We start from the raw sequence: 57,671 nt of genomic DNA, 5'->3' as shown, positions 1-57,671 counted from the left end.
TGCGCGCCAACGAGTTGCTCCTCATTGAACATTCTTTCAGGCGCTAAAAACAGCGCCGGCGACGAGCGGCTTCTCGTCAAACCAATCCCATTTTTGAGAGTGGTTCCGATTAACTTGACTCATGTCAACGGGATCCGTCGCGCTTACCGCGACGCAACAATAAGTGATAGTCTGAAGGTGAAATCTACCCACCGGCAACGACGGTCTGTAGGGTTCCGAACGAATAAGTGTGTATCGGATTTTCTACCAGTGAGGAAACAAGATGGATACGTGGATGATCAATGGGGCTATGGTTCTGTTCGCTGTTCTGGTATCTACCGGCCTGTTCTTTTTCGTAGTCACCAGAGGGGCATTGCTGATGCGCGGGCTGTCGTCCGGCCCGCTGAGTGAAAAGGCGCATGTCTATCCGATTTATTCGAACATGGGCCTCATCAAGATGGTCGATTTTCAACCGATCATTTCGGCGATACTGCTGTTTCAGTATCCTCATCTGGTCTCGAAAATTGTTTCCGAACTCAAGCAAATGGATCTGCGAAACAAGAAGATCCTGATCACCTCATGCGCGTTCGGCAATGTGATTCCCCGCGTGGTGAGCGCAGCAGTCGAACGTGGTGTTGAGCGCGTCCTGATTGCGGACATCATCCCCAATGAACTCGCGCATGCGAAAACCAAGCTGCGCAGTTTCGCCGAGAAAGTGGAGTTCGTCGAAGACAATGCGGTTTCCATGAAGCGGGTCGACGGCGATGTTGCCGCCAACGTCATCTTCTTCCTGCTGCACGAATTGCCGCACCACTTGAAGGGGCAGGCGCTGAACGAGGCGGGACGCATGCTCGCACCTGGCGGCAAGCTCTTTCTTGCGGAATTTCACCGGCCCGAACTGCCTATCCTGCGTCTGCTGAGCTGGACCTACTTCAAGGTGTTCGAGCCGCTCGGCCTGGCATTGTGGAGCACCCATGACCCGCTCAATTACATGGAACAGACAGGCGAGTGGAAGTGTGAACGCACCACCTACTTCTTCGGAAACTTCCAGATCATTACGGCAACCAAGCTGTAGTCTCCTTGAAACGGGACCGTCATGGCGGTGATGGTCCCTGTTTTCTCTTGCCTTTCAGATCATCGGGCGTCGTCCCGAGGCACCCATCGCCTGTTCCAGTGCATGCGCAATCTGCAGCAGCGCGAACTCGCCCTGATGGTGCCCCACAATCTGCATTCCCACCGGCAGTCCGTCATCGGTAAAGCCGCAAGGCAGTGACAGCGCGGGATGCATGGTCGCCGTGACCAGGTAACAGGATCGCATCCATTCAATGTAACTTCCCATTCGGACGCCTTCAATTTCAGTGACATAGGGCTGTTCGATCGGAAAGGGCGGAACCTGGTTCACCGGCAGCACGATGAAATCGTAGTGCTGCATGAAGCGATGCATGCGCTGAAACAAAGAGGTGCGCAACTTGTTGGCGCGCGCGATTTGCGGCGCGCTCAGCTTTCGCCCCTCCTCGATGTTCCACACCACCGTGTCCTTGAGCACGCCGGGATGCCGGTCCATCACCGCGCCGAGGCCGGACTCGAAGGCAAAGGCGCGCAGCGTCATGAATACTTCGTGGGCATCGCGAAAATCCGGGCAGGCGTTCTCGACCACGCAGCCGATTTCTTCGAAGGCACGGCGTTGCGCATCGATGGCGCGCACAACGCGCTTGTCCACCGGCAGGCCACCCATGTCGGGGCTCCACGCTATCCGAACGCCGTTGAAGTCGCGCGCGAGCGGTGCGCGAAAACGCGATCCATCTTCTGCAATGGCGAGCGGATCGCGCGCATCCGGTCCGGCGATCACCGAAAGATACAGCGCGAGGTCGGTGACGGTGCGTGCCATCGGACCGCTCACCGACAGACTGTCCCAGCCATCCATGGCCGGGAACTGCGGCACGCGTCCGACCGAAGGGCGCAGTCCGACGATATTGCAGAAATTGGCAGGGCAACGCAGCGATCCGCCCATGTCCGTGCCGTCTGCCAGCGGCACCATGCCGGTCGCCAGTGCCACGGCCGAGCCGCCGCTCGAACCGCCGCAGGTCTTCGACAGGTCGTAGGGATTGCGGGTGGCGCCGAATACCGCGTTGAAGGTCTGTGAGCCGGCGCCGAATTCGGGCGTGTTGGTTTTGCCGATGCTGATGGCGCCTGCGCGCTGCTGGCGTTCGACGATCAGCGCGCTGCTGCTCGGAACGAGGTTTTCATGCACTTTCGAGCCGAAGGTGGTGCGCATGCCCTTGGTGAGCAGCAAGTCCTTGTGCGCCACCGGCAGGCCATGCAGCGGGCCCAATGGCTCGCCGCGCGCCTGCGCTTCGTCGGCGGCAGCGGCGGCAGACAATGCCTGTTCCGCATGCAGCGTGACGATCGCATTCACCTTGGGATTGATACTGTCGATGCGGGCCAGGTGGGCCTGCATCACTTCGCGTGCGGACAGATGGCCGGCACGGATTTCGGCGGCCATTTCGGTCGCACTCAGATGGCAGATGTCTTGCGTCATGTTTCGTATCCAATGGCGAATGCGAAGCTGTCTCGCGTGACGCCGAAGTCACTCAAGGAGGGAAGCCGCACAGACATCTGCCGGGCGCGATGAATTAATGACCGAGCGACGTCAGCACTTCCGACAGCATCGCGATCATGTGATCGATTTCCTCTGTCGTGATGTTCAGCGAGGGCATGAAGCGCAGCAAGTCGGGGCGCGGCGAATTGATCAGCAGGCCGATCGGGTTCAAGTCGCGCGCTGCTTCGACGATCTTCGGGCCGATGTCCTTGCCGAGCTTGAGCGCGCGCAGCAGGCCTTCGCCGCGTTCGCCGTCGAGGCTGTGTCTGATGCAGAGCTTGCGCAGTTCGGCGCCCAGATACTCGCCCTTGTCGCGCACCGCGGGCAGGAAGCCGGGTTTCAACAATTCGGTGAGAACGGCGATGCCCGCAGCCGTCATCACAGGATTGCCGTTGTAGGTGCCGCCTTGTTCGCCGGGCTCGAAGCAGGCGATTTCCTCGCGCGCCAGCAATGCCGACAGCGGCACGCCGCCGCCGATGCCTTTGCCCAGCGTCATGATGTCCGGTTCGATATCCGACAACTGGTAGGCGAACAACTCGCCGGTGCGGCCCATGCCGGATTGCACTTCATCGACGATCAGCAGCAGGTTGTGCTGCCTGGTCAACGCACGGAGCGCCTGCATGAATTCGCGCTTGGCCGGGATGACGCCGCTTTCGCCTTGCACCGGCTCCAGCATCACGGCGACGGTCTTGTCCGTGATCAGCTTCTCGACGCTGGCGAGATCATTCAGTTCCGCCTTCGGGAAGCCCGGCACCTGCGGCGCGAACATGGTGTCCCAGCCGGTCTTGCCACTGGCCGACATGGTGGCCAGTGTGCGGCCGTGGAAACCGTGGTTGAAGGTGATGATCTCGTAGCGGTTTTCGCCGGCGGCATTCTTGTTGAGCTTGCCCCATTTGCGCGCCAGCTTGATTGCGCCTTCGTTGGCCTCCGCGCCGCTGTTGGCGAAGAACACGCGGTCGAAGCAGGAGTGCTGGGTCAGCATCGAGGCCAGCACGATCGAGGGCTCGTTGTAGAAAGCGGGCGACGGATTGATCAGCTTGCCGACCTGGGCGGAAACCGCATCGACCACGCATTGCGGCGAATGGCCTAGGCAGTTGACCGCCCAGCCTTGCAGGTAGTCGAGGTAGCGCTTGCCGGTATGATCGGTCAGCCACATGCCGCGCCCCTCGGTAAACACCAGGTTTGGCCGGTTGGTGATTTTCATGAGGGCGTTGATGTCGTACTGGCTGAATTCCATGTCAGGGCTCCTGAATTCGAAAAAGGCAAATGGGGTGAGTCAAAAAAAAAGCCACAGGGCGGGCCTGTGGCTTAGTGAGCGCAAACGCTTACAGGCACGGCTTCCCGGGCTGAGGCAGCAGGGTACGGCGTCGCAATTGTTTGGCTGTCGTATTCATGAAATCAATATTAAGGTTTTTTGCGCAGTGCGTCAAAAACTATTTTCCGGCCAGGTCGGACGCAACATCGGCTTCCGAGGTGAAGGCGTCGGCATAAAATTCCTCTTCCGGCAGCTTGCACTGCGACACGAAATCGCGCTTGGCAGAATCGACCATGATCGGCACGCCACAGGCATACACCTGGTGGCCGGACAAGTCGGGCAGATCTTCCATCACGGCACGGTGCACGAAGCCGATGCGCCCGGTCCAGCCGTCTTCCGGCAGCGCGTCCGAAATCACCGGCACATACTTGAAGTTCGGCACCGTACGCGCCCATTCCTCGCACAGGGCGTGCATGTACAAGTCTTTCGGGCGGCGGCCGCCCCAGTACAGCACCATCGGGCGCTGCGTCTTCTTGTGGATCGCGTGCTCGATGATGGCCTTGATCGGCGCGAAACCGGTGCCGGAGGCGAGCAGGACGATCGGCTTGTCGGAATCCTCGCGCAGGAAGAAAGTGCCGAGCGGTCCTTCAAGACGCAGGATGTCGCGTTCCTTCATGTTGTTGAATACATGATCCGTGAACAGGCCACCGTCCATGTGGCGGATGTGGACCGTGAGGTGCTCGTCCTGGTGCGGCGCATTGGCCATGCTGTAGCTGCGGCGCTTGCCGTCTTTCAGCAGGAATTCGATGTACTGGCCGGCCTTGTATTGCAGGCGTTCGTTGGCTGGCAACTGCAGCGAGACCACCATCACGTCGTCGGCGACGCGGTCGAGCCTGGCGACGCGGGTCGGCAGCTTCTTGATCGGAAATTCGCCCGCGCCAAGCACCTCGCGCGCTTCGATCACAATGTCCGAATGCGGCGTCGCGCAGCAGAACAGCGAGAGGCCTTTTTCTTCCTCCGCGACCGGCAGGGCTTTTTCCTGGTGCGCGCCGTGCGTGACCGAGCCTTCGACCAGTTTACCTTTGCAGGTGCCGCACGCACCGTTCTTGCAGCCATAAGGCAGACCCACGCCGGCGCGGATCGCGGCGGTCAACACGGTTTCGCCTTCTTCACAGGTAAATTGCCGACCACTCGGCTGAACAGTAACTTGGAAAGTCATACAATCCTGATGATGAACAATAAAAAAATCGAACTGCCACGCGTGCTGATCGTCGGATGTGGCGATGTCGGGATGCGTCTCTTGCCCTTGTTGCGCGGACGTTTTCGCATCTTTGCGGTTACCAGCCAGGAGTCGCGCCGCGATGAACTGCGCGCGGCCGGCGCGGTGCCGGTCATCGCCGACCTCGACCAGCCCGCGAGCCTTGCACGTCTTGCGCGCCTCGCATCCTGCGTCGTGCATCTCGCACCGCCTCAATCCGAGGGGATGAAGGACCGGCGCACGCGTAATTTGACCGCCATTTTACCCGACCATGCGACCCTGGTTTATGTGAGCACGACCGGCGTGTATGGTGACTGCGGCGGCGCGCTGGCGGACGAGACGCGGCCGGTTCATCCTCAAAATGCCCGTGCCATGCGCAGGGTCGATGCGGAACGCGTCTTGCGTGCATGGGCGCGGCGCTCCGAATCGCGGCTCGCCATCCTGCGGGTGCCGGGCATTTATGCGGCGGACCGCTTGCCGGTCGAGCGCCTGCAGAAGGGCACACCAGCACTGGCCGCCGAGGAGGATGTGTATACCAATCACATCCATGCGGATGACCTCGCCCGCATCGTGGCGCGGGCCTTGTTCCGCGCACGTCCCTGCCGGGTGTATCACGCGGTGGACGACTCGGACATGAAGATGGCGGATTACTTCGACGCGGTCGCCGATGCGGCCGGATTGCCGAGGCCGCTGCGCCTGCCGCGAGAGAAACTGCAGGAAGCGGTCTCTCCGATGTTGCTGTCTTTCATGTCGGAATCGCGACGGCTGTCCAATACGCGGATGAAGGCGGAACTCGGCGTCCGGCTGCGTTATCCGACTGTCAACGACGCGCTGAAGGAAATCTTCGGCCGGCCTTGATTTGCCTGCTTGACCTTCCCATCATGGTAAGGTCGATAATGCAGTCAATATGATGATCAAGGAGCAAGCATGAGCGCGCTTCCGCACGCCAAGCAATCCGATTCACAGGAATTTACCTTCAACGTCGACGGAATGACCTGTGCGTCCTGTGTTGCACGAATTGAAAAAGTCCTGCGCGGCCTTCCCGGCGTTATCGATGCAAGCGTCAACCTGGGCACCGAGAGCGCGACGGTGCTTGCCGGGCGGGATGTCGGCTTCACCACATTGCAACAAGCTATCGAGAAAGCCGGCTACAACGTGGCGCAGCAGGACATCGATCTTGATGTCGAAGGCATGACCTGCGCATCCTGTGTCGGGCGCGTGGAAAAGGCCCTGCGCAAGGTCAGCGGGGTCGTCGATGCGAGCGTGAACCTCGCCACTGAAAGCGCCCACGTCAGGGCCAGCGCGGCCTTGCCGGTGAATGCATTGACCGCCGCCATCGAAGCGGCCGGCTATCATGCGCGCCCGCATCGCGCGGCAAGTGCCAGCGAGCAGGCGGCAAAACCCCATGACAAGCAATTGCTGCATGTCGTGTTCGCCGCACTGCTGTCCCTGCCGCTGATCGTGCCCATGCTGCTCGACCTGTTTGGCCAGCACTGGATGCTGCCCGGCTGGGTGCAATTTGCCCTGGCGACACCGGTGCAGTTCTGGCTCGGTGCGCGTTTTTACCGGGCCGGATGGAAGGCGGTGAAGGCCGGGGCGGGCAACATGGACCTGCTGGTTGCGCTGGGCACAAGCGCGGCGTACGGCTTGAGCGTCTATCAGTTGCTCGCGCACGGCGAAGACGACATGACACATCTGTATTTCGAAGCGTCGGCGGTGGTGATTACCCTGGTCCTGCTCGGCAAATGGCTGGAGGCGCGCGCCAAGCGCCAGACCACGGAGGCGATTCGGGCATTGCAGGTATTGCGGCCCGATCTCGCCCGCGTGCGGCGCGAGGGCGCCGACGTCGAAGTGGCCATTGAGCAGGTCGGACTGGGCGATATCGTCGTCGTGCGCCCAGGTGAGCGGGTCGCGGTCGACGGCATTGTCGTCGAGGGCATGAGTCACATCGACGAATCGCTGATCACCGGCGAGAGTCTGCCGGTCGCCAAGCAGGCCGGCGAGAAAGTGACCGGTGGTTCGATCAACGCGGAGGGTCTGCTGCTGGTGCGCACGGTCGCGGTTGGCGCGGAAACGACCCTGTCGCGCATCATCCGCCTGGTCGAGAGTGCACAAGCGGCGAAGGCGCCGATTCAACATCTGGTCGACAAGGTCAGTGCGGTCTTCGTCCCGATCGTGCTGCTGATTGCGCTGGCGACCATGATCGGCTGGTGGTTGTATGGCGGTGATATCGAACAGTCGATCATCAATGCGGTGGCCGTGCTGGTGATCGCATGTCCCTGCGCGCTCGGCCTGGCGACGCCGGCAGCGATCATGGCCGGCACCGGTGTCGGCGCGAAGAACGGCATTCTGATCAAGGACGCCGAAGCGTTGGAAATTGCGCATTCTGTCACCACCGTCGTATTCGACAAGACGGGTACGCTGACGATCGGCAAACCTGCATTGACGCAAGCGGTCCCGCATGGGATCCGGGAGCATGAACTGCTTCGCCTCGCCGCAGCTGTCCAGCAGGGCAGCGAACATCCGCTGGCGCATGCAGTGATGAATGCCGCGAAGGCAATGGATATTGATGCGCACGCCGCCACCGAGGTCACCGCGCTACCCGGACGCGGATTGGCGGCAATGGTGGATGGCCGCCAACTCAAGCTCGGCAGCACGCGCCTGATGCAGGAGCTTGGGATCGACTTGAGTCCGCTTGCCGAACGCGCATCCGAACTCGAGGGAAAGGGCAACACGATTTCGTGGCTCGCGGACGATGGAAGCAAACAATTGCTTGGTCTGCTGGCCTTTGGCGATCAGGTCAAACCGAGCGCGCAGAAAGCGATCGCTCGCTTGCACGCAATGGGCGCAAGAACCGTCATGCTGACCGGCGACAACAAGGGCAGTGCGGCGGCAGTCGGTGGTGCTCTCGGCATCGATCACATCGTTGCCGAAGTGCTGCCGGCCGACAAGGCTGACAAGGTCGCAGCCCTGAAGGGCAAGGGCCAGGTGGTCGCCATGGTTGGCGACGGGATCAATGATGCACCGGCACTCGCGGCAGCCGATGTCGGTATTGCGATGGCGACCGGCACCGATGTGGCGATGCACGCGGCCGGCATCACCCTGATGCGGGGCGATCCGGCGCTGGTGGCTGACGCGATCGATATTTCGCGCCGCACTTACAGCAAGATCCGCCAGAATCTCTTCTGGGCGTTTATCTACAACCTGATCGGGATTCCCTTGGCGGCATTCGGGCTGCTCAATCCGGTCGTCGCCGGCGCGGCCATGGCATTCAGCTCCGTCAGCGTGATCAGCAACGCGCTGCTGTTGCGCCGCTGGACGCCGGCCAAGACGGACAACGCGAAGAGGGCATCATGAATATCGGACAGGCATCCAAGGCGTCCGGCGTATCGGCCAAGATGATTCGCTATTACGAGAGCATCCATCTGATCAAGACCAGCCAGCGCAGCGATTCCGGATATCGCACTTACGGCGACAGCGATGTGCACACGCTGCGCTTCATCCGGCGCGCGCGCTCGCTCGGGTTTTCATTGGAGCAGATCAAGGATTTGCTGTCGCTGTGGCAGGATCCGCATCGCGCCAGCGCGGACGTGAAGGCGATTGCGCAGGAGCATGTCGCTCAGCTTCAGCAGCGCATACAGGAACTGACGGAAATGCGTGACACGATCAAGCATCTTGCGCACGCGTGTTCGGGAGACAGCCGGCCGGAATGCCCGATTCTGCAAGGCCTCGCGGCCTCGGCGGACGAGGAGCATCACTGCCATTGACGGAGATGGGGCAGGATGGGGCAGGGCAGCTGCCCCGTTTTTTCAGGATGCGCTGCTTTGTAGGACCGGATATCCCGCTTCGCTTACTGCCGACTTGATGTCGTCCAGCTTCGCGGATGACATGACGCGCACCTTCTGCGTCGCCAGGTCCACTTCCACTTTTGCCGCGGAATCCACTGCCTGCACTGACTTGGTCACCGCATTGACGCAGTGGCCGCAGCTCATTCCTTCGACTTTCAGTTCGTACATGATGTTTGCTCCTGATGAATAAGGGGTATCGATAGCGTAGAGCTTTCCAACGTGGGAAGGTCAAGTGCCATTGCGCTGTGCCGGTTCCGACTACTTTGTCCCGAACAAGCGATCTCCCGCATCGCCCAGTCCGGGGATGATGTACGCATGATCGTTCAGGTGGGAATCGAGCGAGGCAACATACACCTTCACGTCGGGATGCGCCTGCTGGAATACCTGCACGCCTTCCGGCGCCGCGACCAGTGCAAGAAAGGCGATCTGCTGGTCGGACACGCCGCGCTTCTTCAGCACGTCGACAGCATGCACGGCGGAATTGCCTGTTGCCAGCATCGGATCGCAGAGGATGAAGTTGCGATCCGCCAGATCGGGCAGACGCACCAGATACTCCACCGGGCGATGCGTTTCCGGATCGCGGTAGACGCCGATATGGCCCACGCGCGCCGACGGCACCAGTTCCAGCAAGCCGTCGCTCATGCCGATGCCGGCGCGCAGCACAGGCACCACCACCAGTTTTTTTCCGGCGATGACCGGGGCATCGATGGTCTGCAGGGGCGTCTCGATGCGCATCGTTGTCAGTGGCAGGTTGCGCGTGATTTCGTAGCCCATCAGCAGCGTGATTTCACGCAGCAGCTCGCGGAAGGTGCGGGTCGATGTCTCGCGATCGCGCATGTGGGTGAGCTTGTGCTGGATCAGCGGGTGATCGAGGATATAGAGATTAGGAAAGCGGGGATCTTGTTTCATGACGGTATTGGCAATGTAATAGCGTTCTTGGGGGCGGCTCAGGCGGATGGACCCAGCACTAAAGGCTGATTCAGCAGGCAACTGCGTGTCTCTCCGGCACGAATGAGGCGCGTCGATACCCGACAGGGAATGCCATGCTTGGCGCCAACATATTAATGGTTTTCGAGGCAACGGGATTCATTATTTGGAAACCCGTCATGCCGGTTTCCCCCGATGACTGCTGCTTGAGACCGGACTGAAGCCTGCAAATTCATCCGCAGGCAAGACGTGGGGCGATTTCTTGAAGAGAAAGCGTCGCCGGAAACAGCGTGGAATGCTGTCAGGCCGTGGTTATTTCCCCGCCTTCTCTTTGCTGCCTAATGAAAGGCGTGAGACCAGAGAGAACGGCAGGACACAGACATCGACAAGAATGGCCAGCGCGAACAAGGGCAGATAAAAGGGAATGAAAATGATCTTTACCGGCAATGGGTATTCCGAAGACTTGGCAGTGCTCTCTACGAAGCCGGAAAGTAGCTGTGTGCAAAGAAACATTACGCCTCCCAATATGGATAGCCGGTAAGTAGTTCCGAGTATAACTATTCCTCTTATGTTGAAAATGGGTATTTTGACAAAGGGTGGCTTGGGTCAATTTTGGGGGCGAGGCGCTGCGATCCTTGCCGGAAAAGCAAAAAGCCCAGTCACATGGACTGGGCTTTGCAATGGAATTCGTTGGTAGGCCGTGTAGGGATCGAACCTACGACCAACGGATTAAGAGTCCGTTTAACGGGGCAGAAATTTGTAGATCCTTAAGAAGATTTTTCCTGCATTTTCAAGGGAGTTGCGCTTTCGTCAGGGATCGAAGAGGCGGATGATTCGTCATTGAATTAAGCAGGCCATAAATTGAGTGGGTGACTATTTTTTCGCGCAAAGTTATTTCCATTGCGGAGTTGACGCGCTCACTGAACATCTTCCTAATTTCTTCAATTGAGACCTTTGATTCGCTCATCAAAATCCTTCGTGATGGAGTCAGCAATTCAGCTGCGGAATTGCATATTAACCGATCACTTTGCATTGGAAACAGTGATTTTCCGGCCTGTGGTGAATTAACGTTTTTGACTGGGGGCGCAGTCTCCAAGAAAAACACCATCTCTGGGAGAGTAGGGGCGAAGATGGGGGATTTCCTGTTTTGGAAATAATTGATTTTGGATTTGAAAAGCTGGACCAGAAATGGACCAGAAACGAAAAGGGCTTACAGGAAAAATTCCTGTAAGCCCTTGAATTTGTTGGTAGGCCGTGTAGGGATCGAACCTACGACCAACGGATTAAGAGTCCGCTGCTCTACCAGCTGAGCTAACGACCCAACGAGGACAAGATTATATCAATGGAGCGTCGTTCGGTCTACTCCCTGTCCTGAAAAAGTTCTCTTCATGCATCAAGTCAAGGCCGCCGTCACCTTCAGCACTTCGTCCGCCGTCGTGACGCCTTCCCTGATCTTGAGCGCACCCGCCACGCGCAAGGGCTTCATGCCGTCCTTGATGCTTTGCTGCGTCAGCGCGTGGATATCGGTTTCCTGCTTGATCAGCTTGGTAAAGGGTTGCGTGATTGTCAGCAATTCATACAGGCCGGTACGGCCGCGATAACCGGTTTGCCGGCATTCCGGGCAGCCGACCGGGCGATGGATCCTGGCCGGCTTGGGCAGCTTCCAGCCTTCGGTCAGACCGTCCCAGACCTCATCGGATAATTCGCCGTCCGGCTTCTTGCATTCGGCGCACAGCGTGCGCACCAGGCGCTGCGCCATGATGCCGATCAGGGTTGCTTCGAGCAGGTAATACGGGACGCCGAGTTCCAGCAGGCGCATGACGGCCGAGGGTGCATCGTTGGTGTGCAGGGTGGACAGCACCAGGTGGCCGGTCAGCGCGGCCTGGATCGCCATTTCGGCGGTTTCGAGGTCGCGGATTTCGCCGACCATGATGATGTCCGGGTCCTGCCGCATCAGCGCGCGCACGCCGTCGGCGAAGGACAGGTCGATGCCGTGCTGAACCTGCATCTGGTTGAAGGAACCTTCCACCATTTCGATCGGGTCTTCCACCGTGCAGACATTGACCTCGGATGTCGCCAGCGCCTTGAGCGTGGTGTACAGGGTGGTGGTCTTGCCGGAGCCGGTCGGTCCGGTCACGAGAATGATGCCGTGCGGACGCGTGGTGAGACCGTCCCAGCGCTTGGCGTCGTCAGGCGGGAAGCCGAGTTCCGGCAGCGTCTTCACCACGACTTCCGGGTCGAAAATACGCATCACCAGTTTTTCGCCAAAGGCGGTCGGCATGGTGGACAGGCGCAGTTCGATTTCCTGTCCGCCGGATGTGCGGGTCTTGATGCGGCCGTCCTGCGGGCGCCGTTTTTCGATCACGTCCATGCGGCCGAGCAGCTTGATGCGCGCGGTCATTGCGATCATGACGGCGGCCGGGACCTGGTACACCTGGTGCAGCACGCCGTCGATGCGAAAGCGGATCGCGCCGAGGTCGCGCTTGGGTTCGAGGTGGATGTCCGACGCGCGCTGTTCGAATGCGTACTGCCACAACCAGTCGACGATGTTGACGATGTGCTGGTCGTTGGCGTCGAGCTGCTTGTCGCTCTTACCGAGTTCGACCAGTTGCTCGAAGTTGTTGCGCAGCGCGAGGTCATGCGTGTTGGACTTGTTTGCGCCCTTGATCGATTTCGCGAGGGTGAAGAATTGGGCGGTGTACTGCGCGATGTCGAGCGGATTGGCGATGACCAGCTTGACGTTGCGGCGCGTGATCTTGGCGATTTCCGCTTCCCATTCGGCGAGAAAGGGCTCGCAGGTCGCAATCACGACTTCCGTCGTCGTCAGTTCCACCGGCAGGATGTTGAAGCGCGTGGCGTAGGTCGCCGACATGACATCCGCCACCTTGGTGAAGTCGATCTTGAGCGGATCGATGCGATAGAACGGCAGCTTGACCTTGGCTGCCATCCATTCGCTCAGCCAGTCCAGCGTCAGCAGCTTGTGCGGCGGCAGCGCCGACTGCAGCTTGCATTGCGCCACCGCGCTCAAGGGGTGCATCGCGATCGAGGCGTTCCTGAGCAGTGCCTGCGCCTGGTTGTAGGCGGTCTTGGCGGTCGGCTTTTCAACGATACCGTCGGCGAGCAGCCAGCTGAAGACCTGGTGCAGGTCGAGTGCCTTCGATGCCTTGGGCGGAGGAGATTCGTGCTGCTCGAGTCTGGCATTCATGGCGGTTACCCCGGGAAATGTTTTCCTATCGTACCAATTGCCAGGCCTTAAGGCCATTTACCCAGGATTTTGTGGGTAATCGTGTGGCGTCGGTGATCTCGGCGGCCCGTTCGTAAAGTGCCGGAAAGTCAAGTTTCGGCGCCTTCTTGAAGCCGATGGCGACCACATTGCCTTCATGCACGGGAGGCAGGCACATCACCTCGTCGAAGGCAAAGCGCATGGCCTTCAGGTTTTTTCCATAGCTGGGATGGTCGCCGAACAGGTTGACGGTCATGATGCCTTCCGGCGTCAGGCAGGCTTCGCACGCCTGGTAAAACTCCGCGGTATCCAGTACCGGACCCTTTACCGTGGCGTCGTACAGGTCGGCCTGAATGACATCGATCTTGCCGTGATTGGCTTCATCCATCACGAAATCCATCGCGTCCATTTCGATTGTCGACAGACGTTCATCGTCGGATGGCAGGCGGAACATGGAATGGCAGGCGATGATCACCGCCGGGTTCAGTTCGACTGCAGTGACTTGCGCTTGCGGAAACTGACGGTAGCAGAACTTGGTCAATGCACCCGTGCCGAGGCCGAGCTGGACAATATGCTGCGGTTCCCGGATGAACAGCATCCACGCCATCATTTGCTGCGCGTATTCCAGCTCGATCCAGTCGGGTTTGCGAACGCGCATTGCGCCCTGCACCCATTCATTGCCGAAGTGCAGATAGACCACGCCGTTTTCTTCAGACAGCGTGATGGGGGCGAATTTGGGCTTGCGCGGCTTGGGCGCGGCCTTGGTTGTCGAACTTGCGCGCGGACCGTCTTTGCGGTTGGATTGCGCTTCGATGGACTTGCGTTTGATCAGCATGGAGAAGAAGGTAACGGCGAGTTTCCGCCATTCTACAGAATGATGTCGCTCCAAAGCGCCAGTTTCTGTTCGAAGGATCGCTGTGCATTGGCTGGCGAGGAGGGAAAAGTATCGTGTTTCGATGCTGGCGACCGTGAATTCGGCCTCCTGCCTGCCCGAGGTCTTGCCGTTGAAGCAAACTCTTCTGAGCTCGGGGCATGTATGTTTCGACATTGCGAAAAATCAACCCGGACCGGAGGAAATATCGTTCCACGTAAACTGCCGGCAAACCGGAAATCATCACAATAGAGGGCATGATAGTAGCTTCATTGCGGTTGCCCTGATTTGACGATAATCGGAGGATGTATGCTTGGTATCGATACCCGTTCGGCGAAGGCTGCATGGACCGTATTTCTATTGGTTGCGGTGTTGTACCTGCTCTACACGGTTCGGGTTACCCTGTTGGTCGTGGTGCTCTCGATTTTTTTCGCCTACCTGGTTTACCCACTGGTCCGAATCGTGGAACGCTACAAGCCTCGCCTCATTCCTCGGGCCGCGATCGTCGCCATAGTGTTCCTGTTCTTGATTGCGCTGGCTGTTGTATCCGGCGCTATGTTCGGGAGTCGGATCGGTGATGAAGCGGCGCGCCTGAGTCAGGACCTGCCCAAACTTCTGGACGTCGCCAAGGTCTCGGAACGGATTCCCTTGCCGAGGTTTCTCGAACCGAAGCGCCAGAAGATGGTTGCTTTTGTGATGGAGCAGGTACAAGCCGGAGCGAGCCAGGCTGTACCCTTTGCCCAACGCCTCGGAGTTGGCGTGCTGCATATCGCCAGCAACCTGATCTACCTGATTCTGATTCCGGTTCTAAGCTTTATGCTGATCAAGGAGGGACCGGCGATGCGTCAAAATTTCCTGATGCTGTTCGAGCGGCAGCAGAGCAAGCTGTGGGGACGCATTGCGGGCGACCTGGATCTCTTGTTGGCTGGCTTTGTGCGCGCCCTTTTGCTGCTGTCTTTGGCAACCTTCATTAGCTACAGTGCTGCCTTATCCCTCATGGGGGCACCTTACGCTCTGCTCTTGGGTGGGACTGCGGCGCTTCTGGAATTTATTCCGTTCGTCGGACCTTTGGCAGCAATCGGAGTGCTTCTCGTGGTACTCGGATTCGCCGGGTTTGAACATTTGCTTTGGGTATTCTTCTTTATCTTGGCGTACCGCGGCTTGCAGGATTATGTTCTCGCGCCCTACCTGATGAGCGAAGGAGTTGAAGTTGCGCCGCTGCTGATAATCATCGGATTGCTGGCCGGCGACCAGATCGCTGGCATAGCGGGAATTTTTTTATCAGTGCCCGTGATTGCGGCGATCCGGATCGTTTTCATGCGGGTACGTGAAGCCTACACTGCCAAAACCGGAGCGCCCGTACCCAGTCCGGTTGACTCTGGCGCAAATAGCGAGCCGCGCTGAACTCTTTCAATTTTTACGCAATGGAGAAGCGCAAAAATGTCAACGACTTGTCCCATGGTCGGCATTTCGAGCGGGAGATTATCGTGTTGCGCGTACGCTGTGGCTTGGTCGCGCCAGTGAACGAAAGGGACAAGGCTTGAATTCCTTGGTGCGAAACGGAAAGGCTGACTGACTCTGCGAAAGGATCGGGTGAAAGAAGCTGCCGAAGCAATTTGTTAAATTCATCTTTTCTTGCGTGGCCAGCGCGGCCGTGCCGGAAAAACTTCCGAGGATCAGGATGCGGATGGTGCGGTCATGCTGCCATTTTTCTGTCGCACAAATCCTGTCGGCGCAACACTGCTAGGGCTTCAGCGCATTCCACGCCGCGTCCGCGAAAATTTCGCGGTAAGCCTTGATGTCCGTCTTGGCGCGCCCCGATAGCCACAGGCGTGCATAGTCGTGCGCCGGGCCGATGATGATCGATCCATAACATTCCATCGGCAGCTTTTTCAGCCCGCCGCTCTCGATATGCGGCTGGAACCAGCGCAGCACATTTGATATATGGCTGCGGGTGCGCGCTTCCAGTTCGGCTGCCATCTCGCTCTTGGCCAATACGCCCCGGTTGTACAGCACAAAGCGCGCCTTCTCCGGATGGGTTGAAACCCAGTCGATGTAGGCATAGGCGATGGCTTTGACGCCGCCTTCCACGTTTTTCGCCGATGCCATCAGGCGCTGCTGGTATTCAGCGTGACTGGCCAGCGCGTCGACATAGAGTGCGGCGGCAATACTTTCCTTGCTGCCGAAGTGGTGATACATGCTGCCGACGCTGGCTTGCGAGCGCTCGCGGATCATTTCGATCGTGGTCGCCTCGATGCCGTGTTCCGTGAAGCAGCTCAACGCTGCATCCAGGATTTCCTGTTTTCTGCTTTTCTTTGCTGTCGTCATGGCGATTAGAGTCATTTGACTAGAATTATATTCTAGAATAATGTTCTAGTTGAGCTGTTTCAAGAGAGCACCTTAGCCCAGGAAAACTGGTGCGGTAAAGCTATATCGCGTAAAAGCCCGGCCCCTGGCCATATCAAGCAAAGGAGACGACCATGAATCAAACATTAGGCATGTACCAAAAGATGGGAAATCAGGCATTCAGCAAGGCGGTCACTGAATTTGCGCCGTACTTTGCCACCATCGATCCGACGTTTACCGAACTGCGTCCCGGCTTTGCGGAGGTCACTTTCGCCAATCGCCGCGCAGTGCACAACCACCTCGGTACCGTGCATGCGATCGCACTTTGCAATGCGGCCGAATTGGCAGCGGGCACCATGACCACGGTATCGATTCCCGACGGTCGCCAATGGATCCCGGTCGGCATGACGGTGCAATACCTCGCCAAGGCAAAGACCGATGTGCGGGTCGTCGCTGACGGGGAAAGCGTGGCCTGGGAGCAGGTAGGCAATGTTGAAGTGCCGGTCGACGCCTATGACACGGACGGGCGGCACGTCTTCACGGCCAGGATCACGATGAACCTGAAGTAAGCCCGAGATCACACTTGGAGTCGACCATGGAACCGATCATCCTCAGCGCAAAGGATGGATTCAGTCTTGCTGCTCACCGCTTCGCGCCACAAGGAAGGGCCAAAGCGGTGATCGTGTTGCCGGCCGCGATGGGCGTGAAGCAGGAATTCTATTTCCCCTTCGCGCGTTTTCTCGCACAGCAGGGTTTCGCCGTCCTGACCTTCGATTATCGCGGCGCCGGCGCGTCGGTGCCTGCGCGGTTCAGACACTCGCTGCGCGGTTTCAAGGCCGACCTGTTCGACTGGGCCGAGGACTACAACGCCGCGGTGTGCGCAGCCAGGAAATGGCAGCGCGATGTGCCGCTGCTGGTGATCGGCCACTCGCTCGGCGGCCAGTTGCCCGGCCTGCTTCCGGATAACCATCTGATCGACGGCATTATCACCGTCGCCGCCGGCAGCGGTTATTGGCGCGAAAACACGCCGCAGTTGAAGCGCTTCGTGTGGATCATGTGGTATTTCGCGGTGCCGGTGTACACGCGCTTGTTCGGCTATTTTCCCGGCAAGAAGCTGAAGAAGGTCGGCGATCTGCCGAAGGGCGTGATTTTCCAGTGGGCGCGGTGGTGCAAGAGCCCGCACTACGTGGTCGACGGCAAGGGCGCGCCGATTCGGGCCGGCTTCAAGAACATTCGCGTCCCGCTTCTTTCCATCAGTTTTACCGACGATGAAATGATGAGCCGGCGCAGCATCGACAGCCTGCATGATTTTTACAGCAACGCGCCGGTCGAGCGCTGGCATATCGCGCCGCAAACCATACAGGCGAAGCGCATCGGCCACTTCGGTTTCTTCCGTCGGGAGTTTCAGCCGACATTGTGGAAGCAGGCACTGGAGTGGCTGGAGCAGCATGCCCGACATGCGAATATCAGCAGATCGCGTTGGCACGGATCGGCGATTAGGTCGCAATGAAAAAAACGGGCTGCCGAAATCGGCAGCCCGTTGTCCTTGGATCCAGGCGAGACCTTAGCGGCCCGGCATATCCAGCAGCATCTGATTCAGGCGCTTCACGAACCCTGCCGGGTCGTTCAGATTGCCGCCTTCGGCCAGCATCGCCTGATCGAACAGGATGTGCGACCAGTCGTCGAACTTCGCTTCCTCGTACTTCAAGCGCTGCACCAGCGGATGGTCGGGATTGATTTCGAGGATAGGCTTGTTCTCCGGCGCGTTCTGTCCCGCGGCCTTCAGCATGCGCAGCAGGTTGCCGGACAGTTCATGCTCGTCCGCGACCAGGCAGGCCGGCGAATCGGTCAGGCGGAAGGTGACGCGCACGTCCTTCGCCTTGTCGCCCAGCGCCGTCTTCATCTTCTCGACCAGTTCCTTGTACTGGTTCTCGGTTTCCTCGTGCTGCTTCTTCTCGGCCTCGTCTTCCAGCTTGCCGAGGTCCAGATCGCCCTTGGCCACCGACACCAGTTCCTTGCCTTCCACTTCATGCAGGAAGGACAGCATCCACTCGTCGACGCGATCCGTCATCAGCAGTACCTCGACGCCTTTCTTGCGGAAGATTTCGAGATGCGGACTGTTCTTCGCCGCGGCGTAAGACTCGGCGGTGATGTAGAAGATCTTGTCCTGGCCTTCCTTCATGCGGCCGATATAGTCGGCGAAGGAGACGTTCTGCACGTCGCTGTCGTTGTGCGTGGAGGCGAAGCGCAGCAGCTTGGCGATGCGATCCTTGTTGGCCTGGTCTTCGCCGATGCCTTCCTTGAGCACCTGGCCGAATTCTTTCCAGAAGGTGGTGTACTTGTCCTTCTGTTCCTGGTCCTCGCTGTTAGCCAGTTCTTCCAGCAAACCGAGCACGCGCTTGGTCGAGCCTTCGCGGATGACGCGGATGTCGCGCGACTCCTGCAGGATCTCGCGCGAGACGTTCAGCGGCAGGTCGGCCGAGTCGATCACGCCCTTGATGAAGCGCAGGTAGATCGGCATCAGCTGCTCGGCGTCGTCCATGATGAATACGCGCTTCACATACAGCTTGATGCCGCTGCGCTTGTTGCGGTCCCACAAGTCGAAGGGTGCGCGCTTCGGAATGTACAGCAGCTGGGTGTATTCGCTGCGTCCCTCGACGCGGTTGTGCGTATAGGCGAGCGGGCCTTCGAAATCGTGCGAGACGTGCTTGTAGAACTCTTCGTACTGCTCCGGCGTAATGTCGGATTTGCTGCGCGACCACAGGGCGCTGGCCTGGTTGACGGTTTCGAACTCGTCCTTGATGACGGTTTCCTTCTTCTCATCGTCCCATTCCTCTTTCTGCATCAGAATGGGCAGGGAGATGTGGTCGGAATACTTGCGGATGATCGATTTCAACTTCCAGGACGACAGGAATTCGTCCTCGCCTTCGCGCAGATGCAGCGTGATGTCGGTGCCGCGCGACGGCTTGTCGATCGGCTCGACGCTGAAGTCGCCTTCGCCGGCCGATTCCCAGCGCACGCCCTGCGCGGCGGGGAGGCCGGCGCGGCGGGTTTCCACCGTGATCTTGTCGGCCACGATGAAGGCGGAATAGAAGCCGACACCGAACTGGCCGATCAGCGCCGCGTCCTTCTGCTGGTCGCCGGAGAGTTTCGAGAAGAATTCCTTGGTGCCGGACTTGGCAATGGTGCCGAGGTGTTCAATGGTTTCCTCGCGGCTCATGCCGATGCCGTTGTCGGAAATGGTGATGGTGCGCGCGGCCTTGTCAAAGGTGACTTTGATCTTCAGGTCCGGATCGTTTTCAAACAGGCTGGCGTTGTTCATTGCTTCGAAACGCAGCTTGTCCGTGGCGTCCGACGCGTTGGAGATCAGTTCGCGCAGGAAAATTTCCTTGTTGGAGTACAAGGAGTGAATCATCAGTTGCAGCAGTTGCTTGACTTCTGCCTGAAAACCCAGGGTTTGCTTTTCGGTGACAGCCATTTTTTCCTCAAAAGTCGATGATGGAACGATAATTTTTTACCAATTATTGGGGCAGGTTGAAATATTTCAAGGCCCGCCGGGCAAGTTCCGCGTGTTGCCGATCGGAAGCGGACATTTCGATACAAATCTCTGGCCTGCTGACAAGTGCCGGATACAAAAGGACGAGAATATGAGGCAAGTTTTGCGGATCGAAACAGACACATGCCTATACGCAAGTTCCAGGCGCAGCGATACCATGGTGTCCGTCCGCTGTATTTAAGGGAATTTCATGGATTCACAAGCAGAAAAACACCGCGTCGGATCGCCATCCAGGCGCGCCGGGCGGAAATCCTTCATTGGCGTGCTCCTTGCGCTGCTGGCACTGGCGGCGCTGGGCTGGCTGGCATGGCACCTCACGCACCCGTCCGCGCAAGGCGGCGCGGGCTCCGGCGGACGCCGCGGCGGGCCGCCGCCGACCACGGTGGGCGTGGCAAGCGCCGAACGGACCGACCTGCCGGTTACGGTCGAGGCGCTGGGCACGGTCATGGCCGCCGCCACCGCGACCGTCCGTCCGCAGGTGTCGGGCGTGTTGAAAGAAGTGCACTTCCACGAGGGGCAGATGGTAAAGGCCGGCCAGCTGCTGGCGCTGATCGACCCGCGCCAGTTCGAAATGACGCTGATGCAGGCGACCGGGCAGCGCCAGCGCGACGAAGCGCAGCTGGAAAACGCGAAATTGGTGCTGGAGCGTTATCGCACGCTGCTCGGGCAGGATTCGATCGCGCGCCAGGACGTCGAGACTCAGGCCGCGCTGGTCAAGCAATTGGAAGGCACCGTCATCAGCGATCGCGCCAATGAAGGCACCGCCCGCCTTAACCTGGGCTATACCAGGGTGACGGCGCCGATCAGCGGTCGTGTCGGCTTGCGCGTGGTCGACATCGGCAACGTGGTCGGACCCGGCGACGCCAACGGCATCGTCGTCATTACCCAGACCGAGCCGATCGATGTCGAATTCGCCATGCCGCAGGACCGCATCGGGGAATTGCGCGCCCGCATCAACGAGGAGGCAAAAATGCCCGTCACGGCACTCGATCGCACGCGCAGCGTGGAACTGGAAACCGGACGCTTCCTCGCCATGGACAACCAGGTCGATGTGCAGACCGGAACGGTGAAGGCCAAGGCCCGTTTCGCCAACAGCAAGCACAGCCTGTTTCCCAGCCAGTTCGTCAACGTGCGTCTGCTGGTGCGCCAGGTCGAGGGCGCGATCCTGGTACCGATCAATGCCCTGCGGCACGGCAACAGCGGCGATTACGTCTACGTGCTCAATCCCGCCGAGCGCACCGTCGCACAGCGCCCGGTGACGCGGGGAGTGGTCGCCGGCGACAAGGTACAGATCGTCTCGGGCCTGAATGCCGGTGAGCAGGTCATTACCGAAGGAGCCGATCGCCTCAAGGATGGCGCCCATGTGAGCCTGCCGGGCGACCGGCCAGCCGCCGGCGAGCGGGGCGGACGCCAGGGCGGGCAGGGAAGAAATCGCGCAGGCTCCGGCAATTCTTCCTCGCCCGCATCCGGCGAGCCGCGCAGCCGGCCGGGAGCGGCCGCGCGATGATCGATCACCTGCCGTGCGCAGCGCCTTTCCAAGCAAATTGACAGCATGAGTCCATCCCGCCCCTTTATCCTGCGGCCGGTTGCCACGTCGCTGCTGATGCTGGCTATCGTCCTGGCCGGCATCATCGGCTACAAGTTCCTGCCGCTGTCTGCGCTGCCGCAGGTCGATTTCCCGACCATCCAGGTGCAGACACTGTATCCGGGTGGCAGTCCGGAAGTCATGAGCCGCAGTGTGACCGCGCCGCTGGAGCGCCAGTTCGGCCAGATGGCCGGCCTGCAGCGCATGAGTTCCACCAGCGCGGCCGGCGTTTCCATCGTCACGCTGCAATTCGGACTCGGTCAGACGCTGGATGTGGCCGAGCAGGAGGTACAGGCCGCCATCAACGCATCCGGCTCCTTGCTGCCGGCGGACCTGCCCGCGCCGCCGGTCTATGCCAAGGTCAACCCGGCCGATGCGCCGGTGCTGACCCTGGCGATCACATCCGACACGCTGCCGTTGACCGAAGTGCAGAACCTCGTCAATACCCGCCTCGCGCTGAAGATCAGCCAGGTGTCCGGCGTCGGCCTCGTCACGCTCTCCGGCGGGCAGCGGCCGGCGGTGCGCATCCAGGCTGATACCCAGTTGCTCGCTTCCTACGGGCTGGGCCTCGACAACCTGCGCACGGCGATCAGCGCTGCCAATGCCAACGGCGCGAAGGGCAACCTGGACGGGCCGACCCGTGCCTTCTCGATCAATGCCAACGACCAGTTGCTGACCGTCGATGACTACAAGAACCTGATCGTTGCCTACCGCAACGGCGCACCGGTGCGGCTGTCGAGCGTTGCGCAAGTGGTCGACAGCGCGGAAAACGTCCGCTTGGCCGCGTGGGCGGGCCTGAAGCCGGCCATCATCCTGAACGTGCAGCGCCAGCCGGGCGCTAATGTGATCGCGACCGTGGACGCGATCAAGAAGCGTCTGCCCGAGCTGGAGGCCGGCCTGCCGGCCTCCTTGCGCGTCGATGTGCTGAGCGACCGCACCGCCGGCATCCGCTCCTCGGTCGAGCATGTGGAGATCGAACTCATTCTCGCCGTCGTGCTGGTGGTGCTGGTCATCTTCGCCTTCCTGCATGACCTGCGCGCCACGGTGATCGCCAGCCTCGCGGTACCGATCTCGCTGATCGGCACTTGCGGCGCGATGTACCTGCTCGGCTACAGTTTGAACAACCTGAGTCTGATGGCGCTGACGATCGCGACCGGCTTCGTGGTGGACGATGCGATCGTGATGATCGAGAACATCGCGCGCTACGTGGAGCGCGGCGAAGCGCCGATGCAGGCGGCACTCAAAGGCGCGGCGCAGATCGGCTTCACCATCATTTCACTGACCGTGTCGCTGATCGCGGTGCTGATTCCGCTGCTCTTCATGGGCGACGTGGTGGGGCGGCTGTTCCGCGAGTTTGCGGTGACGCTGGCGATCACCATTCTGATCTCGGCGGTGGTGTCGCTGACCCTGGTGCCGATGATGTCGGCGCGCTGGCATTCCGGCCCGGAAAGCCGTCGTCACGGCGTCGGCGCGCGCATGCAGGCGGGGTTCGAACGCATCATCCATCGTTACGACACCGCGCTGCAATGGGTGCTGGAGCACCAGCCGCTCACGCTGCTGGTCGCGCTGGCAACGCTGGTGGTCACCGTGCTGCTGTATGCGCTGATCCCGAAGGGCCTGTTCCCCGTGCAGGACACCGGGCAATTGCAGGCACGGGTCGAGGCCGCCGAAAACGTGTCCTTCGCGCGCATGTCCGAGCTCCAGCAGCAAGCAGCCAGGGCCATTCTCGACGACCCCGATGTTGCCTCGCTCAGCTCGCTGGTCGGCGTCGATGCCGCTAGCAATACCATGCTGCATACCGGCAGCATGCTGATCAACCTCAAGCGCGGCCGCAGCGATCCTCAGCAGGAAACAATGGAGAGGCTGCGCGAGCGCGTCGGACGCATCGCCGGCCTCAAGCTGTACCTGCAACCGACGCAGGACCTGACGATCGATGCGGAAACCGGGCCGACGCAGTACCGCGTCTCGATGGAAGGCGCCGACAATGCCGCAGTCACGCAATGGGCCGGCCGGCTCGCGCAGCGCATGCGCGAAAGTGCCGAGCTGCGCAACGTGGTGTCCGACGCCGGCGTGAGCGGCACGACCGCCAATATCAACATCGACCGCGATACTGCATCGCGCCTGTCGATCTCGGCCGCCACCATCGACGACGCGCTCTACAGCGCCTTCGGGCAACGCATCATCTCGACCATCTTCACGCAAACCGACCAGTACCGCGTGATCCTCGAGGCGCGGCCCGACATCGCGACGCCAGGCTCGCTCGGCCAGTTGCCGCTGCGCACCGGCTCCGGCAAGACCACGCCGCTCAATGCCGTCGCCAGCATCAGCGAGGAAACCGCTCCCTTGCAGATCACGCATGTTGCGCAATATCCGGCCACCACCATCGGCTTCGACACTGCATCCGGCGCATCGCTGGGCCAGGCTGTCGATGCCATCCGGCAGGCTGCAAAAGACGTCAATCTTCCGCCTTCAGTCAGCCTCACTTTCCTTGGCGCGGCCAGCGCTTACCAGGCGTCGCTGACCAACCAGCTCTGGCTGATCCTGGCGGCGGTGGTGTGCGTCTATATCGTGCTCGGCGTGCTGTATGAAAGCTACATTCACCCGCTCACGATCCTCTCGACGCTGCCCTCGGCCGGCGTGGGCGCATTGCTGGCGCTCATCATTGCCGGCCACGATCTCGGCGTGATCGGCATCATCGGCATCATCCTGCTGATCGGCATTGTGAAGAAGAACGCGATCATGATGATCGACTTCGCCATCGACGCCGAGCGTAACGAGGGCAGGTCGCCGCGCGAGGCGATTCACCAGGCGGCGCTGCTGCGCTTCCGGCCTATCCTGATGACAACGCTGGCCGCGCTGTTTGCCGCCTTGCCGCTGATGTTCGGCTGGGGTGACGGCGCGGAGCTGCGCCGGCCGCTGGGCCTGTCGATTTTCGGCGGCCTGATCGTGAGCCAGATGCTCACCCTGTTCACCACGCCGGTGATTTACCTCGGCTTCGACCGCCTCGGACGTCGCTGGTCGCGCCCGCACACCGACGCAGCCGGAGACGCGCAGTGAATCTGTCCTCGCCCTTCGTCCGCCGCCCGGTTGCCACGGTGCTGCTGACCATCGGCCTCGCGCTGGCGGGCATCGCCGCCTTCTTCGTGCTGCCGGTTTCGCCGCTGCCGCAAGTCGAGTTCCCGGCCATCTCGGTGAGCGCGCGGCTGCCCGGCGCCAGCCCGGAAACCATGGCGTCCAGCGTCGCGACGCCGCTGGAGCGCAGGCTCGGCGTCATTGCCGGCGTCAACGAAATGACGTCCAGCAGCGGCAACGGATCGACCCGCATCAGCCTGCAATTCGACCTCAATCGCAAGATCGATTCCGCCGCGCGCGAAGTGCAGGCCGCGATCAATGCGGCGCGCGTCGACCTGCCTGCGACGCTGCGCAGCAACCCGACCTATCGCAAGATCAATCCGTCCGATGCGCCGGTGCTGATCCTCGCGCTGACATCGCAGACGCGCTCGCCCGGCCAGATCTATGAAGAAGTCTCGAACCTGGTGCAGCAGAAGCTGGCGCAGGTGCCGGGCGTGGGCGACGTGGAACTCGGCGGCGGCTCGCTGCCGGCGGTGCGGGTGGAACTGTTGCCGTTCGCACTCAACCGCAACGGCATCAGCATGGAAGACGTGCGCGCGGCGATCCAGGCGAGCACCGCCAACCGGCCCAAGGGCTCGGTCGAAGGCGAGGGGCGACGGCTGCAGATTTATTCGCAGGCCGGCGCGGACAGCCGCCGGCCCACCGCCGCGGATTATCGCGGCCTGGTCGTGGCCTGGCGTAACGGTGCAGCGGTGCGGCTCTCCGAAGTGGCGCAAGTCATCGACAGCGTCGAGGATACGCATACGCTCGGCCTGTTCAACGGCCAGCCGGCGGTGATCGTGCTGATCACCCGCCAGCCGGGCGCCAACGTGATCGAGACCGTAGACAGCGTGCGCGCATTGCTGCCGACGTTGCAGGCACAGTTGCCGCCGGATGTGCGCTTGCAGGTTGCGTCCGACCGCACCATCTCCGTTCGCGCCTCGCTCAAGGAAATCGAAATCACCTTGCTGATCGCGCTGGCGCTGGTAGTGCTGGTGGTCAGCGCCTTCCTGCGCAGCGCGCGCGCCACCATCATTCCCGCCGTGGCGACGGTAGTATCGCTGCTCGGCACCTTCGGCGTCATGTACTTGCTGGGCTTCAGCCTGAACAACCTGAGCCTGATGGCACTCACGGTGGCGACCGGTTTCGTGGTGGACGATGCGATCGTCGTGCTGGAGAACACCGCACGCCACATCGAAGGCGGCATGGATCGCTTCCGCGCGGCACTGCTGGGTGCCCGCGAGGTCGGCTTTACCGTGCTCTCGATCAGCCTGTCGCTGGTGGCGGTCTTCATTCCCTTGCTGTTCATGGGCGGGCAGGTCGGTCGGCTGTTCCGGGAATTCGCGGTGACGCTGTCGGCGGCGGTATTGATTTCCATGGTGATCTCGCTGACCACCACGCCGATGATGTGCGCGTGGCTGCTCAAGCCCCACACCGCGGATAGGCCGCAAGGCAGGATTGCACGCTTCTTCGAGCGCGGCTTCGGCCACTTGCAACGCGGTTATGCGCACAGCCTGGAGTGGGCGCTGTATCACCGCTGGCTGATCCTGCTGATCCTGGCGGCGGTGATTGGCTTGAACGTGTATCTGTTCATTGCCGCGCCGAAGGGATTCTTCCCGCAGCAGGATACCGGCCAGCTCAATGGCGGCCTGCGCGCGGACCGCAGCATTTCCTTCCAGGCGATGCAAGGCAAGCTGCGCCAACTGGTCAACATCATTCGCCAGGACCCCGCCGTCGATACGGTGGTTGGCTTCACGGGCGGCGGAAGGACCGGCGGCGGGTTCATGTTCGTCAATCTGAAGCCGGCCTCGGAGCGTACGGACAGCGGGCAGGCGGTGATTGCACGGCTGCGCCCGCAACTGGCGCGCGTCACCGGCGTCACCCTGTTCCTGAATCCGGTGCAGGACGTGCGCATGGGCGGACGGATGACCACGTCCACCTACCAGTACAGCCTGAAGAGTGACAACCGGGCCGATTTGCAGCGCTGGGCGACGCGCCTGGCCGACGCGATGAAGCAGCAGCCGGCGCTGATCGATGTCGATACCGACCAGGAGGAGTATGGCGTCGAAACCTTCGTCGATGTCGACCGCGACAGTGCGGCGCGGCTCGGCATCAGCTCGCGCGATGTTGACAATGCCTTGTACGACGCATTCGGCCAGCGCCAGGTCGCGACCATCTATGACGAGCTGAACCAGTATCACGTCATCATGGAGGTCGCGCCGGAATATGCGCGGGGTCCGCAGGCGCTCGGCGATATTTACGTGCCTTCCAAGGCCAATGCTTCCGTTACAGCGCAGGCGAGTGCCGCAAACGGCAATGCGACTCCAGTGATCAATCCCGGTCTGCGCGATCAATCCAGCGGACAGGCGATCAGCACCGCGCCGTCCACCATGGTGCCGCTGTCGGCGTTCGCCCGTTTCTCCGAGCGTGCCACGCCCGGTTCGATCACGCACGAAGATGCCGAACTCGATACGACGATCTCCTTCAATCTCGCCGACGGCTACAAGCTCGGCGACGCACAGCTGGCGATCCAGCAGGCTGAAGCGGATATTGGCATGCCGGCCAATGTGCGCGGCAGCTTTCAGGGCACCGCGCGCAGTTTCCAGGAATCGCAATCGCAGCAGCCCATGCTGATTGCGGCTGCGCTGATCGTGATCTACATCGTGCTCGGCATCCTGTATGAAAGCCTGGTGCATCCGATCACCGTGCTGTCGACGCTGCCGTCGGCCGGCGTGGGCGCGGTGCTGGCGCTGCTGATGTTCAACATGGAGTTTTCCATCATCGCGCTGATCGGCGTATTCCTGCTGATCGGCATCGTGAAGAAGAACGCGATCCTGATCATCGACTTCGCGCTCGAAGCCGAGCGTGCGCGCGGCATCTCCTCGATCGAAGCGGTGCGCGAAGCCTGTCTGCTGCGCTTCCGCCCGATCCTGATGACGACACTGGCGGCGGCGCTCGGCGCGCTGCCATTGGCGATCGGATTCGGCGAAGGTGCAGAACTGCGCCGGCCGCTCGGTGTCGCGATTATCGGCGGACTGATCGCCAGCCAGGTGCTGACACTGCTGACCACGCCGGTCGTCTATCTGCTGCTCGACAAGCTGCGCCGCCGCAAGCCCGACGAACGCCAACTGAGCCGGATCGCCAACGAGCCGTCGCCCGGCTCCGAACCAACCTGAAGTGATCGACCATGCCATCTTCTTTTCCGTCCTCGCGCCGCCGCACGCTTTGCCTGGGCCTGTTGCCACTCCTGCTTGGCGGCTGCGCGCTCAGCCCTGTGTATGAACGTCCGGCCACTCCGGCTCCCGCAGCGTTCAAGGAAGCGCAGGGCTGGGTCGCCGCCACGCCGTCCGACGCGCTCGATCGCGGCACGTGGTGGACCTTGTTCAATGATCCGGTGCTCAACGAGCTGGAATCGGCAGTCGAGGTGTCGAACCAGAACATCGCCGCTGCCACCGCTGCGTATGCGCAGGCGCGTGCGTTGGTGCAGCAGCAGCGCGCAGCCTTGTTCCCGGTTGTTTCGCTGGACGCCGGCGCGACACGCTCCGGAAGCGGCGGCACCTCGAGCACATCGTCCAGCGCGCGCACGGCCAGCAGCCGCAGCGGCAACAATGTGCAAGTAAGTATCGGTGCAAGCTGGGAGCCCGACGTCTGGGGCCGCTTGCGCGGAGCAGCGAACAGCGCCAGCGCAAGCGCGCAGGCCAGCGCCGCCGATCTCGCGTCCGCCAAGCTGTCAGCACAGGGGGAATTGGCGGCGAACTATTTTTCACTGCGCCTGGCCGATACGCAGGGAGCCTTGTTGCGCGACACGATCGCCGGCTATGAGCGTGCATTGCAGATCGCGCGCAATCGCTATGCTGCCGGCGTCGCCACCAAGACGGATGTGCTGCAGGCAGAAACGCAGCTCGCCAATGCGCAGGCCGATGAAGCCGGCGTCGCGCGACAGCGTGCGACGCTGGAGCATGCCATTGCCGTCCTGCTCGGCAAGGCACCGGCCGATTTTGCGCTCGCGCCAGCCGCATGGTCGGCCGTCGTGCCGCAGGTTCCGGCCGGTGTGCCGTCCACGCTGCTGCAACGCCGGCCCGACATTGCGGCCGCCGAACGGCGCGTCGCGGCAGCCAACGAACAGATCGGCATTGCGCGGGCCGCCTACTTCCCGAATATCGGACTGAACGCTTCCTACGGCTCGGCCGGCAGCCGCGTCGCGGACCTGTTCAGCGCGAGCACCACGGCCTGGTCGCTCGGATTGTCCGCCGCCCAGACCTTGTTCAACGCCGGCGCGACCGGCGCGCGCGTCGCGGGTGCGCAAGCCGCGCAGGAAGAGGCCGCTGCACGCTACCGGCAGACGGTGCTTGTCGCGTTCCAGGATGTGGAGAACCAGCTCTCTGCAGCACAGGTGCTGGCGCGTCAGCAGGACTTGCGGCGGCAGGCATCGCAGGCCGCGGACGAGGCGGAACGACTGATGCTGAATCGCTATCGCGCGGGACAGGTGTCGTTTTCGGAGGTGGTCAGTGTGCAGGCGACTGCCCTGAGTTCGCGGCGCGCGCTGGTGCAGGCACAGGCGGACCGGCAGACGGCTGCCATCGCGCTGATCCAGGCACTGGGCGGCGGATGGCACGCGGAGCCATGATGTTCAGAAGGTCTAGATAAAGTCGAGGATTAAAAGGGCTTGTCCACGGAAAACACGGAAGACACGGAAAATTCATTGTGGATTTCCGTGTCTTCCGTGTTTTCCGTGGACATCAACAGGCTTCCGGCGACATCCTTTGATTTCATCTGGATGAACTACTGGTCATTTCATCGATATGCCGTTCAAGGATGCGCAGCACGCCGCCCTGCGCCATGTTCGCGACATTGATCCGCATGCGCGTGGAGGGCAGCTGGCTCGGTGAGAACAGGCTGCCGGGCGCGAGCAGGTAACCTTCCTGCAACGCCTTCTCGGCCAGCACATTGGTGTCGCAGCCGGCATCAGCCCAGACGAACATTCCCGCCGGCGCCGTGATGTCGACCTTGATGCCGACGCGCTCCAATTGCTTGATGGTCTTGTCGCGCACTGCGTCGAGCTTGCCGCGCAGGCGATCGACGTGCTTGCGATAGTGGCCCTCGGACAGGATCTTGTACACGATGCGCTCACCCAGGTCGGAAGTGGTCAGCGTCGTGAGCATCTTGCGGTCGGACAGGCGCTTGGCCATTTCCTCGGAGGTGGCGATGAAGCCGACGCGTAAATTGGCCGCGAGCGTCTTGGAAAAACCGCCGAGGTAGATCACGCGGTTCAACTGGTCGAGTGCCGCGATGCGGGTTGCGGGCTGGACCGCGCTGCCTGGGTGCAGATCGCAATAGATATCGTCTTCCACGATGGTGACGTCATGCTGCTCGGCGATCTTCAGGATCTGGAAGGCTTTTGCCGCCGACAGCGAAGTCGATGTCGGATTGTGCAGCACCGAGTTGATCACATACAGCTTCGGCTTGTGCGCCGCCACCAGTTCGGCCAGCTTCGCGATGCCGGGCCCGTCCGGCAGGCGCGGTACGCCGACCACCTTGGCGCCCAGCGTGGCGAACGAGCCGAACATCAGGAACCACGCCGGATCGTCCACCAGGATGGTGTCGCCCGGCTGGGTGAAGTGGCGCGCAATCAGATCCAGCCCCTGCGTGATGCCGGAGGTCGTGACAATCTGGTCCGGCATCGCGGCGATTTCCAGTTCTGCCAGCTTCAGCTGCAATTGCTGGCGCAGCGGCAGAAAGCCTTGCGGATTGCCATACTGCAGCAGCAGGTTCTGGTGTTGCCGGCTGATCGCGCGCAGCCCGTTGGCAATCAGCTCGCCGTCCAGCCAGTCGCTCGGCAGCAGGCCGGAGCCCGGCATCTTCTCGGGCGGATGCTGGCGAAACATGTTGCGCACCAGCCAGACCACGTCCAGCTGTTGCGGCAGCGCGTCGATCGCGCGCGGACTGTTGCCCGCGACCGCCATCGGGGAGCGCTCCCGCACATAAAAACCCGAGCCCCGCCGCGACTCCAGATAGCCCTTCGCTACCAGGCGGTCATAGGCTTCGACCACCGTAAAGCGCGACACCCCGTGGGTCTCCGCGAATTGCCGGATCGAGGGCATGCGTGCGCCGCTGCGCAACAGTTTGTCATCGACGCGCGATTCGACGGAGCGCACGATCTGATCGACCAGCGATTCCCCCGCCTGGCGCGACAGCACTTGCGGCGCCGCGAGACTGAGTTCGGCGGGAGCTTTACGAGAGCGGGCTGTATTGGTCATTTTGCCGTGACAGTGATCAAATTTATTTGATTAACTGTACTGGTACTGTATCGGTAATGTCGATTAGGATAGTTCAACCACAAACAAACCGCAACCTCGACCATGACACATCAACTTCCCGACCGGAACGCGCTTGAAGCCGCCGCGCAAATCGTCTATCGCGCGATGCCGCCCACGCCGCAATATGCCTGGCCGCTGCTGCGCGAAGCGCTTGGCACCGAGGTCTGGGTCAAGCATGAAAACCACACGCCGACCGGCGCCTTCAAGGTGCGCGGCGGACTAGTGTACATGCACGAACTTGCCAGGCGTGCTCCGCAGGTCAAGGGCGTGATTTCCGCCACGCGCGGCAACCATGGTCAGTCGGTCGGCTTTGCGGTACGCCGTCAAGGGCTGCAGGCGACGATTGTCGTTCCGCATGGGAACAGCAAGGAAAAGAATGCCGCCATGCGCGCGCTCGGTGTGAACCTGGTCGAACACGGGAGCGAGTTCCAGGAGAGTCGCGAGCATGCGGCGCGGCTCGCCGACGAGCAGCAACTGCACATGATTCCCTCATTCCACCATGACCTCGTGAGCGGCGTCGCAAGCTACTGGATGGAATTCCTGAGCGCGCAACCGGAACTCGACACGATCTTCGTGCCGATCGGCCAGGGCTCCGGCATCTGCGCCGCAATTGCCGCGCGCAACGCATTGGGACTCGGCACCCGGATCATCGGCGTGGTGTCGGCGCATGCGCTTGCCTACAAATTGTCCTTCGAGCAGAAACGCAAGATCGAATCGCCGGTGACGGCGGTGATCGCCGACGGCATGGCCTGCCGTGTCCCGGACGAAGAGTCGCTCGCCATCATCATGAAGTACGCCGACGACGTCGTTGCCGTGACCGACGATGAAGTAGCCGCGGCAATGCGGCTGTACTACATCGCCACGCACAATGTCGCCGAAGGCGCCGGCGCCGCACCGCTGGCCGCAGCCATGCAGATGACGGATCGCCTGCGCAGACGCAGGATCGGCGTGCCGCTGTGCGGCGGCAATGTGGACCATGACCAGTTTGCACGTATCCTGTCAGCTGATTCCTTTTCCTGAGATGGAGATCGATGCATGAGTGCAGTCATCAGGCAGGAAAGCCGCGGCATGTGGCTCGGCACCATCGGTGTCGCGATTTTCAGTCTCACCTTGCCGTTCACCCGGATGGCGGTGGCGGAACTGAATCCCGTGCTGGTAGCGCTCGGCCGCGCGGTCGTGGCGGCAATCGGTTCGGGCTTGCTGCTCTGGTGGCTGGGCGCGCCGCGTCCGACGCGCAGTCAACTGCGTGCGCTTGCCGTCATTTCGCTGGGCGTGGTGGTCGGTTTTCCCGTGCTCTCGTCGATTGCGATGCGTTACGTGCCGGCTTCGCACGGCGCGATCGTGATTGGCGTCTTGCCCCTGGCAACCGCCTTGTTCGGCGCATTGCGTTTCGGTGAGAGGCCGTCCGTCGGATTCTGGATTGCAGCGATTGCGGGCAGCGCCCTCGTGATTGCCTTTGCATTGTGGCAAGGCGGGGGAACATTACATGCCGCCGATTTCGCCCTGTTCGGCGCGGTGGTCGCGGCAGCGATGGGATATGCCGAAGGTGGCCGCCTGTCGCAAACCATGGGCGGACAGCAGGTGATTTCCTGGGCATTGCTGCTTTCCATGCCGATTCTGTTGCCGGTCACAGTCTGGCTCGGCTGGCGTTACGGCATCGATGCATCGCCGAAAGCCTGGATAGGATTCGGTTATGTTTCCCTTTTTTCGATGTTTATTGGGTTCTTCTTTTGGTATAAAGGTTTGGCGCTGGGCGGGATTGCGCGGGTCGGGCAGGTGCAATTGCTGCAACCTTTCCTGACACTGATTGGCGCGGCACTCATTCTCGGCGAGAAGATGGATGCAAATACCGTCTTGTTCGCCATCGCCGTGGTCGCAGTCGTCGCCGTTGGACGCCGCATGACGATCAAGAGGTAAAATCATCATCTTTTTACGCCTGTAACCGGCGCCAGCCACACTTATTCCTGGAGCGCATCTTGTCAGTCTACGAAAAACTCAAAGCCCTCAACATCGATCTGCCGGCTGTCGCTTCACCTGCGGCTGCCTATGTGATGTATGTGCAAACCGGCAACACGATATTCATTTCCGGTCATATCGCAAAGAAAGACGGCAAGCCCTGGGTCGGCCAGCTCGGCAAGAACATGAACACCGACGAAGGCAAGCAGGCCGCACGGTCCGTCGCCGTCGATCTGATCGCGACCCTGCAGGCGGCCTGCGGTGGCGACCTCAATCGCGTCAAGCGCATCGTCAAGGTCATGAGCCTGGTGAACTCGACGGCTGATTTCACGGAGCAGCACCTGGTCACCAACGGCGCGTCCGAGCTGTTCGGCGAAGTATTCGGCGAGCAGGGCAGGCATGCGCGTTCCGCCTTCGGCGTCGCGCAGATTCCGCTCGGCGCGTGCGTCGAAATCGAGCTGATCGCAGAAGTCGCCTGAACCGCAACAAGCACATCGCCCCTTTATTGACCGGCCCGCTCCATGGAAACCTATCATCCGCCCTCAGTCGCCTCGCTCGACCACATCCTTCCCGAAGAACCCTTGCTGATGATGGGCGCCGGACCGGTGCCCATTCCGCACAAGGTCGCCTACGCCAATTCCATCGTCATCAATCATCTTGGCGAGACGATGAACAAGGTGATCGAGCAGGTGAAGGAAATGGGCCGTTACGTTTTCCAGACCGCATCTTCACATGTGCTCGGCGTCGCCGGCCCCGGCTCGGCGGCCATGGAAATGGCGATCTGCAATCTGGTCGCGCCGGGCAGCAAGGTGCTGGCCATCTGTAATGGCTATTTCAGCCGTCGCATGGCCGAGATGGCAACACGCGTCGGCGCGGAAGTCACCGTCGTGACCGTGCCTGACAATGAAGCCGCCCAGCCGGACATCATCGAGCAGCACCTGAAGCAGGGCGATTACCAGACACTCACGATCGTGCAGGGCGAGACCTCCAACACCGTCTTCAACCGTCATCTGGAAGCCATTGCGCGCCTCGCCAACTCGTACGGCTGCATGGTGATCGTCGATGCGGTGTGCACCTTGAGCACCATGCCGCTCGAGATGGACCGCTGGAAGGTGGACGCGGTGATCACCGGCGGGCAGAAGGGCCTGTCATCGATCCCCGGCGTTTCCCTGCTCGCGTTTTCGGAAAATGCATGGAAGCGCATCGAGGCGCGCGAGAAGCCGATTACGCACTGGTGCCTCGATGCACTGCTGGCCGACAAATTCTGGAACCAGAAGTCGTATCACTACACCGCGCCGGTATCCGGGATCCTCGCGCTGCACGAGGCGCTGCGCCTGGTTTGCGATGAAACGCTGACGCGCCGTTTCCGCCGTCACGAACTCTGTTCCAAGGCCCTGCAACGCGGCATCGAAGCCATGGGCCTGAAACTGCTGGTGCCGGAGCCCGTGCGCCTGAATTCGGTGGTCGGCATCACGATTCCCGACGGCGTGTCGGCGGACGCGGTCAGAACCCATATGTCGCGCGTGCATCGCGTGGAAATTTCCGGCTCCTTCGGATTGAACATCGTGCGCATCGGGCAAATGGGCGAACAGAGCCGCGCGCACAATCTGTTCAGGACGCTGCACGCGCTGGGATCGAGCATGCAATATGCGGGCGCGGTGCTCGACCTGCCGTCGGGCATTGCCGAACTCGAGAAAGGCCTGTCGGAAAAATTTTTCGTACGAGGCGCGGACGCACAAATCTAGAACCCGTGATCGCGGGACGCCGTTACAATCCGGTATTTTTACGGCATGTATCCGATGCCGTTTTTCGGCAGGTCGCCACAAGCGAACCTGAAAACAAGGCCAATGTGATGTGTACCGCCATCCGCAATACACCGCACATGCCGCCATCAACAAAGTGAGACAAGCAATGAAAATGGAAAATCCGACACCCATCCAGTGGCAATTCTCCGAGCGCGCACAACAACTGCAAAGCTCGGCCATCCGCGAGATCCTCAAGGTCACCGTGCGGCCGGAAATCATCTCCTTCGCGGGCGGACTGCCGTCCCCGGCGACTTTCCCGGTAGAGCGCATGCGCGCGGCATTCGACACGGTATTGTCGAAAGAGGGCAAGGTCGCACTGCAGTATGGTCCGACGGACGGCTATGCTCCCTTGCGTGAATGGATTGCCCATTCCCTGTCGGTGAATGGCGCGAAGATCGTCCCGGAACAGGTGTTGATGGTGTCGGGTTCACAGCAAGGCCTCGACCTGCTGGCCAAGGTGCTGGTCGACGAAGGCAGCAAGCTGCTGGTCGAGACGCCGAGCTATCTGGGCGCGCTGCAGGCATTCTCCTTGTATCGCCCCCAATTTGTCTCGGTCGCGACCGACGATCACGGGCTCTTGCCGGACCAGGTGGCGAGCGTCGGGCAGGGCGCGCGCCTGTTGTATGCATTGCCGAATTTCCAGAACCCGACCGGCCGCACGCTCTCGGTCGATCGCCGACTTGCACTCGTTGAAACCTGCGCGCGGCTCGGCCTGCCCTTGATCGAAGACGATCCCTACGGCGCGCTCTGCTATCGCGGCGAACCGCTGCCGAAGATGGTGACGATGAATCCCGATGGTGTGATCTACATGGGCTCCTTCTCCAAGGTGCTGACCCCCGGTATCCGTCTCGGCTATGTGGTGGCGCCGGTGCCCTTGATCCGCAAGCTGGAGCAGGCCAAGCAGGCGGCCGACCTGCACACCGCGCAGCTGACGCAGATGGTGGTGCATGAAGTTGTGAAGGATGGATTCCTCACCGACCACATTCCCACGATACGCAAGTTGTATTCGGATCAGTGCGACGCCATGCTGGCTGCGCTGGCGGAGTTCTTCCCCTCGTCGGTGACATGGACCAAGCCGGAAGGCGGCATGTTCATCTGGGTCACGCTGCCCAAGCACATCGACAGCATGAAGCTACTGGACGAAGCGATTGCGGAGCATGTCGCGTTCGTACCCGGCGCACCGTTCTATGCCAATGCGCCGCAAGCCAATACCCTGCGACTGAGCTTCGTCACCGTGCCGCCGGAAAAAATTCGCGAAGGCGTGGCGCGGCTTGGCAAATTGATTGCTGCGAAAGTGTAAATTCGCGATCGATCGTCGCTTTCCTTCCTCTTAGAAAACAACATTTGCGAAGCTCCGATGCCGCAAGGCATCTGGAGCTATTGCGGCGCTTTCTTTCATCGTAGTAACATCAACAGGACATGCTCGGCAGCGAGCGCCATCGTCCTGCGGCAAAACAGGGCCGCTCCTCGATCCTCTGCAGTGCTTTCCCGCCTTGGACGCTCGTCCTGCAAGCCTTCGATGAAACAAGTGTGAAATGAATATCTACGGTACCAATTCTTCCGACACGCTCGTCGGAACCGCAAGTGACGACCAACTGTCCGGCCTCGACGGCAGCGATGTGCTTTACGGATTCGAGGGAAATGACACGCTCGACGGCGGTGCCGGAAACGACAGCTTGTATGGCGGTTTCGGCAACGATCGCCTGTACGACAGCGGGGGCGTCAATATCCTGTATGGTGATGCCGGAGATGACACGCTCGTATTCACAGGCACGGCGAGCGGAACACTGGTTGGGGGCGACGGCAACGATGCGCTGTATGGCGCCGGCGGCGACGACACGCTGCAGGGCGGCAGTGGTGACGATTACCTTCAAGGCGGCGCCGGGAACGACACGCTGGACGGCGGCCAGGGAAACGATTATCTGGCCGGCGGATCCGGCAATGATACTTACCTCATTCGCGACCGGCATACGAGTCTGTATGACAGCGGCGGCACCGACAGTGGCGTGATTTATGTCGATTTCTACAAGACCAATCCCGACGTGGAGAACTGGTCCTGGGCCAACGGCGTGCAGCGCCTGCCATACTGGATCGATGACTTGCTGCCTGGCGATGCGCCCGGATACCAGCCCTTGCTGGAAGGCGGCAAGACCTTTTACTACTGCTTTCCGACGTCGATCCCGTCGCAATTCAGCGCGGAGGATCAAAACGGTTTCACGCCCTTCAACGAGCAGCAAAAGACATTCGCACGGCAGGCATTGGCCTACATATCGACGGTCGTCGATCTGCATTTTGTCGAGACGACGGATGCCGGTGCCCTGAATACCATCGTCTTTGCAAATAACAACCAAAGTTCTTCCTCCGGCTACGCGTACTTCCCATACGACGAGGCGATAGGCAGCGATCTGTTCCTGGACAACACCACACCGGGAAACCTGACGCCGCAGGATGGACAATATGCCGCCCTGACCTTGATCCACGAGCTCGGACATGCACTCGGCCTGAAGCACACCTTCTCGCATCTCTCCGCGGATGGCAGTGTTGGCGAAGGGCCGTATCTGCCCGCAGCGGAGGAAAGCACGCAATGGTCGGTGATGAGCTATTCGGACCGGCCGCAGGATTACCATCTGCGTTATTCCCCGTTTGATATCGCCGCGCTGCAGTATCTGTACGGTCCGAGCACAGCTGTCGCGACAAACAATGTCTACACGCTCCAGACCGGTAGCACCAACATGATCTGGGATGGCGGCGGCAGCGACACCATCGATGGTTCGGCCATTTCGCAGGCCATCACCTTGTATCTGGAGCCGGGCTACTGGGGGTATATCGGCGAAAAATCCTCGCTGATCTCCTCTGCAGGCCAGATCACCGTGAATTTCGGCAGCGTCATTGAAGATGCCAAGGGCGGCAGCGGGAATGACTCCATCACCGGAAACGCCGTCGCCAATCACCTATGGGGGGGCAATGGCAATGACAGTATGACGGGCGCTGGCGGCAACGACATTCTGGATGGCGGCGCGGGCAGCGATACAGCCATTTACAACGGAGTGCGAGCCAACTTCACCGTCGCCAGGACCACGACCGGATTCACCGCGGTGGATCGTGTCGGCGGGGAAGGCAGCGACTCCTTGCTCAACGTCGAAACAATCCAGTTCACCAACACGTCGCTCAGCTTGAATTCCGATCCCAGCATCGGCCTGAGCTACGCCGGCACTGCGTCGAATGACATCATCGACGGTACCGGCGGAGATGACATCCTGTACGGCAACGACGGCAATGACCGCATCAACTCTTACGGGGGAAATGACATTGTCGACGGGGGGCTGGGGATTGATAAAGTCATCCTTCCCGGGCTCAGCAGCAATTACACGGTTTCCAGGACGGCCAAGGGACTTGCCGTTGTCGACAACGCCGGCTCGCAGGTTAACGACACGCTGACCAGCGTCGAGCGTCTCATTTTCAGCGACGCCGCATATGCCTTTGATACCGACGGCAACGCCGGCATGGTTTACCGGCTCTATCAGGCGGCATTCGATCGGACACCGGATCTGACCGGACTCGGGTTCTGGATCAACAGCCTGGATGTCGGCTATTCGTTGATGAATGCGGCGTCCGGTTTCTACAACTCCGACGAGTTCAAGACGCTGTACGGCGTTTCGCCTTCAAACAGTCAAATCCTGACACACTACTACGAAAACGTGCTGCACCGCGCGCCTGATGCGGAGGGGTTTGCCTGGTGGCTGAATGTGCTGGACAGCGGATTGGCATCGCCGATACGCGTGCTGGTCGATTTCAGCGAGAGTGTGGAAAACAAGGCACAGGTGATCGGGGTGATCCAGAACGGTATCGAATACATACCGTATGCCTGAATGGTGAGGACGGTTACGCGCCAATCCGGCGCGTAACCAGAGTGCTCCCTTATCTCACTGCCGTCAGCGCAGCCGGCTTGATCTTCGATTCCAGCGTCTTGCCCTTGCGGGCGCGCTTGCCAATATGATTTGCGAGCGATGACGCGGACAGCGTGATTTCCTGCGCCTTGCCGCCACGCCCGATGCCGGACACGATCACGCCTTTCTGGCTGATCGCTTGTGCGGCAAGCAGCTTCTCGTTCTTCTCCAGTTCCATCAGGATTACGCCGCGTCCGCCGCCGGACAGGGTCTTGATTTCATCCAGGCCGAAGACCAGCAGGCGCCCCTTTTCGGACAGGCAGGCAATGGCGCTGGCATCGGCGCCGACGACGCGCGGCGTCACCGGCTCGTCGCCTTCATCCAGCGTCATGAATGCCTTGCCGGCCTTGACGCGGCTGACCATGTCGCCCGCCTTTGCGGTAAAGCCGTAACCTGCAGTCGATGCGAGCATCAGCAGCGTATCCGACGGACCGGCGAAGTAATGCAGCAAACGCGTGCCGCTGGCCAGTTCGATCAGGCTTGTGAGCGGCACGCCATCGCCGCGCGCGCCCGGCAGGACAGAGACGGCGACAGAGTAGACGCGGCCGTTGGAACCGAAGGCGAGCAGGTTATCCACTGTGCGGCATTCGAAGGTGCTGTAAAGGCTGTCGCCAGCCTTGAAGGTGAACTGTGCGGGGTCGTGGCCATGGCCGGTGCGTGCGCGCACCCAGCCGTTCTTCGAGACGACGACGGTGACCGGTTCATCCTGCACCTTTTGCTCGAACACGGCGCGCTCGGCTTCCTCGATCAGCGTGCGGCGTGCGTCGCCGAACTGCTTTGCATCCGCTTCGATTTCCTTGATGACGAGGCGTTTCATGGAGGACGGATTGTCGAGCAGATCATGCAAACCGGTCTTCTCGTTGCGCAATTCGGCCAGTTCCTGCTGGATCTTGATCGCTTCCAGTCGAGCCAACTGGCGCAGCCGGATTTCGAGGATGTCTTCCGCCTGCCGGTCGGATAGGTTGAATGCCTTCATCAGCGCCGGCTTCGGCTCATCCGATTCGCGGATGATCTTGATGACCTTGTCGATGTTCAGCAGGACCGCTTCGCGACCTTCGAGAATATGAATGCGGTCGTCGACCTTCTGCAGGCGGAATTGCGTCCTGCGGGTCATCGTCGCAAAGCGGAACTCGATCCACTCGCGCAGGATTTGGCCCAGTCCCTTTTGACGCGGCCGGCCGTCGCCGCCGATCATCACCAGGTTGATCGATGTGCCGGTCTCCAGCGAAGTATGGGCCAGCAGAATGTTCATGAATTCGGTCTGGTCCTGGTTCTTCGACTTGGGTTCGAATACCAGGCGTACCGGCGCATCCTTGCCCGATTCATCGCGCACGGTGTCGAGCACCGACAGGATCATCTGTTTCATCGTCAGTTGATCCGGCAGCAGCGACTTCTTGCCCAGCTTGACCTTCGGATTGGTCAACTCCTCGATTTCTTCCAGCACTTTTTGCGCAGAGGTGCCTGGTGGAAGTTCGGTGACCACCGCCTGCCACTGGCCGCGCGCAAGATCTTCAATCTTCCAGCGCGCGCGTACCTTCAAGGTGCCGCGGCCATTCTCGTACATCTCCGCAATCGCCGAGGTTGGCGTAATGATCTGCCCGCCGCCGGGGAAGTCCGGCCCGGGGATGATTTCCATCAGCTCCGCATGCGTGATTTTCGGATTGCGGATCATCGTGACTGCAGCCTTGGCGACTTCAGTCAGGTTATGCGACGGGATTTCCGTGGCAAGACCCACCGCAATCCCCGATGCGCCGTTCAGCAGCACGAAGGGCAGGCGCGCCGGCAGCAGCTTCGGCTCCTCGGTCGATCCGTCGTAGTTCGGCTGGAAATCCACGGTGCCCATGTCGATTTCATCGAGCAGCAAGCGGGAAATCGGCGTCAGGCGCGCTTCCGTATAACGCATTGCCGCCGCACCGTCGCCATCGCGCGAGCCGAAGTTGCCCTGGCCGTCGATCAATGGATAACGCAGCGAGAAATCCTGCGCCATGCGCACCAGCGCGTCGTACACCGACTGGTCGCCATGCGGATGCAATTTGCCCAACACATCGCCGACCACGGCTGCGGACTTGCGCGGCTTAGCGGTCGAATTCAGGCCGAGTTCGTTCATCGCGTACAGGATGCGGCGCTGCACCGGTTTCTGGCCGTCGCATACATCAGGCAGGGCGCGGCCCTTGACCACCGAGATCGCGTAGTCGAGATAGGCGCGCTCGGCAAAGGTGGCAAGAGTCAGCGCTTCGCCGTCTCCGGACGGCACGTCTTCAAACAGGTTGGCTTGTTCAGTCATTGCGGTTGTGCGAATTATTCGAGTGTGGGCGCCGGCATGTTCCGGCGTCCGGGAATCGTCATGTGGATACGGCGGGTGGTCGTCGCATTGTCAGTGAGCGCGGCGATGGCAAGCGCCTGCGCCGCGGGCCGGTATAGCTGGTAAAACTGTTTCACGATCTGCACGTAGCTGCGGGTTTCAGGGTATGGCGGAATCGCATTGTTGTACTTCTGCACCGCGCCTTCGCCCGCGTTATACGATGCGATCACCAGTTCCGGCCGGGATGGAAACAGCTTGTGCAAGTCGCGCAGATAGCGCGCGCCGAGACGGATGTTGGTCTTCGGATCGGTCAATTTCTGCTCAAGCGTTTTCTTTTTGTCGCCTTGCAGGCCATAGCGTTCCGCCGTCGCGGGCAGGATCTGCATCAGGCCAACGGCGCCCTTCGCCGACACGGCGTGCGTGTCGAAGCCGGACTCGGCAGCCATTACCGCCTTCAGCAGCGCGGGATCGATTTCGAATTCCTGCGCCGCCGCATCGAGCAGCGTCTCGTACTTTTGCAGATTCGGATGCCGCGACAGATATCCAAGCAGCGGTGTCTGTTGCGAAGGCACAGCGGATGGCGCAAGTTGCGAAGAATCGAACGAAGCGCTGCCACGCAGGAAGAGCCGATAGCGCTCATCGATCTTCTCGGTTGAAAAATGCCCCGTGCCATTCGCGTCGATATAGCCATAGATATCGGCGTGCGCGAACGCGGACGCGATACCCAGGCATAGCGTGGCGATGGCCTTTTTCAGTCGCATCGGATCAGATATCCGCTTCGGCTTCGTTGCCGTGTTCCTCCAGCCAGGCGCGCCGTGCGGCTGCCTCGCCTTTGCCCATCAGCATATTGAAGCGCAATTCCGATGCAGCGAGATCGAAGTCGCCCAGCGATACCGGCAGCAAGCGGCGCGTATCCGGATTCATCGTGGTTTCCCACAACTGTTCGGCATTCATTTCGCCCAGACCCTTGAAGCGTGAGATGGTCCATGCGCCATCCTTCACACCGTCCTTGCGCAGCTTGTCTTCGATCGCCGTCAGTTCGCCATCGTCCAGCGCGTAGAGCTTTTGCGCCTGCTTCTTGCCGCGCGCCGGCGCGTCGACCCGGAACAGCGGAGGGCGCGCAACGCAGATGTGCCCACGCGCGATCAGTTGCGGAAAGTGCTTGAAGAACAGGGTCAGCAGCAAGACCTGAATGTGCGAGCCGTCCACGTCCGCGTCGGACAGGATGCAGATCTTGCCGTAGCGCAGACCGGTCAGGTCCGGTGTGTCGTTCGGTCCGTGCGGATCGACGCCGATAGCCACCGCGATGTCATGAATTTCGTTATTTGCGAACAGGCGGTCGCGTTCGGTTTCCCAGGAATTGAGCACCTTGCCGCGCAGGGGCAGGATGGCCTGGAATTCCTTGTCGCGGCCCATCTTGGCCGAACCACCTGCCGAGTCGCCCTCGACCAGAAAGAGTTCATTGCGGCTCACGTCATCCGATTCACAATCGGTCAGCTTGCCCGGCAGCACCGCAACGCCGGAGGATTTCTTCTTCTCGACCTTCTGCGCGGAGCGCAGGCGAGATTGCGCCTGCTTGATCACCAGGTCGGCCAGCTTCTTGCCATAGTCGACGTGATGGTTCAACCACAATTCCAGCGCGGGCCGGGTGAAGGTCGCAATCAGGCGTACCGCGTCGCGCGAATTCAGCCGTTCCTTGATCTGCCCCTGGAACTGCGGATCAAGCACCTTGGCCGACAGCACGAAAGAAACGCGTGCGAACACGTCTTCCGGCAGCAGCTTCACGCCCTTGGGCAGCATCGAATGCATTTCGACGAAACTCTTCACCGCGCCGAACAAGCCTTCGCGCAAGCCGGCTTCATGCGTGCCGCCGGCCGGAGTCGGAATCAGGTTGACGTAGGACTCGCGCACCACATTGCCTTCTTCCGTCCAGGCGACCACCCATGCCGCGCCTTCGCCTTCCGCGAAGCCATCGGTCTCGCCGCTGGCATATTGCTCGCCTTCAAACAAGGGAATCAGCGGGTCGGCGTTGGAGGACTGTGCCAGCGATTCGACCAGATAACCGCGCAGGCCCTGATCGTACTGCCAGGTTTGCGTGTCGCCGGTCTTGGCATTGGTGAGGGTCACCTTGACGCCGGGTAGAAGCACTGCCTTGGAACGCAACAGCCGCTGCAATTCCGCGCCAGGAATGGCGGATGAGTCGAAGTATTTCGGATTCGGCCAGACCGTGACGCGCGTGCCGGATCGCCGCTCGTCTTTCGCCAGGGGGCGCGACTTCAGTTTTTCAATCACGTCACCGTCGCCAAAGGTGAGCTTGTGCTCGCCGCCTTCACGCCAGACAGTGATTTCCAGGCGCGAGGACAGTGCATTGGTGACGGAGACGCCGACGCCATGCAGGCCGCCAGAAAAGGAATACGCGCCGCCCGACCCTTTGTCGAATTTGCCACCCGCGTGCAAGCGCGTGAACACGATTTCTACCGTCGGTACTTTTTCTTCCGGATGCAAGCCGACCGGGATGCCGCGGCCATCGTCTTCGATACTGACGCTGCCATCGGTATTGAGCGTCACCGAGACATTCTTGCAAAAGCCGCCCAGCGCTTCGTCCGACGCGTTGTCGATCACTTCCTGGATGATATGCAGCGGGTTTTCGGTGCGGGTGTACATGCCCGGGCGCTGCTTGACCGGTTCGAGTCCTTTCAGAACCCGGATAGACGATTCGCTGTAATCGGATGCGGAGGATTTTCTAGTTGCCATTCAGATGAGGACGCCAAAAATGCTGTTATTGCTTGAGGGAATGTATTTAAACATAAGTCACAGCATTCTAATGAAAAATCAGAGCTGGCTGCGCGTGAACTAATGTGGGGGCAATGATGCCACTTCCAATACGGGCCGGAAAAAGCCGGACGGCGGGTGCCGACCGGAAGCTGGGGAACGGTTCGCTGTTGTAGTTTGGAAACTCAAGCCGAAGAATATTGCCGGCGTGATGTTTATCCTGCAATTAATGTAGTGCAACAGGGCAAAATCTTTATAAAATGAAACCCCATGTCGTCCCATAATTTCCCCTTCGCCGTACGACTGATCGGATTTTCCTTGCAGGAAATACTGGCATTCGAAAACGCCTTTGCAAACGAGGAAGGCAAGAACTACGGCTATTTTCGTCTCGAGGACGGCAACCTGCAGGATCCGGACCTGTATATCGCCAATGCAGACGAATTGAAGGCATTGGTCAGCCTTGCCGACTTGCGACCGAGCGATGTCCGGCCCGCCCTGCTGATCGGCCGGCCCGGCGTGGAGCTGCCGTATGCGCGGATCGATCGTCCGTTCGAATGGCCGGCGCTGTTCGAAGCGATCGACAATCTGGTCGAAAGGCGGGCCGACGCGCTGTCGCGACTGGAAGCATCCGATATCGTGACCGTGCCGGAACGCCGGCGGCGCGACCGCCTGGATCTGGATCTCACTGACCCCGTCGAATACGAAAAAATGCGCTCCAAGGTACGCAGCGACGGGATTGTACTGGTTGTCGATAAAAGCCCCGCGCTGCGCGACTACCTCTCCGACCTGTTGGCGCGCCAGCAGACGCGGGTGGTGTGGGTCAACAGTGAAGTCGAGGCGGTTGAATTGTGCAAGCAAGAGCCGATCTCGGCCGTGCTCATCAATACTTCCACGCCCGGCATTGATCCTTACCGCCTGTCCTGGGCCATCAAGGAAAAGGATTCGCCGATCAAGATCGCGGTGATTTTCCTGGTCAGCAAACCCTTCGTGTACGACCTGCAGCAGGCAAATTACGTCGGCGCGGACGGTTTTCTCAACAAGCCGCTCGCCAGCCATCACTTGATCACTGCGCTGAGGAAATTTCTTCCGTTTCCGCGTTGATAGTTATTGGTCCACGGAGCACACGAAGGACACGGAAATATTCAAGGAAGACCAGGCCGCCGCATGTGACGCAGCGTACGGAGCATCGCCACAATCCGCAGCCTTGAATTTTTTCCGTGTCTTCTGTGCTTTCCGTGGACAATCCAGCTACTTGCTCAGCAAGCGCATGCCGCGTTCCAGCCCTTCGATCGTGACCGGGAACATTCGATTGTTCATCAGTTGCCGGACGATGGAGATCGACTGACGGTATTGCCATAAACCTTCCGGTTCCGGATTCAGCCAGATGAATTTCGGGAAGGTGCTGGTAAAACGCTGCAGCCATTCGGCGCCGGCTTCCTCGTTGTTGTATTCCACCGAGCCGCCCGGCTGCAGGATTTCATACGGGCTCATCGTCGCATCGCCGACGAAAATCAGCTTGGTATCCGGCGTGTATTTGCGCAGGATGTCCCAGGTCGGAAAACGTTCCGCGTGACGGCGCCGATTGTTCTTCCACAAGTAGTCGTAAACGCAGTTATGGAAGTAGAAGAATTCCATGTTCTTGAATTCGGTTTTCGACGCCGAAAACAGTTCTTCAGTACGCGCGATATGGTCATCCATCGTGCCGCCCACATCCAGCAGCATCAGCACCTTGATGTTGTTCTTGCGCTCCGGCTGCATCTTGATGTCGAGATAGCCGGCATTGTTGGCGGTCGCGCGTATCGTGTCGTCGAGCGCCAGTTCATCTTCCGCGCCTTCACGCGCAAATTTGCGCAGGCGGCGCAGGGCGACCTTGATGTTGCGTGTGCCGAGTTCGCGCTCATCGTCGTAATCCCGATAAGCACGCGCCTCCCAGACTTTCACCGCAGTGCGATTGCCGCCTTCGCCGCCGATCCGGATGCCTTCCGGGTTTTGTCCGCCATTGCCGAACGGCGAAGTGCCGCCGGTGCCTATCCATTTGTTGCCGCCTTCGTGGCGTTCCTTCTGCTCCTTCAGCAATTCCTTCAGCCGGTCCATCAGCTTGTCGTAGCCGAACTTCTCGATCGCCGCGATCTGCTCGGGCGTGAGATCGCGCTCCATGCGCTTCTTCAGCCATTCGAGCGGGATGTCCGGATGCTTCTCGAAGATCGCATCGATACCCTTGAAGTACAGTCCGAATGCCTTGTCGAACTTGTCGTAGTGGGCTTCGTCCTTGACCAGGGTGGTGCGCGACAGGAAATAGAAATCGTCCAGCGACGGGCTGATGACGTTTTTCTGCATGGCTTCCAGCAGGATCAGGAATTCCTTGATCGACACCGGGATCTTCGCGTCTTTGAGGGTAAAGAAAAAATCGATCAACATGTCAGCCCTCCGGCTTCCAGTTTGTACAGCAGGTTCTTTTTCACGCCGGGCCACTCGTTCTGGATCACGCTGTAGACCACCGAATCGCGAATGCGCCCGTCGGGCATGATGATATGGTTGCGCAATACGCCGTCACGCCTGGCGCCGAGCCGCTCGATCGCCGCCTGTGAACGCTTGTTGAACCAGTCGGTGCGGAACTCCACCGCAATGCAGCGCAGCTTTTCAAATGCATGCGTCAGCAGCATCAACTTGCACTCGGTATTGATGGCCGTGCGTTGCGCCCGTTGCGCGTACCAGGTGCCGCCGATTTCAAGGCGACGATTGTTTTCGTCGATATGCAGATAGCGTGTGCCGCCCACGATCCGGCCGCTCTCGTTGTCGCGCACCGCGAAGGCGAGCACCTCGCCTCGTTCTCGCTGCGCAATCAATTGCTCGATGTAGTTGCGCACGCCTTCCGGTCTTGGCACCGTCGTGAACCAGAGGTTCCACAGCTCGCCATCGGCAGCGGCCAGCTTGATCTCTTCTTCGTGTTCCAGTGCCAACGGTTCCAGCGTGGCATGCCGGCCATTCAGCGTGACCGCATCGACAAAGGCCATGACCGCTATCCGATCAGCGATTCGTGCGCGACATGAAGACCAGGCGCTCGAACAGATGCACATCCTGTTCGTTCTTCAGCAGCGCGCCATGCAGCGGAGGCACGATGGTTTTCGCATCCTTGCTGCGCAGGGCGTCCGGAGGAATGTCCTCGGCCAGCAGCAGTTTCAGCCAGTCCAGCAGCTCGGAGGTCGAGGGCTTCTTTTTCAAGCCGGCCACTTCGCGTACTTCGTAGAAAGTCTGCAGCGCCTGCGCCAGCAGATCCTTCTTCAATTGCGGGAAATGCACATCGACGATCTGCTGCATCGTGTCCTTGTCGGGGAAACGGATGTAATGGAAGAAACACCTGCGCAGGAAGGCGTCCGGCAATTCCTTCTCGTTGTTCGATGTGATGATCACCAGCGGGCGATTCTTGGCCTTCACCAGTTCGCGTGTTTCGTACACATAGAACTCCATGCGGTCGAGTTCGCGCAGCAGATCGTTCGGGAATTCAATGTCGGCCTTGTCGATTTCGTCGATCAGCAGCACCACTTGCTGTTCCGACGTGAATGCCTGCCACAACACGCCCTTGACGATGTAGTTGTGAATATCCTTTACCCGCTCGTCGCCCAGTTGCGAGTCGCGCAAGCGCGATACCGCGTCGTATTCATACAAGCCTTGCTGCGCCTTGGTCGTCGATTTGATATGCCATTGCAGCAGCGGCATGCCGAGCGCCGCGGCCACTTCCTCGGCCAGCATGGTCTTGCCGGTGCCGGGCTCACCCTTGATCAGCAATGGACGTTGCAGCGTCAATGCAGCATTGACCGCAAGTTTCAAATCGTTGGTTGCAACATAATTTTGGGAACCTTCGAAGCGAGTTTCTTGTCGCATAGCGTTGTGTCATCAAGATGAAAATAAAACCAAGTATAAGCGAGAAAGATAATCCAGGCTGGAATCGCAGCCACGCCTTTTCCCCCTGCATTTTAAGTATTCCATGAAAATTTCCCTGTTGAAGCTATGGGTGATGTGGCGACGTTTTCGCCGGACATCACCCCGTCATAATGAGCATCACCTGCAATACATTGCCCAGATCGAGGTGCTGATGCGGCGCGCCAACCCATTCGCGGCCTGGACCGAACGCGCGAACTGGATGACTGATGTGGCCGATTGGCTCAGACGCGATCCGCCGCGATCGAATCTTGACGCGCACGCGTGGAGACGCATCAAGCATCAACGCACCCGTTTCCTGCTCGACTGGCTGGACAGCCACCGCGAGGTGCGACGGGTGGTGCAGACGACTCTGCAAAAGACCTTGCGCGAAGCGGTCGGCCCGGAACTGTTCTGCGCCACGGGTTTGCCGCACGAACCGGCATTTTTTGGCGAACTGTCGGAACGCGTCGGCAAGGCACTGCTGCCGAAAGCGCCGTCGCGACGCGATCTGTCCACCTTGTTTACGGCGATGTTCCCGGACCCGTCCGATGCCGAGTGGCTGATCGGACTGGACCACAAGACCCTGGTGCGCGTCTGGAAGCTCTGCGCCGACGACGGCATCGCGCACAACTTTGTTCAGCAGATCGATGAAGCGCTGACCTACCTGGTATCGATGATCATCGCGGTCGGCATCAGCCCGGAATTCCGGCAGCGATTGGAGCCGCATGTACCCTTGAAGGCGACCCCGTTCATGGCCCTGCAGCGCGAACTGGAAAAATACCTGATGGCCGGAGCGCATGATGAAGCGGCATTGCGCAGCGTACGCATGCTGGTCGCGGTATGCCAGGCGCAAACCGATCGCATCTACATGCATCTTGACGAATACGGCGTGTCGGTTGGGCTGGTTTACCGAGTCGAGCGGATGCGGGCGCAGCTCACGCGGATGGCGCGGCTGATCGACTTGCGCTCGGCACCGCCGGATGCGCAATTGACGGCGCCGGTGCAGGCGCTGCTGGTCGACCTGATCGAGGCGCATCACCGGCGCTCGTCGGTTCGCGGCCTGATCAGCCGCAGTTTTTCCCTGCTGGCTCGCAAGATGGTCGAGCGCAATGCCGATCGCGGCGAACAATATGCCGCGCGTGATCGCGCCGAGTACTGGGCGATGTTCAAGGCCGCCTGCCGCGGCGGCGTGGTCAGTGTGTTTACCGTGCTGCTGAAGGCGGCGATTCCTGCGGCCGGCGTTGCCCGCTTTTTCGAAGGTGTGTTCGTCTCACTGAACTATGCGGCCGGCTTTCTCGCGATTTCCGCGCTTGGCGGGACGCTGGCCGCCAGGCAGCCGGCGATTACCGCACCGACGCTCGCATCAAAGATGCAGGCACTCGGCACTGCAGACGGCATGCGCAAGCTTCTCGATGAAATTGCCGGCCTGTTGCGCGCGCAGGCGGCTGCAGTGTTCGGCAATGTGGTGTCCATCGTCCCCGCCATGACCGCGGTTTCCCTGCTGTTCTGGCTGGTCTCTGGAAACCCGATCATGGAGCCGGAAAAGGCCCATGCCAGCCTGCAGGGACTGTCGATGCTTGGCGTCACGCCGGTATTTGCCGCCTTCACTGGCGTCTTGCTCTGGCTATCGAGCCTGAGCGCCGGATTCGCCGACAATTGGTTCGCGCTGCACAACATGCGTGAAGCGATGGCGCATCATCGACGTCTGGTTCACGCGCTCGGTCAGGCAAGGGTAGAGCGCCTGGCCAATTGGCTGGAGCGGCATGTGGCCGGCATTGTCGGCAATCTCTCTCTGGCGCTGCTCTTGGGGATGTCGCCGGTACTGCTTCAATTCTTCGGCCTGCCGCTCGACGTGCGGCACGTGACGCTGGCGACCGGCACGCTTGCAGCCGCAGTCAGCGGCCTCGGCTGGAGCGCGGTGACCACGACAGACTTCTGGCTGGCCGTCGGTGGCGTTACCTTGACCGGAATACTGAACATCGGCGTGGCTTTCGGGTGTGCATTGGGACTGGCCTTGCATGCGCGCGACGTGCCGATGCGGGTCAGGCGCGTGGCTTTTCGTGCAGTGCTGAAGCGCTTTATCGGTTCGCCGCGTTTCTTCCTGCTTCCCGAGAAGAGCCTGGCAAGCGTCACCGTGCTCCCAACGTCGTCATCCCCGGCAGCTCCCGGCGAAGCGGAGGAAGACCTCAGGCAATCCAAGAGCGGGCGCTCATGAATCTGGGGCGCCGTGGACGATCCGGCAATATCAATGTAGAATTAGGCGATTTGGTGCGTCGGAGCAACACCTACAAAACGCGCCAAAAGCCTATCCGTAAGTGATTCGAGCCGGTTTTCGCGGGCTGGATTTCTTGCGGATAGGTTTATGAATCTTGTACTCATTTATTCCCAGCTACCATGAAAAAACTATTTGCGTTCCTCGCGCTCGCTGGTCTTGCAAGCGTCGCCGCAGCCGCGGACGTCGTCGGCAACGCCAAGGCAGCAGAAAACAAGGTTGCAATGTGCATCGGCTGCCACGGCATCCCGGGCTACAAGGCTTCATTCCCCGAGGTGTACCAGGTTCCGATGCTGGGCGGTCAGAACGCCAAGTACATCCAAAGCGCGCTCAACGCCTACAAGAAAGGCGATCGCAAGAACCCCAGCATGCGCGGCATCGCGGCCGGCCTGTCGGATCAGGATATCGCCGACGTCGCGGCTTATTACGCTCAGCAGAAATAAGGGGACCCATGATGAAGAAGATTCTCGCAGGCGCGGCCGTACTGATGTCGTTTAACGCCTTTGCGGGCGGCAATATCGACGCCGGCAAGGCCGCCACGGAAAAATTCAATTGTGCCGCCTGCCATGGCAAGGATTTCAACTCGCCGGTCGATCCGAGCTATCCGAAGCTGGCAGGTCAGCACCAGGATTATCTGGAGCATGCGCTGATCGCCTACCAGCGCGGCGCGGACGGCGCCAATGGACGCGGCAACGCGATCATGGGCGGACAAGCCAAGCAGCTGTCGAGAGCGGATATCCAGAATATCGCCGCCTACCTGCACAGCCTGCCGGGCTCGCTGGTACTGCGCAAGTAAGCCCGCACACACCTGCTATGCAAAAAGCCACGCTTGTCGTGGCTTTTTGCTTTTTGGAATGAGCAGCGGGAAACTCAATCCATCGGCAATCCCGCACCCCGCAATCGGGCGCGCAGCCGTTCCAGTTCGTCGAAGAGATCGGCCACCAATCCGGCCAATTCGGGATTGGCGTCGAAATTGCGCTCCAGTTCATAAAGGCGGCGCGTGCGCAACAAGTCCTGTCCGGTGAAGGACCAGCGGCTTGGATCCTGTTCGTTCTGGACGGCAAGCACGCCTGCCTGCACATGCTCGACGATCCATTCCCGGCTGACCGTACAACTTGCCGCAAGCTCGTCCACTGAGAGCCGGACATCCTCCATGAGCAGTCCAATCAGTTCTTGCGCCATCGTTCACACTCCCAATGCCTGACGTGGGTTGAACGCGAGTTCGCGTGCCATGGTCTGATAAAAGTCGCGCGCCTTCGGATTGTCGGCGGGGGGGACGACGACTTCCATCACAAGATAGAGGTCGCCCGGCGGCGACCCCGGGATTCCGCGGCCCTTCAGGCGCAGTTTGCGGCCTGACTGCGACCCTTCGGGAATGCGTATCTCGACGGTGCCATCCGGAACGGGCGCCTTGACGCTTGCACCCAAAGCCGCCTCCCAGGGCGCAATCGGCAGGCTTGCATAAACATCCCGTCCCTCGATGCGATAGCGCGAATGCGGATTGAAGTGCACCTCCAGGTACAGATCGCCCGCTTGCCCTCCGCCGGAGCCTTGCGCTCCTTGTCCGGCAAGGCGGATGAGCTGGCCTTCGCGAACGCCCTTCGGAATGCGCACATCGAGCGTGTGCTCCGCCAGCGTCACGCGACCGTGCTGGTCGGTGCGTGGAACGCGCAATGACAATGTCCGCGAGGCACCGTGGTAGGCGTCTTCCAGGTCAAGCATGACCTTCGCATGATGATCTTCACCGCGAGCGTGAAAATGCGCACCGCTCGCGCCGCGCATGCGGCCGCCGAACAACTCGGAAAAGAAGTCGCTGAAATCGGCGCCTTCCGGGCCGGAAAAGCCCCGTCCGGAGAATTCGAAGCCGGCATCCCAGTCCGGTGGCGGACGGAATTCCTCTCCGGCATGATGGCGCTGCCCAAGCTGGTCATAGGCCACCCGTTTTTCGGGATCCGACAGCACCGCGAAAGCCTCATTGAGTTCCTTCATGCGCGCTTCCGCATCCGGCTCCTTCGAGACGTCCGGATGGTATTTGCGCGCAAGACGGCGGAAAGATTTCTTGATCTCGTCCGCCGCCGCATCCCGGGCAACGCCCAGTGTCTGGTAGTAGTCCTTGAATTCCAAGCGGATTCTCCTTCTACTTTTGTTGCTTCGCCTGTTTCCATAATGGTGCCGGACCAGCCTCAAATCAAGGTATTGAATTCCTTTCATCGGCACATATGTTGACCATACCGGTCGACTGCCCACGAAGTCGGCCATCTTTGCGAAACCCGACATGACAGGAGGACGAAATGATGTATCGATCGATATTCCCTCGCGACGTGTTTGCCGAACTTGACCGGCTGCAACGTGAAATGCAGCAGGCGATTGAAACCGGGCCGAGTATCCGCGGTATCGGCCGAGGCGGCTTCCCGGCGCTGAACGTGGGCGGCACGCAGCAATCGGTGGAGTTGTACGCATTTGCGCCCGGGCTGGATCCGGCCAGCATCGAGGTCCAGCTGGAGCGCGGCGTACTCACGATTTCAGGCGAGCGTGCGGCTGATCTGCCTGGCGAAAACCAGAAGGCTGCGGTACACATCAACGAGCGCTTTGCCGGACCTTTCCGGCGTGTAGTCAATCTGCCGGAAGACGATGTCAATCCGAGCGGCGTCTCCGCGCAGTACAAGGACGGCGTGCTGCACATCAGCATCAAGCGCCGTGAATCTGCCCAGCCGCGCCGTATTTCCATTCAGTAAGCAAGGAGGAAACATCATGAACGAGAACACGAATGTGACGAAAACGACGAACGGAAATGTCCGTTCCGAGGCGGCATTGCTGCCGCCGGTCGATGTGATCGAAGACGCTTCCGGTATCACCTTGTTTGCCGATCTCCCGGGTGTGCCGAAGGACAAGCTGAACCTGCAACTGGAAGCGGAAACGCTGACGATCGAAGGCGAAGTGGAGCTGAACGCGCCGACGGAAATCGAATCGAGCCATGTTGAGGTCAGGCTGCCGCGCTATCGCCGCGTGTTTACCTTGTCGCGCGAACTGGACAGCGAAAAGGCATCGGCGGAATTCAAGAACGGCGTGCTCAAGCTGCGCATTCCGAAGGCCGAACATGCCCAGCCGCGCAAGATCGACATCAGGGTTGCTTGATTGACGGCCGTTGCGGCGGCAGTCTTTTGATTCAATGGAGGAAAGCGATGAGACTCGAAGAGATCAAGCAAGGCTGGTCGTCTTTCTGGGATTCGGTCGCTGAAGGCTGGCAGCATCTGCGTCAATCGGCCTCCAGTGCGATCACCGGATTCAAGCCCAGCGTACAGACGAATCTTCCCGCCAAGAGCGATATCGACGATGCGTTTTTCATTCCTTCGATGGGCTGGTCGATGCTCGGCGGCGATGTGTTCGAAGACGACAAGCGCCTGGTTGTGCGCATTGAGGTGCCTGGCCTGGACAAGAACGACCTGGACATCGAAGTGCAAGGAGATGCCCTGATCGTGCGAGGGGAAAAACGCTTCGAGCGGGAAGACACGGAAGGGCGGTATCGCGTGCTGCAATGCGCGTACGGCAGCTTCCGGCGTGTCGTTCCCCTGCATGCCCCTGTTCTGGCTGACCAGGCCAAGGCCAGTTACAAGAATGGCGTGTTGCGGGTGGAACTTCCCAAGATGGAAGAAGACAAACCGCACAAGCGGACGGTAAAGGTCGATTGATAAACGTTTGCAGAGGGCGTTCCTGCGGGATCGCCCTGGTTTCGCCGAGCCGTGCTCAGCGGCGCTTCACGCATTCGACATACGCGACGCCGTCCGGAGGCAAACCATTGCGCTGCGAATTCCAGATCATCTCGCCGAGGCATTCCATCATCTGATGATGTGCCTCGTGCTCGGAACCCAGCCTTTGCGCCAGCGACAGGAAGGCGGCGCGTATACCCTTGGGCTGGTCGATCGAGATTTGTTCGGCGATCGACAAATGCATGGCCAGATGCAGAAACGGATTGGTTTGTCCGCTCTCCACAGAGTAATCCTTCGCCAATGCCGCCTCCACCTCGGCCAGCGCTTCCCAATATTCCTCGTGCTGCATGATCCAGTCACGCGCGACGGCCTCCATGGGCGTCAGGATCTCATTGGCTCTGGTCTTGCGATAGGTTTCGCAAAAAAAACGTCGAACGTCGTGCTGCGAAGGGTTAAACATCGTTCAGGAAAATGAAGCAGAGGAAAGCCGCATATTGTACCGGCACAAGCTCGGCAGCGCGGATTCCTATAACATGGGAAACATTCCTTGCATCACGAGCGCGAGGAAAACCGAACCATCAAAAATGGAACTCATCATGTTGAATGATACTGCACTCGATACTCTGTTCCGCACTGCGCGGACCCACAACGGCTGGCGCGACATGCCGGTCTCCGACGAGCAATTGCGCCAGATTTACGATTTGATGAAATGGGGGCCGACCTCGGCCAACTGCAGCCCGGCACGGATCGTCTTCGTGCAGTCGCCGGAGGCGAAGGAAAAGCTGCTGGCTTGCATGGACCCGGGAAATCTTGAAAAGACGAGGACGGCACCCGTCACCGCGATCATCGGCATGGACATGGAGTTTTACGAAAAATTGCCGCAATTGTTTCCGCACAATCCAAGTGCACGTTCCTGGTTCGCGGGCAAGCCGGAAGTGATCGCGAACACTGCCATGCGCAATTCATCCTTGCAGGGTGCCTACCTTATCATGGCTGCGCGGTCGCTCGGACTGGACTGCGCGCCGATGTCGGGCTTCGATGCGGCCAGGATCAATGAAGCCTTTTTCTCCGGCACCCCGATCAAGGCAAACTTCGTGTGCAGCCTCGGCTACGGCGACACAAGCAAGCTGTATCCCAGAGGGCCGCGCCTCGCGTTCGAGGAAGCGTGCAGGATCGATTAAGGGAAGGTTTGCCGCGCCGCCTGCGCGGTCAAACGCCTTTCTCCGGCAAGGGCGTCTTGTCCTTGTACTCGCACAGATCGGCGATGAGGCAGTTCCAGCATTGCGGCTTGCGTGCAACGCAGATGTAGCGGCCGTGCAGGATCAGCCAATGATGCGCGTCGTGCCGGAATTCCTCCGGCACGTATTTCAGCAGCTTTTGCTCGACCTCATCCACGTTCTTGCCCGGCGCGATGCCGGTGCGGTTGGATACCCGGAAGATATGCGTATCGACAGCAATGGTCGGCTCGCCGAATGCGGTGTTGAGGACCACGTTCGCGGTCTTGCGGCCGACGCCGGGTAGGGCCTGCAATGCTTCGCGCGAGCGCGGTACTTCGCCATGATGCTGTTCAAGCAGGATACGGCAGGTTTCGATCACATTCTTCGCCTTGGTGCGATACAGGCCGATGGTGCGAATGTATTCGGTCAGTCCCTCCACCCCCAAGGCATAGATCTTCGCCGGCGTGTTGGCAACCGGATACAGCCGCCGCGTGGCCTTGTTGACCGAGACGTCGGTCGCTTGCGCAGACAGGATCACGGAAATCAGCAGTTCGAATGGCGTCGTGAATTCCAGCTCCGTTGTCGGATGCGGATTCGCCTTGCGGAAACGTTTGAAAATCTCGAGGCGCTTTTCGGCGTTCATGAGTTGTCTTTCACGTCTTCGAGTTTGACGTTGATTTCTTCAATCTGCTTCTTTACCGAGCGCGAGACATCACTCACGCCTATGGTGCCTGTCGCGCCTGCGGCCTGTGCGGCCATCTGCTCCTTCTTCTGGCGCGCACGTTCCATCGCCGCCTGAATGATCGCTTTCTTGCGCTCCTGTGCCGCCTTTTCATCCGGCGTCAGCGTCGATTCGGCTTCTACCGCCTTGAGTTTGGCTGCAGCTTTGGCAGCGAGGCGCGCATCGTTTTCTTCCTTGTCGCGTCGCAGGCGGAACACATGGGCATTGTGCCGCGCGCGGGCCGCGTCCGCCTGCGCCTGAGACCATGCATCCCAGCCGGTTTTCCCTGGCGTGACATCGACCATCGCAATGCAGTCGACCGGGCAGGGCGCAACACACAGATCGCAACCGGTGCACAGGTCTGGCACCACGGTATGCATCTGCTTGGCCGCGCCGATGATGGCATCAACCGGACAGGCCTGGATGCAGAGTGTGCAGCCGATGCACAAGGATTCGTCGATGACGGCGACCGGGCGCGGCCGTTCCACGCCATTGACGGGATTGAGCGGAATGACTAGCTTGCCCAGCAGCCTGGCGAGCCGGGCGATGCCTTCGGCGCCGCCGGGAGGGCACTGGTTGTATCCGGCCGCGCCGCTCGCGACAGCCTCCGCGTAGGGACGGCAGGCAGGATAGCCGCATTTGGTGCATTGCGTTTGCGGCAACAGGTCTTCGATCTGGTCGGCCAGCGATTTGGCGTTTGATGACACGGCAGGTTTTGCAGGAAGTAAAAGCAGGATTATCCGACAAACCACGCGGGCTATAAATAAAAAAGCCGTTCGCCCGGTCGGGGAACGGCTTTCTCCTGCGGGGAAGGGCTGATCAGGAATTCGTCTTGATGAATTCGCCGATCTTCGGGCAAATGATCTCGCGCCAGCGGCGGCCGGCGAAAATACCGTAGTGACCGCATTTTTCCGCAGTGAAGTGATGTTTTTTCGACTTCGGAATGCTGGAGCACAGATCATGCGCCGCCTGCGTCTGGCCGACGCCGGAAATATCGTCCAGTTCGCCCTCAATGGTCAGCAGCGCCACGTTCTTGATGTCCTGCGGACGCACCAGCTTGCCTTCGACCTCCCAGGTGCCGAGCGGCAGACGGAACTCCTGGAACACGGTCTTGATGGTCTCGAGGTAATACTCGGCCGGCATGTCGAGCACGGCGTTGTACTCGTCATAGAACTTGCGATGTTCTTCCGCCGACTCGTTGTCGCCTTCGCGCAGATGCATGTAGAAGTCCCAGTGGCTTTGCGCATGACGGCCCGGATTCATAGCGATAAAGCCGGCATGCTGCAGGAAGCCCGGATAGACCTTGCGACCGAAGCCGGGATAATTCGGCGGCACGCTGTAGATCACCCGATTCTCGAACCAGGAGTACGGTCGCTTGGTTGCGAGGTCGTTGACTTCGGTCGGCGACTTGCGCGGGTCGATCGGGCCGCCCATCATGGTCATGGTCTTCGGCAACTTGGGATCGTTGGCGGTAGCCATCAGCGAAATCGCTGCGAGCACAGGCACGGTCGGCTGGCACACCGAAATCACATGCAGATCCGGACCGAGGCGACGGATGAAATCCTGAACATAGTAGATGTAGTCGTGCAGGTGGAACGCACCTTCGCTGGCCGGCACCATGCGTGCATCGGTCCAGTCGGTGATGTACACGTCATGATTCGACAGCAGGGCGCGCACGGTATCGCGCAACAGCGTCGAATGGTGGCCCGACAACGGAGCGACCAGCAGCACCGTCGGCTGCTTCAGTTGTGCGACCTGCTTGTCGCTCATGTCCTTCTTGAAGTGAATCAGGCGGCAGAAGGGTCTTTGTTCCGCGACTTCTTCAAATACACCGACGGACTTGCCGTTGACGGGGACGGTCTTAATTCCGAATTCCGGCTTTTCGTAGTCCTTGCCGAGTCGGTACATTAATTCGTAGCCAGCCGCGATACGCTGCGCGAACGGCGTGTGGGCGAGTGGGGAAACCGGATTCGTGAACAGCTTGGCAGAAGCCTCTGCCCATTGAATGAGCGGGTTCAGGAAAGTGCGGTTCAACTCGTGAAATTGGTAAAGCATAGTGGCCTCTTTCTAGTGGTACCAGTGGCGCTTGATTCTCCAGATAAACATCCGTTGCTGCAATGCATCATATGCAATTTTCGGAAATTTCCGCAAGAAAAATATTTCCGAAGTGTTGTCG

The 57,671-nt window shown here is 60.3% G+C and carries 47 protein-coding genes and 1 tRNA gene; 25 read left to right on the top strand and 23 right to left on the bottom strand.

The features are described from left to right. Nucleotides 1-262: 262 nt before the first annotated feature. On the top strand, nucleotides 263-1,054 hold the full coding sequence (locus VJ651_RS07880; RefSeq protein WP_324106920.1) for a class I SAM-dependent methyltransferase: 792 nt from the start codon (nucleotides 263-265) through the stop codon (nucleotides 1,052-1,054). 54 nt (nucleotides 1,055-1,108) lie between these two features. On the opposite strand, the gene VJ651_RS07875 is transcribed toward VJ651_RS07880, so the two are convergent. The 3 genes from VJ651_RS07875 to VJ651_RS07865 form a co-directional block, all read right to left on the bottom strand. After that, nucleotides 1,109-2,518 (bottom strand): amidase, encoded by a 1,410-nt coding sequence (locus VJ651_RS07875; RefSeq protein ID WP_324106919.1) that lies wholly within the window; start codon nucleotides 2,516-2,518, stop codon nucleotides 1,109-1,111. A 94-nt stretch (nucleotides 2,519-2,612) separates the two neighbouring features. Beyond that, a complete protein-coding gene (locus VJ651_RS07870; RefSeq protein ID WP_324106918.1) occupies nucleotides 2,613-3,815 on the bottom strand; it encodes an acetylornithine transaminase in 1,203 nt (400 codons plus the stop codon). Nucleotides 3,816-4,011: 196 nt separating this feature from the next. After that, nucleotides 4,012-5,052 (bottom strand): CDP-6-deoxy-delta-3,4-glucoseen reductase, encoded by a 1,041-nt coding sequence (locus tag VJ651_RS07865; protein WP_324106917.1) that lies wholly within the window; start codon nucleotides 5,050-5,052, stop codon nucleotides 4,012-4,014. Nucleotides 5,053-5,064: 12 nt separating this feature from the next. Between VJ651_RS07865 and VJ651_RS07860 the strand changes: the two genes are divergently transcribed. From VJ651_RS07860 to cueR, 3 genes are all read left to right on the top strand, one after another. Next, a complete protein-coding gene (locus tag VJ651_RS07860; RefSeq protein WP_414691320.1) occupies nucleotides 5,065-5,949 on the top strand; it encodes an SDR family oxidoreductase in 885 nt (294 codons plus the stop codon). Between the two features lie 69 nt (nucleotides 5,950-6,018). Next, entirely contained in the window at nucleotides 6,019-8,448 is a 2,430-nt protein-coding gene (locus tag VJ651_RS07855) for a heavy metal translocating P-type ATPase (protein ID WP_324106915.1), read from the top strand. Then, entirely contained in the window at nucleotides 8,445-8,858 is a 414-nt protein-coding gene (gene cueR, locus VJ651_RS07850) for a Cu(I)-responsive transcriptional regulator (protein ID WP_292934136.1), read from the top strand. The genes VJ651_RS07855 and cueR overlap by 4 nt, the downstream gene beginning before the upstream one ends. A 42-nt stretch (nucleotides 8,859-8,900) precedes the next feature. On the opposite strand, the gene VJ651_RS07845 is transcribed toward cueR, so the two are convergent. The 5 genes from VJ651_RS07845 to VJ651_RS07825 form a co-directional block, all read right to left on the bottom strand. Next, nucleotides 8,901-9,107 (bottom strand): heavy-metal-associated domain-containing protein, encoded by a 207-nt coding sequence (locus VJ651_RS07845; RefSeq protein WP_324106914.1) that lies wholly within the window; start codon nucleotides 9,105-9,107, stop codon nucleotides 8,901-8,903. A 90-nt stretch (nucleotides 9,108-9,197) separates the two neighbouring features. Further along, nucleotides 9,198-9,848: a uracil phosphoribosyltransferase gene (gene upp / locus VJ651_RS07840; protein WP_324106913.1), complete on the bottom strand. Its 651-nt coding sequence runs from the start codon at nucleotides 9,846-9,848 to the stop codon at nucleotides 9,198-9,200. A gap of 1,263 nt (nucleotides 9,849-11,111) precedes the next feature. Then, a tRNA-Lys gene (locus VJ651_RS07835) sits at nucleotides 11,112-11,187 on the bottom strand. 72 nt (nucleotides 11,188-11,259) lie between these two features. After that, nucleotides 11,260-13,071 carry a GspE/PulE family protein gene (locus tag VJ651_RS07830; RefSeq protein WP_324106912.1) on the bottom strand — a complete coding sequence of 604 codons (1,812 nt, stop codon included), beginning with the start codon at nucleotides 13,069-13,071 and terminating at the stop codon, nucleotides 11,260-11,262. Nucleotides 13,072-13,096: 25 nt separating this feature from the next. Next, complete coding sequence (locus VJ651_RS07825; protein ID WP_324106911.1) at nucleotides 13,097-13,924, bottom strand: spermidine synthase; 828 nt, start codon at nucleotides 13,922-13,924, stop codon at nucleotides 13,097-13,099. Between the two features lie 345 nt (nucleotides 13,925-14,269). On the opposite strand from VJ651_RS07825, the gene VJ651_RS07820 reads away from it, so the two are divergent. Next, complete coding sequence (locus VJ651_RS07820) at nucleotides 14,270-15,364, top strand: AI-2E family transporter (RefSeq protein ID WP_324106910.1); 1,095 nt, start codon at nucleotides 14,270-14,272, stop codon at nucleotides 15,362-15,364. Between the two features lie 339 nt (nucleotides 15,365-15,703). Here the strand turns inward: VJ651_RS07820 and VJ651_RS07815 are convergent, their stop codons facing one another. After that, nucleotides 15,704-16,303 (bottom strand): TetR/AcrR family transcriptional regulator, encoded by a 600-nt coding sequence (locus VJ651_RS07815; protein WP_324106909.1) that lies wholly within the window; start codon nucleotides 16,301-16,303, stop codon nucleotides 15,704-15,706. Nucleotides 16,304-16,440: 137 nt separating this feature from the next. Here VJ651_RS07815 and VJ651_RS07810 point away from each other — a divergent pair, with 137 nt between their 5' ends. Further along, the gene (locus VJ651_RS07810; protein WP_324106908.1) at nucleotides 16,441-16,875 is read left to right on the top strand and encodes a hotdog fold domain-containing protein; all 435 of its coding nucleotides are present in this window, start codon (nucleotides 16,441-16,443) and stop codon (nucleotides 16,873-16,875) included. A 26-nt stretch (nucleotides 16,876-16,901) separates the two neighbouring features. After that, nucleotides 16,902-17,816, top strand: coding sequence for an alpha/beta fold hydrolase (locus VJ651_RS07805; RefSeq protein ID WP_324106907.1), 915 nt, complete (start codon nucleotides 16,902-16,904; stop codon nucleotides 17,814-17,816). Between the two features lie 54 nt (nucleotides 17,817-17,870). Here VJ651_RS07805 and htpG read toward each other — a convergent pair whose 3' ends face one another. Then, complete coding sequence (gene htpG / locus VJ651_RS07800; RefSeq protein ID WP_324106906.1) at nucleotides 17,871-19,784, bottom strand: molecular chaperone HtpG; 1,914 nt, start codon at nucleotides 19,782-19,784, stop codon at nucleotides 17,871-17,873. A 268-nt stretch (nucleotides 19,785-20,052) separates the two neighbouring features. On the opposite strand from htpG, the gene VJ651_RS07795 reads away from it, so the two are divergent. Genes VJ651_RS07795 through VJ651_RS07780 form a run of 4 tightly spaced genes read left to right on the top strand, consistent with a single transcriptional unit; the run spans nucleotide 20,053 to nucleotide 29,185 of the window. Next, nucleotides 20,053-21,369, top strand: coding sequence for an efflux RND transporter periplasmic adaptor subunit (locus VJ651_RS07795; protein WP_324106905.1), 1,317 nt, complete (start codon nucleotides 20,053-20,055; stop codon nucleotides 21,367-21,369). 45 nt (nucleotides 21,370-21,414) lie between these two features. Next, nucleotides 21,415-24,504: an efflux RND transporter permease subunit gene (locus VJ651_RS07790; RefSeq protein WP_324106904.1), complete on the top strand. Its 3,090-nt coding sequence runs from the start codon at nucleotides 21,415-21,417 to the stop codon at nucleotides 24,502-24,504. After that, a complete protein-coding gene (locus VJ651_RS07785) occupies nucleotides 24,501-27,734 on the top strand; it encodes an efflux RND transporter permease subunit (RefSeq protein ID WP_324106903.1) in 3,234 nt (1,077 codons plus the stop codon). Before VJ651_RS07790 ends, VJ651_RS07785 begins: the two co-directional genes overlap by 4 nt. Before the next feature lie 11 nt (nucleotides 27,735-27,745). Continuing rightward, complete coding sequence (locus VJ651_RS07780; RefSeq protein WP_324106902.1) at nucleotides 27,746-29,185, top strand: efflux transporter outer membrane subunit; 1,440 nt, start codon at nucleotides 27,746-27,748, stop codon at nucleotides 29,183-29,185. Nucleotides 29,186-29,327: 142 nt separating this feature from the next. On the opposite strand, the gene VJ651_RS07775 is transcribed toward VJ651_RS07780, so the two are convergent. Beyond that, complete coding sequence (locus VJ651_RS07775) at nucleotides 29,328-30,815, bottom strand: PLP-dependent aminotransferase family protein (RefSeq protein ID WP_324106901.1); 1,488 nt, start codon at nucleotides 30,813-30,815, stop codon at nucleotides 29,328-29,330. Nucleotides 30,816-30,917: 102 nt separating this feature from the next. Here VJ651_RS07775 and VJ651_RS07770 point away from each other — a divergent pair, with 102 nt between their 5' ends. The 6 genes from VJ651_RS07770 to VJ651_RS07745 all read left to right on the top strand — a co-directional run bounded on the left by VJ651_RS07770 (nucleotide 30,918) and on the right by VJ651_RS07745 (nucleotide 38,505). Continuing rightward, nucleotides 30,918-31,895 carry a threonine dehydratase gene (locus tag VJ651_RS07770; protein ID WP_324106900.1) on the top strand — a complete coding sequence of 326 codons (978 nt, stop codon included), beginning with the start codon at nucleotides 30,918-30,920 and terminating at the stop codon, nucleotides 31,893-31,895. Between the two features lie 15 nt (nucleotides 31,896-31,910). After that, entirely contained in the window at nucleotides 31,911-32,792 is an 882-nt protein-coding gene (locus VJ651_RS07765) for a DMT family transporter (RefSeq protein WP_324106899.1), read from the top strand. Nucleotides 32,793-32,851: 59 nt separating this feature from the next. Beyond that, nucleotides 32,852-33,310, top strand: a complete 459-nt coding sequence (locus VJ651_RS07760) for a RidA family protein (RefSeq protein ID WP_324106898.1) — start codon at nucleotides 32,852-32,854, stop codon at nucleotides 33,308-33,310. A gap of 42 nt (nucleotides 33,311-33,352) precedes the next feature. Then, nucleotides 33,353-34,576, top strand: coding sequence for a pyridoxal-phosphate-dependent aminotransferase family protein (locus VJ651_RS07755; RefSeq protein WP_324106897.1), 1,224 nt, complete (start codon nucleotides 33,353-33,355; stop codon nucleotides 34,574-34,576). Between the two features lie 166 nt (nucleotides 34,577-34,742). Then, entirely contained in the window at nucleotides 34,743-35,936 is a 1,194-nt protein-coding gene (locus tag VJ651_RS07750; RefSeq protein WP_324106896.1) for a PLP-dependent aminotransferase family protein, read from the top strand. A gap of 235 nt (nucleotides 35,937-36,171) precedes the next feature. Next, a complete protein-coding gene (locus VJ651_RS07745) occupies nucleotides 36,172-38,505 on the top strand; it encodes a DUF4214 domain-containing protein (RefSeq protein ID WP_324106895.1) in 2,334 nt (777 codons plus the stop codon). Between the two features lie 49 nt (nucleotides 38,506-38,554). Here VJ651_RS07745 and parC read toward each other — a convergent pair whose 3' ends face one another. From parC to VJ651_RS07730, 3 genes are read right to left on the bottom strand one after another with little or no spacing between them, the layout of a single operon-like run. Further along, nucleotides 38,555-40,867: a DNA topoisomerase IV subunit A gene (parC, locus tag VJ651_RS07740; protein WP_324106894.1), complete on the bottom strand. Its 2,313-nt coding sequence runs from the start codon at nucleotides 40,865-40,867 to the stop codon at nucleotides 38,555-38,557. 14 nt (nucleotides 40,868-40,881) lie between these two features. Beyond that, nucleotides 40,882-41,646 carry a transglycosylase SLT domain-containing protein gene (locus VJ651_RS07735; RefSeq protein WP_324106893.1) on the bottom strand — a complete coding sequence of 255 codons (765 nt, stop codon included), beginning with the start codon at nucleotides 41,644-41,646 and terminating at the stop codon, nucleotides 40,882-40,884. A 4-nt stretch (nucleotides 41,647-41,650) separates the two neighbouring features. After that, nucleotides 41,651-43,639 carry a DNA topoisomerase IV subunit B gene (locus VJ651_RS07730; protein ID WP_324106892.1) on the bottom strand — a complete coding sequence of 663 codons (1,989 nt, stop codon included), beginning with the start codon at nucleotides 43,637-43,639 and terminating at the stop codon, nucleotides 41,651-41,653. Between the two features lie 288 nt (nucleotides 43,640-43,927). Here VJ651_RS07730 and VJ651_RS07725 point away from each other — a divergent pair, with 288 nt between their 5' ends. Beyond that, nucleotides 43,928-44,758, top strand: coding sequence for a response regulator (locus VJ651_RS07725; RefSeq protein WP_324106891.1), 831 nt, complete (start codon nucleotides 43,928-43,930; stop codon nucleotides 44,756-44,758). A gap of 147 nt (nucleotides 44,759-44,905) precedes the next feature. Here the strand turns inward: VJ651_RS07725 and VJ651_RS07720 are convergent, their stop codons facing one another. From VJ651_RS07720 to VJ651_RS07710, 3 genes are read right to left on the bottom strand one after another with little or no spacing between them, the layout of a single operon-like run. Next, complete coding sequence (locus tag VJ651_RS07720) at nucleotides 44,906-46,075, bottom strand: hypothetical protein (protein ID WP_324106890.1); 1,170 nt, start codon at nucleotides 46,073-46,075, stop codon at nucleotides 44,906-44,908. Then, entirely contained in the window at nucleotides 46,069-46,671 is a 603-nt protein-coding gene (locus tag VJ651_RS07715) for a GNAT family protein (RefSeq protein WP_324106889.1), read from the bottom strand. Before VJ651_RS07715 ends, VJ651_RS07720 begins: the two co-directional genes overlap by 7 nt. A gap of 13 nt (nucleotides 46,672-46,684) precedes the next feature. Continuing rightward, nucleotides 46,685-47,539: a MoxR family ATPase gene (locus VJ651_RS07710; protein ID WP_324106888.1), complete on the bottom strand. Its 855-nt coding sequence runs from the start codon at nucleotides 47,537-47,539 to the stop codon at nucleotides 46,685-46,687. A gap of 103 nt (nucleotides 47,540-47,642) precedes the next feature. Between VJ651_RS07710 and VJ651_RS07705 the strand changes: the two genes are divergently transcribed. The 3 genes from VJ651_RS07705 (at nucleotide 47,643) to VJ651_RS07695 (ending at nucleotide 50,646) form a co-directional block, all read left to right on the top strand. Further along, nucleotides 47,643-49,793, top strand: a complete 2,151-nt coding sequence (locus VJ651_RS07705) for a site-specific recombinase (RefSeq protein WP_324106887.1) — start codon at nucleotides 47,643-47,645, stop codon at nucleotides 49,791-49,793. A 179-nt stretch (nucleotides 49,794-49,972) separates the two neighbouring features. Continuing rightward, nucleotides 49,973-50,293: a cytochrome c gene (locus VJ651_RS07700; RefSeq protein WP_324106886.1), complete on the top strand. Its 321-nt coding sequence runs from the start codon at nucleotides 49,973-49,975 to the stop codon at nucleotides 50,291-50,293. Between the two features lie 11 nt (nucleotides 50,294-50,304). Further along, complete coding sequence (locus tag VJ651_RS07695; protein WP_324106934.1) at nucleotides 50,305-50,646, top strand: cytochrome c; 342 nt, start codon at nucleotides 50,305-50,307, stop codon at nucleotides 50,644-50,646. 74 nt (nucleotides 50,647-50,720) lie between these two features. Here VJ651_RS07695 and VJ651_RS07690 read toward each other — a convergent pair whose 3' ends face one another. Both VJ651_RS07690 and VJ651_RS07685 read right to left on the bottom strand, forming a co-directional pair. Beyond that, nucleotides 50,721-51,032, bottom strand: a complete 312-nt coding sequence (locus VJ651_RS07690; RefSeq protein WP_324106885.1) for a chaperone modulator CbpM — start codon at nucleotides 51,030-51,032, stop codon at nucleotides 50,721-50,723. A gap of 3 nt (nucleotides 51,033-51,035) precedes the next feature. After that, nucleotides 51,036-51,974 carry a DnaJ C-terminal domain-containing protein gene (locus VJ651_RS07685; RefSeq protein WP_324106884.1) on the bottom strand — a complete coding sequence of 313 codons (939 nt, stop codon included), beginning with the start codon at nucleotides 51,972-51,974 and terminating at the stop codon, nucleotides 51,036-51,038. A 170-nt stretch (nucleotides 51,975-52,144) separates the two neighbouring features. Between VJ651_RS07685 and VJ651_RS07680 the strand changes: the two genes are divergently transcribed. From VJ651_RS07680 to VJ651_RS07670, 3 genes are read left to right on the top strand one after another with little or no spacing between them, the layout of a single operon-like run. Continuing rightward, on the top strand, nucleotides 52,145-52,585 hold the full coding sequence (locus VJ651_RS07680; RefSeq protein ID WP_324106933.1) for an Hsp20/alpha crystallin family protein: 441 nt from the start codon (nucleotides 52,145-52,147) through the stop codon (nucleotides 52,583-52,585). A 16-nt stretch (nucleotides 52,586-52,601) separates the two neighbouring features. Then, complete coding sequence (locus tag VJ651_RS07675) at nucleotides 52,602-52,985, top strand: Hsp20/alpha crystallin family protein (protein WP_324106883.1); 384 nt, start codon at nucleotides 52,602-52,604, stop codon at nucleotides 52,983-52,985. A 47-nt stretch (nucleotides 52,986-53,032) separates the two neighbouring features. Then, a complete protein-coding gene (locus VJ651_RS07670; protein ID WP_324106882.1) occupies nucleotides 53,033-53,539 on the top strand; it encodes an Hsp20/alpha crystallin family protein in 507 nt (168 codons plus the stop codon). 55 nt (nucleotides 53,540-53,594) lie between these two features. On the opposite strand, the gene VJ651_RS07665 is transcribed toward VJ651_RS07670, so the two are convergent. Further along, nucleotides 53,595-54,017 (bottom strand): DUF1841 family protein, encoded by a 423-nt coding sequence (locus tag VJ651_RS07665; RefSeq protein WP_324106881.1) that lies wholly within the window; start codon nucleotides 54,015-54,017, stop codon nucleotides 53,595-53,597. 136 nt (nucleotides 54,018-54,153) lie between these two features. On the opposite strand from VJ651_RS07665, the gene VJ651_RS07660 reads away from it, so the two are divergent. Next, entirely contained in the window at nucleotides 54,154-54,738 is a 585-nt protein-coding gene (locus VJ651_RS07660) for a malonic semialdehyde reductase (protein WP_324106880.1), read from the top strand. Nucleotides 54,739-54,766: 28 nt separating this feature from the next. Here the strand turns inward: VJ651_RS07660 and nth are convergent, their stop codons facing one another. The 3 genes from nth to VJ651_RS07645 all read right to left on the bottom strand — a co-directional run bounded on the left by nth (nucleotide 54,767) and on the right by VJ651_RS07645 (nucleotide 57,550). Continuing rightward, nucleotides 54,767-55,417 (bottom strand): endonuclease III, encoded by a 651-nt coding sequence (gene nth, locus VJ651_RS07655; protein WP_324106879.1) that lies wholly within the window; start codon nucleotides 55,415-55,417, stop codon nucleotides 54,767-54,769. Next, on the bottom strand, nucleotides 55,414-56,202 hold the full coding sequence (gene rsxB / locus VJ651_RS07650; protein WP_324106878.1) for an electron transport complex subunit RsxB: 789 nt from the start codon (nucleotides 56,200-56,202) through the stop codon (nucleotides 55,414-55,416). The genes nth and rsxB overlap by 4 nt, the downstream gene beginning before the upstream one ends. 112 nt (nucleotides 56,203-56,314) lie before the next feature. Then, nucleotides 56,315-57,550 carry a polyhydroxyalkanoate depolymerase gene (locus tag VJ651_RS07645; RefSeq protein WP_136418469.1) on the bottom strand — a complete coding sequence of 412 codons (1,236 nt, stop codon included), beginning with the start codon at nucleotides 57,548-57,550 and terminating at the stop codon, nucleotides 56,315-56,317. Nucleotides 57,551-57,671 lie beyond the last annotated feature (121 nt).

It is taken from the genome of Noviherbaspirillum sp., from assembly GCF_035254865.1.
In the GTDB taxonomy this organism is placed as follows: Bacteria; Pseudomonadota; Gammaproteobacteria; order Burkholderiales; family Burkholderiaceae_D; genus Noviherbaspirillum.
This window is presented reverse-complemented; position numbering and strand designations above follow the sequence as displayed.

Excerpts from the sequence above, each read along its gene's own strand:
- VJ651_RS07880 (WP_324106920.1), top strand. The coding sequence starts at position 263 with ATGGATACGTGGATGATCAATGGGGCTATGGTTCTGTTCGCTGTTCTG.
- VJ651_RS07875 (WP_324106919.1), bottom strand. The coding sequence starts at position 2,518 with ATGACGCAAGACATCTGCCATCTGAGTGCGACCGAAATGGCCGCCGAA.
- VJ651_RS07870 (WP_324106918.1), bottom strand. The coding sequence starts at position 3,815 with ATGGAATTCAGCCAGTACGACATCAACGCCCTCATGAAAATCACCAAC.
- VJ651_RS07865 (WP_324106917.1), bottom strand. The coding sequence starts at position 5,052 with ATGACTTTCCAAGTTACTGTTCAGCCGAGTGGTCGGCAATTTACCTGT.
- VJ651_RS07860 (WP_414691320.1), top strand. The coding sequence starts at position 5,065 with ATGAACAATAAAAAAATCGAACTGCCACGCGTGCTGATCGTCGGATGT.
- VJ651_RS07855 (WP_324106915.1), top strand. The coding sequence starts at position 6,019 with ATGAGCGCGCTTCCGCACGCCAAGCAATCCGATTCACAGGAATTTACC.
- cueR (WP_292934136.1), top strand. The coding sequence starts at position 8,445 with ATGAATATCGGACAGGCATCCAAGGCGTCCGGCGTATCGGCCAAGATG.
- VJ651_RS07845 (WP_324106914.1), bottom strand. The coding sequence starts at position 9,107 with ATGTACGAACTGAAAGTCGAAGGAATGAGCTGCGGCCACTGCGTCAAT.
- upp (WP_324106913.1), bottom strand. The coding sequence starts at position 9,848 with ATGAAACAAGATCCCCGCTTTCCTAATCTCTATATCCTCGATCACCCG.
- VJ651_RS07830 (WP_324106912.1), bottom strand. The coding sequence starts at position 13,071 with ATGAATGCCAGACTCGAGCAGCACGAATCTCCTCCGCCCAAGGCATCG.
- VJ651_RS07825 (WP_324106911.1), bottom strand. The coding sequence starts at position 13,924 with ATGCTGATCAAACGCAAGTCCATCGAAGCGCAATCCAACCGCAAAGAC.
- VJ651_RS07820 (WP_324106910.1), top strand. The coding sequence starts at position 14,270 with ATGCTTGGTATCGATACCCGTTCGGCGAAGGCTGCATGGACCGTATTT.
- VJ651_RS07815 (WP_324106909.1), bottom strand. The coding sequence starts at position 16,303 with ATGACTCTAATCGCCATGACGACAGCAAAGAAAAGCAGAAAACAGGAA.
- VJ651_RS07810 (WP_324106908.1), top strand. The coding sequence starts at position 16,441 with ATGAATCAAACATTAGGCATGTACCAAAAGATGGGAAATCAGGCATTC.
- VJ651_RS07805 (WP_324106907.1), top strand. The coding sequence starts at position 16,902 with ATGGAACCGATCATCCTCAGCGCAAAGGATGGATTCAGTCTTGCTGCT.
- htpG (WP_324106906.1), bottom strand. The coding sequence starts at position 19,784 with ATGGCTGTCACCGAAAAGCAAACCCTGGGTTTTCAGGCAGAAGTCAAG.
- VJ651_RS07795 (WP_324106905.1), top strand. The coding sequence starts at position 20,053 with ATGGATTCACAAGCAGAAAAACACCGCGTCGGATCGCCATCCAGGCGC.
- VJ651_RS07790 (WP_324106904.1), top strand. The coding sequence starts at position 21,415 with ATGAGTCCATCCCGCCCCTTTATCCTGCGGCCGGTTGCCACGTCGCTG.
- VJ651_RS07780 (WP_324106902.1), top strand. The coding sequence starts at position 27,746 with ATGCCATCTTCTTTTCCGTCCTCGCGCCGCCGCACGCTTTGCCTGGGC.
- VJ651_RS07775 (WP_324106901.1), bottom strand. The coding sequence starts at position 30,815 with ATGACCAATACAGCCCGCTCTCGTAAAGCTCCCGCCGAACTCAGTCTC.
- VJ651_RS07770 (WP_324106900.1), top strand. The coding sequence starts at position 30,918 with ATGACACATCAACTTCCCGACCGGAACGCGCTTGAAGCCGCCGCGCAA.
- VJ651_RS07765 (WP_324106899.1), top strand. The coding sequence starts at position 31,911 with ATGAGTGCAGTCATCAGGCAGGAAAGCCGCGGCATGTGGCTCGGCACC.
- VJ651_RS07755 (WP_324106897.1), top strand. The coding sequence starts at position 33,353 with ATGGAAACCTATCATCCGCCCTCAGTCGCCTCGCTCGACCACATCCTT.
- VJ651_RS07750 (WP_324106896.1), top strand. The coding sequence starts at position 34,743 with ATGAAAATGGAAAATCCGACACCCATCCAGTGGCAATTCTCCGAGCGC.
- VJ651_RS07745 (WP_324106895.1), top strand. The coding sequence starts at position 36,172 with ATGAATATCTACGGTACCAATTCTTCCGACACGCTCGTCGGAACCGCA.
- parC (WP_324106894.1), bottom strand. The coding sequence starts at position 40,867 with ATGACTGAACAAGCCAACCTGTTTGAAGACGTGCCGTCCGGAGACGGC.
- VJ651_RS07735 (WP_324106893.1), bottom strand. The coding sequence starts at position 41,646 with ATGCGACTGAAAAAGGCCATCGCCACGCTATGCCTGGGTATCGCGTCC.
- VJ651_RS07730 (WP_324106892.1), bottom strand. The coding sequence starts at position 43,639 with ATGGCAACTAGAAAATCCTCCGCATCCGATTACAGCGAATCGTCTATC.
- VJ651_RS07725 (WP_324106891.1), top strand. The coding sequence starts at position 43,928 with ATGTCGTCCCATAATTTCCCCTTCGCCGTACGACTGATCGGATTTTCC.
- VJ651_RS07720 (WP_324106890.1), bottom strand. The coding sequence starts at position 46,075 with ATGTTGATCGATTTTTTCTTTACCCTCAAAGACGCGAAGATCCCGGTG.
- VJ651_RS07715 (WP_324106889.1), bottom strand. The coding sequence starts at position 46,671 with ATGGCCTTTGTCGATGCGGTCACGCTGAATGGCCGGCATGCCACGCTG.
- VJ651_RS07710 (WP_324106888.1), bottom strand. The coding sequence starts at position 47,539 with ATGCGACAAGAAACTCGCTTCGAAGGTTCCCAAAATTATGTTGCAACC.
- VJ651_RS07705 (WP_324106887.1), top strand. The coding sequence starts at position 47,643 with ATGAAAATTTCCCTGTTGAAGCTATGGGTGATGTGGCGACGTTTTCGC.
- VJ651_RS07700 (WP_324106886.1), top strand. The coding sequence starts at position 49,973 with ATGAAAAAACTATTTGCGTTCCTCGCGCTCGCTGGTCTTGCAAGCGTC.
- VJ651_RS07695 (WP_324106934.1), top strand. The coding sequence starts at position 50,305 with ATGAAGAAGATTCTCGCAGGCGCGGCCGTACTGATGTCGTTTAACGCC.
- VJ651_RS07690 (WP_324106885.1), bottom strand. The coding sequence starts at position 51,032 with ATGGCGCAAGAACTGATTGGACTGCTCATGGAGGATGTCCGGCTCTCA.
- VJ651_RS07680 (WP_324106933.1), top strand. The coding sequence starts at position 52,145 with ATGTATCGATCGATATTCCCTCGCGACGTGTTTGCCGAACTTGACCGG.
- VJ651_RS07675 (WP_324106883.1), top strand. The coding sequence starts at position 52,602 with ATGAACGAGAACACGAATGTGACGAAAACGACGAACGGAAATGTCCGT.
- VJ651_RS07670 (WP_324106882.1), top strand. The coding sequence starts at position 53,033 with ATGAGACTCGAAGAGATCAAGCAAGGCTGGTCGTCTTTCTGGGATTCG.
- VJ651_RS07665 (WP_324106881.1), bottom strand. The coding sequence starts at position 54,017 with ATGTTTAACCCTTCGCAGCACGACGTTCGACGTTTTTTTTGCGAAACC.
- VJ651_RS07660 (WP_324106880.1), top strand. The coding sequence starts at position 54,154 with ATGTTGAATGATACTGCACTCGATACTCTGTTCCGCACTGCGCGGACC.
- nth (WP_324106879.1), bottom strand. The coding sequence starts at position 55,417 with ATGAACGCCGAAAAGCGCCTCGAGATTTTCAAACGTTTCCGCAAGGCG.
- VJ651_RS07645 (WP_136418469.1), bottom strand. The coding sequence starts at position 57,550 with ATGCTTTACCAATTTCACGAGTTGAACCGCACTTTCCTGAACCCGCTC.